This is a genomic window from Bacillus sp. JHAA (assembly GCF_036961585.1).
In the GTDB taxonomy this organism is placed as follows: Bacteria; Bacillota; Bacilli; order Bacillales; family Bacillaceae; genus Bacillus; species Bacillus velezensis.
In genome coordinates this window covers 1-57,671 of record NZ_JBAMDE010000006.1, presented here as the reverse complement: position 1 = coordinate 57,671, position 57,671 = coordinate 1, and the positions used below count along the sequence as shown (strand labels likewise).

The 57,671-nt window shown below is 44.5% G+C and carries 58 protein-coding genes; 21 read left to right on the top strand and 37 right to left on the bottom strand.

Annotation, left to right across the window (positions count from 1 at the left end):
- Nucleotides 1-27 precede the first annotated feature (27 nt).
- Nucleotides 28-399: a winged helix-turn-helix transcriptional regulator gene (locus V7728_RS14670; protein WP_007615010.1), complete on the bottom strand. Its 372-nt coding sequence runs from the start codon at nt 397-399 to the stop codon at nt 28-30.
- Between the two features lie 206 nt (nt 400-605).
- Between V7728_RS14670 and V7728_RS14665 the strand changes: the two genes are divergently transcribed.
- The 5 genes from V7728_RS14665 (at nt 606) to V7728_RS14645 (ending at nt 6,770) form a co-directional block, all read left to right on the top strand.
- Complete coding sequence (locus V7728_RS14665; protein ID WP_004393053.1) at nt 606-1,535, top strand: manganese-dependent inorganic pyrophosphatase; 930 nt, start codon at nt 606-608, stop codon at nt 1,533-1,535.
- Between the two features lie 189 nt (nt 1,536-1,724).
- Nucleotides 1,725-2,642 (top strand): DMT family transporter, encoded by a 918-nt coding sequence (locus tag V7728_RS14660; RefSeq protein WP_282996349.1) that lies wholly within the window; start codon nt 1,725-1,727, stop codon nt 2,640-2,642.
- Nucleotides 2,643-2,988: 346 nt separating this feature from the next.
- Nucleotides 2,989-4,410: a glycoside hydrolase family 68 protein gene (locus tag V7728_RS14655; RefSeq protein ID WP_012118909.1), complete on the top strand. Its 1,422-nt coding sequence runs from the start codon at nt 2,989-2,991 to the stop codon at nt 4,408-4,410.
- A gap of 61 nt (nt 4,411-4,471) precedes the next feature.
- Nucleotides 4,472-6,028 (top strand): glycoside hydrolase family 32 protein, encoded by a 1,557-nt coding sequence (locus tag V7728_RS14650; RefSeq protein WP_099567297.1) that lies wholly within the window; start codon nt 4,472-4,474, stop codon nt 6,026-6,028.
- Between the two features lie 79 nt (nt 6,029-6,107).
- Complete coding sequence (locus V7728_RS14645; RefSeq protein ID WP_007409865.1) at nt 6,108-6,770, top strand: GntR family transcriptional regulator; 663 nt, start codon at nt 6,108-6,110, stop codon at nt 6,768-6,770.
- 77 nt (nt 6,771-6,847) lie between these two features.
- Here V7728_RS14645 and V7728_RS14640 read toward each other — a convergent pair whose 3' ends face one another.
- The 3 genes from V7728_RS14640 to V7728_RS14630 form a co-directional block, all read right to left on the bottom strand.
- The gene (locus V7728_RS14640; RefSeq protein ID WP_012118912.1) at nt 6,848-7,357 is read right to left on the bottom strand and encodes a DinB family protein; all 510 of its coding nucleotides are present in this window, start codon (nt 7,355-7,357) and stop codon (nt 6,848-6,850) included.
- A gap of 50 nt (nt 7,358-7,407) precedes the next feature.
- Nucleotides 7,408-8,625, bottom strand: a complete 1,218-nt coding sequence (locus V7728_RS14635; protein ID WP_099567245.1) for an MFS transporter — start codon at nt 8,623-8,625, stop codon at nt 7,408-7,410.
- Between the two features lie 170 nt (nt 8,626-8,795).
- Nucleotides 8,796-9,674, bottom strand: coding sequence for a LysR family transcriptional regulator (locus V7728_RS14630; protein ID WP_043020847.1), 879 nt, complete (start codon nt 9,672-9,674; stop codon nt 8,796-8,798).
- 126 nt (nt 9,675-9,800) lie between these two features.
- On the opposite strand from V7728_RS14630, the gene V7728_RS14625 reads away from it, so the two are divergent.
- Complete coding sequence (locus V7728_RS14625; RefSeq protein ID WP_099567298.1) at nt 9,801-10,379, top strand: LysE family translocator; 579 nt, start codon at nt 9,801-9,803, stop codon at nt 10,377-10,379.
- A gap of 18 nt (nt 10,380-10,397) precedes the next feature.
- On the opposite strand, the gene V7728_RS14620 is transcribed toward V7728_RS14625, so the two are convergent.
- From V7728_RS14620 to V7728_RS14590, 7 genes are all read right to left on the bottom strand, one after another.
- Entirely contained in the window at nt 10,398-11,600 is a 1,203-nt protein-coding gene (locus V7728_RS14620; RefSeq protein WP_076424872.1) for an MFS transporter, read from the bottom strand.
- Entirely contained in the window at nt 11,601-12,491 is an 891-nt protein-coding gene (locus V7728_RS14615) for a LysR family transcriptional regulator (RefSeq protein ID WP_099567246.1), read from the bottom strand.
- Nucleotides 12,492-12,647: 156 nt separating this feature from the next.
- Nucleotides 12,648-13,016, bottom strand: a complete 369-nt coding sequence (locus V7728_RS14610; RefSeq protein ID WP_038464539.1) for a DUF1304 domain-containing protein — start codon at nt 13,014-13,016, stop codon at nt 12,648-12,650.
- A 30-nt stretch (nt 13,017-13,046) separates the two neighbouring features.
- Nucleotides 13,047-13,685, bottom strand: a complete 639-nt coding sequence (locus V7728_RS14605) for a nitroreductase family protein (RefSeq protein ID WP_004393039.1) — start codon at nt 13,683-13,685, stop codon at nt 13,047-13,049.
- A 13-nt stretch (nt 13,686-13,698) separates the two neighbouring features.
- Nucleotides 13,699-14,160 (bottom strand): MarR family winged helix-turn-helix transcriptional regulator, encoded by a 462-nt coding sequence (locus V7728_RS14600; RefSeq protein ID WP_169510223.1) that lies wholly within the window; start codon nt 14,158-14,160, stop codon nt 13,699-13,701.
- Nucleotides 14,161-14,271: 111 nt separating this feature from the next.
- A complete protein-coding gene (locus tag V7728_RS14595) occupies nt 14,272-15,150 on the bottom strand; it encodes a YitT family protein (protein WP_012118921.1) in 879 nt (292 codons plus the stop codon).
- 213 nt (nt 15,151-15,363) lie between these two features.
- A complete protein-coding gene (locus V7728_RS14590) occupies nt 15,364-15,816 on the bottom strand; it encodes a MarR family winged helix-turn-helix transcriptional regulator (RefSeq protein WP_007615031.1) in 453 nt (150 codons plus the stop codon).
- A 119-nt stretch (nt 15,817-15,935) separates the two neighbouring features.
- Here V7728_RS14590 and V7728_RS14585 point away from each other — a divergent pair, with 119 nt between their 5' ends.
- Both V7728_RS14585 and V7728_RS14580 read left to right on the top strand, forming a co-directional pair.
- Nucleotides 15,936-16,367 (top strand): GNAT family N-acetyltransferase, encoded by a 432-nt coding sequence (locus tag V7728_RS14585; RefSeq protein WP_015418634.1) that lies wholly within the window; start codon nt 15,936-15,938, stop codon nt 16,365-16,367.
- A 350-nt stretch (nt 16,368-16,717) separates the two neighbouring features.
- Entirely contained in the window at nt 16,718-17,584 is an 867-nt protein-coding gene (locus V7728_RS14580) for a DUF1259 domain-containing protein (RefSeq protein WP_099567247.1), read from the top strand.
- 181 nt (nt 17,585-17,765) lie between these two features.
- Here the strand turns inward: V7728_RS14580 and V7728_RS14575 are convergent, their stop codons facing one another.
- A complete protein-coding gene (locus V7728_RS14575; RefSeq protein WP_007409882.1) occupies nt 17,766-18,167 on the bottom strand; it encodes a carboxymuconolactone decarboxylase family protein in 402 nt (133 codons plus the stop codon).
- Between the two features lie 104 nt (nt 18,168-18,271).
- On the bottom strand, nt 18,272-19,180 hold the full coding sequence (locus V7728_RS14570; RefSeq protein WP_099567248.1) for a LysR family transcriptional regulator: 909 nt from the start codon (nt 19,178-19,180) through the stop codon (nt 18,272-18,274).
- A gap of 118 nt (nt 19,181-19,298) precedes the next feature.
- Here V7728_RS14570 and V7728_RS14565 point away from each other — a divergent pair, with 118 nt between their 5' ends.
- Complete coding sequence (locus V7728_RS14565; RefSeq protein ID WP_015240976.1) at nt 19,299-20,084, top strand: 3-hydroxybutyrate dehydrogenase; 786 nt, start codon at nt 19,299-19,301, stop codon at nt 20,082-20,084.
- A gap of 308 nt (nt 20,085-20,392) precedes the next feature.
- Here the strand turns inward: V7728_RS14565 and V7728_RS14560 are convergent, their stop codons facing one another.
- Nucleotides 20,393-21,841 (bottom strand): aminotransferase-like domain-containing protein, encoded by a 1,449-nt coding sequence (locus V7728_RS14560; RefSeq protein WP_335371369.1) that lies wholly within the window; start codon nt 21,839-21,841, stop codon nt 20,393-20,395.
- Nucleotides 21,842-21,976: 135 nt separating this feature from the next.
- Here V7728_RS14560 and V7728_RS14555 point away from each other — a divergent pair, with 135 nt between their 5' ends.
- Together V7728_RS14555 and V7728_RS14550 are read left to right on the top strand one after the other, a co-directional pair.
- Nucleotides 21,977-22,888: a DMT family transporter gene (locus V7728_RS14555; RefSeq protein WP_025285584.1), complete on the top strand. Its 912-nt coding sequence runs from the start codon at nt 21,977-21,979 to the stop codon at nt 22,886-22,888.
- Nucleotides 22,889-23,037: 149 nt separating this feature from the next.
- On the top strand, nt 23,038-25,107 hold the full coding sequence (locus V7728_RS14550; protein WP_099567249.1) for a thioredoxin domain-containing protein: 2,070 nt from the start codon (nt 23,038-23,040) through the stop codon (nt 25,105-25,107).
- Here the strand turns inward: V7728_RS14550 and V7728_RS14545 are convergent.
- Nucleotides 25,104-26,000 carry a CPBP family intramembrane glutamic endopeptidase gene (locus V7728_RS14545; RefSeq protein ID WP_099567250.1) on the bottom strand — a complete coding sequence of 299 codons (897 nt, stop codon included), beginning with the start codon at nt 25,998-26,000 and terminating at the stop codon, nt 25,104-25,106. The genes V7728_RS14550 and V7728_RS14545 overlap by 4 nt on opposite strands.
- 214 nt (nt 26,001-26,214) lie before the next feature.
- On the opposite strand from V7728_RS14545, the gene V7728_RS14540 reads away from it, so the two are divergent.
- On the top strand, nt 26,215-27,546 hold the full coding sequence (locus V7728_RS14540; RefSeq protein ID WP_007615061.1) for an MFS transporter: 1,332 nt from the start codon (nt 26,215-26,217) through the stop codon (nt 27,544-27,546).
- Nucleotides 27,547-27,578: 32 nt separating this feature from the next.
- Here the strand turns inward: V7728_RS14540 and V7728_RS14535 are convergent, their stop codons facing one another.
- The 12 genes from V7728_RS14535 to V7728_RS14480 all read right to left on the bottom strand — a co-directional run bounded on the left by V7728_RS14535 (nt 27,579) and on the right by V7728_RS14480 (nt 36,934).
- Nucleotides 27,579-27,959 carry a VOC family protein gene (locus tag V7728_RS14535; RefSeq protein WP_025285587.1) on the bottom strand — a complete coding sequence of 127 codons (381 nt, stop codon included), beginning with the start codon at nt 27,957-27,959 and terminating at the stop codon, nt 27,579-27,581.
- A 56-nt stretch (nt 27,960-28,015) separates the two neighbouring features.
- The gene (locus tag V7728_RS14530; RefSeq protein ID WP_012118935.1) at nt 28,016-28,954 is read right to left on the bottom strand and encodes a LacI family DNA-binding transcriptional regulator; all 939 of its coding nucleotides are present in this window, start codon (nt 28,952-28,954) and stop codon (nt 28,016-28,018) included.
- A gap of 62 nt (nt 28,955-29,016) precedes the next feature.
- Nucleotides 29,017-29,775 carry an exodeoxyribonuclease III gene (xth, locus tag V7728_RS14525; RefSeq protein WP_015240985.1) on the bottom strand — a complete coding sequence of 253 codons (759 nt, stop codon included), beginning with the start codon at nt 29,773-29,775 and terminating at the stop codon, nt 29,017-29,019.
- Nucleotides 29,772-30,329: a methylated-DNA--[protein]-cysteine S-methyltransferase gene (locus V7728_RS14520; protein ID WP_099567251.1), complete on the bottom strand. Its 558-nt coding sequence runs from the start codon at nt 30,327-30,329 to the stop codon at nt 29,772-29,774. Before V7728_RS14520 ends, xth begins: the two co-directional genes overlap by 4 nt.
- Nucleotides 30,326-30,907 (bottom strand): bifunctional transcriptional activator/DNA repair enzyme AdaA, encoded by a 582-nt coding sequence (locus V7728_RS14515; protein WP_099567252.1) that lies wholly within the window; start codon nt 30,905-30,907, stop codon nt 30,326-30,328. The genes V7728_RS14520 and V7728_RS14515 overlap by 4 nt, the downstream gene beginning before the upstream one ends.
- A gap of 192 nt (nt 30,908-31,099) precedes the next feature.
- Nucleotides 31,100-31,339 carry a 30S ribosomal protein S18 gene (gene rpsR, locus V7728_RS14510; protein ID WP_004392983.1) on the bottom strand — a complete coding sequence of 80 codons (240 nt, stop codon included), beginning with the start codon at nt 31,337-31,339 and terminating at the stop codon, nt 31,100-31,102.
- A gap of 43 nt (nt 31,340-31,382) precedes the next feature.
- A complete protein-coding gene (gene ssbA / locus V7728_RS14505) occupies nt 31,383-31,901 on the bottom strand; it encodes a single-stranded DNA-binding protein SsbA (protein WP_004392979.1) in 519 nt (172 codons plus the stop codon).
- Between the two features lie 39 nt (nt 31,902-31,940).
- A complete protein-coding gene (rpsF, locus tag V7728_RS14500; RefSeq protein WP_004392977.1) occupies nt 31,941-32,228 on the bottom strand; it encodes a 30S ribosomal protein S6 in 288 nt (95 codons plus the stop codon).
- Nucleotides 32,229-32,339: 111 nt separating this feature from the next.
- A complete protein-coding gene (gene ychF, locus V7728_RS14495) occupies nt 32,340-33,440 on the bottom strand; it encodes a redox-regulated ATPase YchF (protein WP_004392975.1) in 1,101 nt (366 codons plus the stop codon).
- A 126-nt stretch (nt 33,441-33,566) separates the two neighbouring features.
- Nucleotides 33,567-35,570 (bottom strand): molybdopterin-dependent oxidoreductase, encoded by a 2,004-nt coding sequence (locus V7728_RS14490; protein ID WP_099567253.1) that lies wholly within the window; start codon nt 35,568-35,570, stop codon nt 33,567-33,569.
- A 46-nt stretch (nt 35,571-35,616) separates the two neighbouring features.
- Nucleotides 35,617-35,823, bottom strand: a complete 207-nt coding sequence (locus V7728_RS14485) for a DUF951 domain-containing protein (RefSeq protein WP_012118942.1) — start codon at nt 35,821-35,823, stop codon at nt 35,617-35,619.
- Nucleotides 35,824-35,908: 85 nt separating this feature from the next.
- Nucleotides 35,909-36,934, bottom strand: a complete 1,026-nt coding sequence (locus V7728_RS14480; protein WP_088005468.1) for a YkvI family membrane protein — start codon at nt 36,932-36,934, stop codon at nt 35,909-35,911.
- A 101-nt stretch (nt 36,935-37,035) separates the two neighbouring features.
- Here V7728_RS14480 and V7728_RS14475 point away from each other — a divergent pair, with 101 nt between their 5' ends.
- Entirely contained in the window at nt 37,036-37,581 is a 546-nt protein-coding gene (locus V7728_RS14475; RefSeq protein ID WP_223252767.1) for a GNAT family N-acetyltransferase, read from the top strand.
- Nucleotides 37,582-37,755: 174 nt separating this feature from the next.
- On the top strand, nt 37,756-38,370 hold the full coding sequence (yyaC, locus tag V7728_RS14470; RefSeq protein ID WP_004392969.1) for a spore protease YyaC: 615 nt from the start codon (nt 37,756-37,758) through the stop codon (nt 38,368-38,370).
- Nucleotides 38,371-38,399: 29 nt separating this feature from the next.
- On the opposite strand, the gene V7728_RS14465 is transcribed toward yyaC, so the two are convergent.
- The 10 genes from V7728_RS14465 to rpmH form a co-directional block, all read right to left on the bottom strand.
- The gene (locus V7728_RS14465) at nt 38,400-39,251 is read right to left on the bottom strand and encodes a ParB/RepB/Spo0J family partition protein (RefSeq protein WP_012118944.1); all 852 of its coding nucleotides are present in this window, start codon (nt 39,249-39,251) and stop codon (nt 38,400-38,402) included.
- Nucleotides 39,244-40,005 (bottom strand): sporulation initiation inhibitor protein Soj, encoded by a 762-nt coding sequence (gene soj / locus V7728_RS14460; protein ID WP_007409899.1) that lies wholly within the window; start codon nt 40,003-40,005, stop codon nt 39,244-39,246. The genes V7728_RS14465 and soj overlap by 8 nt, the downstream gene beginning before the upstream one ends.
- Before the next feature lie 298 nt (nt 40,006-40,303).
- Complete coding sequence (noc, locus tag V7728_RS14455) at nt 40,304-41,155, bottom strand: nucleoid occlusion protein (protein ID WP_007409900.1); 852 nt, start codon at nt 41,153-41,155, stop codon at nt 40,304-40,306.
- A 121-nt stretch (nt 41,156-41,276) separates the two neighbouring features.
- Entirely contained in the window at nt 41,277-41,996 is a 720-nt protein-coding gene (gene rsmG, locus V7728_RS14450; RefSeq protein ID WP_007409901.1) for a 16S rRNA (guanine(527)-N(7))-methyltransferase RsmG, read from the bottom strand.
- A 13-nt stretch (nt 41,997-42,009) separates the two neighbouring features.
- Nucleotides 42,010-43,896, bottom strand: a complete 1,887-nt coding sequence (gene mnmG, locus V7728_RS14445; RefSeq protein ID WP_007615086.1) for a tRNA uridine-5-carboxymethylaminomethyl(34) synthesis enzyme MnmG — start codon at nt 43,894-43,896, stop codon at nt 42,010-42,012.
- Nucleotides 43,897-43,912: 16 nt separating this feature from the next.
- Nucleotides 43,913-45,292: a tRNA uridine-5-carboxymethylaminomethyl(34) synthesis GTPase MnmE gene (mnmE, locus tag V7728_RS14440; protein ID WP_007615094.1), complete on the bottom strand. Its 1,380-nt coding sequence runs from the start codon at nt 45,290-45,292 to the stop codon at nt 43,913-43,915.
- 289 nt (nt 45,293-45,581) lie between these two features.
- A complete protein-coding gene (gene jag / locus V7728_RS14435) occupies nt 45,582-46,223 on the bottom strand; it encodes an RNA-binding cell elongation regulator Jag/EloR (protein ID WP_015240992.1) in 642 nt (213 codons plus the stop codon).
- The gene (gene spoIIIJ, locus V7728_RS14430) at nt 46,220-46,969 is read right to left on the bottom strand and encodes a YidC family membrane integrase SpoIIIJ (protein ID WP_007409906.1); all 750 of its coding nucleotides are present in this window, start codon (nt 46,967-46,969) and stop codon (nt 46,220-46,222) included. Before spoIIIJ ends, jag begins: the two co-directional genes overlap by 4 nt.
- A 160-nt stretch (nt 46,970-47,129) precedes the next feature.
- On the bottom strand, nt 47,130-47,480 hold the full coding sequence (rnpA, locus tag V7728_RS14425) for a ribonuclease P protein component (protein ID WP_004392944.1): 351 nt from the start codon (nt 47,478-47,480) through the stop codon (nt 47,130-47,132).
- Nucleotides 47,481-47,633: 153 nt separating this feature from the next.
- The gene (rpmH, locus tag V7728_RS14420; protein WP_003178075.1) at nt 47,634-47,768 is read right to left on the bottom strand and encodes a 50S ribosomal protein L34; all 135 of its coding nucleotides are present in this window, start codon (nt 47,766-47,768) and stop codon (nt 47,634-47,636) included.
- 622 nt (nt 47,769-48,390) lie between these two features.
- Between rpmH and dnaA the strand changes: the two genes are divergently transcribed.
- The 7 genes from dnaA (at nt 48,391) to gyrA (ending at nt 57,441) form a co-directional block, all read left to right on the top strand.
- Complete coding sequence (dnaA, locus tag V7728_RS14415) at nt 48,391-49,731, top strand: chromosomal replication initiator protein DnaA (protein ID WP_099566346.1); 1,341 nt, start codon at nt 48,391-48,393, stop codon at nt 49,729-49,731.
- A gap of 184 nt (nt 49,732-49,915) precedes the next feature.
- Complete coding sequence (dnaN, locus tag V7728_RS14410; RefSeq protein WP_007409909.1) at nt 49,916-51,052, top strand: DNA polymerase III subunit beta; 1,137 nt, start codon at nt 49,916-49,918, stop codon at nt 51,050-51,052.
- Nucleotides 51,053-51,186: 134 nt separating this feature from the next.
- Complete coding sequence (rlbA, locus tag V7728_RS14405) at nt 51,187-51,402, top strand: ribosome maturation protein RlbA (RefSeq protein WP_004392910.1); 216 nt, start codon at nt 51,187-51,189, stop codon at nt 51,400-51,402.
- A gap of 15 nt (nt 51,403-51,417) precedes the next feature.
- The gene (gene recF, locus V7728_RS14400) at nt 51,418-52,530 is read left to right on the top strand and encodes a DNA replication/repair protein RecF (protein ID WP_099566347.1); all 1,113 of its coding nucleotides are present in this window, start codon (nt 51,418-51,420) and stop codon (nt 52,528-52,530) included.
- Nucleotides 52,531-52,547: 17 nt separating this feature from the next.
- A complete protein-coding gene (gene remB, locus V7728_RS14395) occupies nt 52,548-52,793 on the top strand; it encodes an extracellular matrix regulator RemB (RefSeq protein WP_004392908.1) in 246 nt (81 codons plus the stop codon).
- A 56-nt stretch (nt 52,794-52,849) separates the two neighbouring features.
- Nucleotides 52,850-54,766 (top strand): DNA topoisomerase (ATP-hydrolyzing) subunit B, encoded by a 1,917-nt coding sequence (gene gyrB, locus V7728_RS14390; RefSeq protein ID WP_011996153.1) that lies wholly within the window; start codon nt 52,850-52,852, stop codon nt 54,764-54,766.
- A 215-nt stretch (nt 54,767-54,981) separates the two neighbouring features.
- Nucleotides 54,982-57,441, top strand: a complete 2,460-nt coding sequence (gene gyrA / locus V7728_RS14385; RefSeq protein ID WP_015239009.1) for a DNA gyrase subunit A — start codon at nt 54,982-54,984, stop codon at nt 57,439-57,441.
- The last annotated feature ends 230 nt before the right edge of the window (nt 57,442-57,671 follow it).

The window sequence follows — 57,671 nt, the reverse complement described above, 5'->3', positions numbered from 1 at the left end:
GCAAGGAATTTAATCCTTTGCTGCTTCTTATTTTTGAGCGGACTGATCTTGAGGAGACGTTTTTTCCCGGTATGCCTCGAGAAACTCCCGGTTGGCATCTCCCCATTTCTTCATTTGCAAAACGATCGGTTCCAGCGACCTGCCGAATTCGGTAAGAGAATACTCCACCTTTGGAGGCACCTGCTGATATACCTCGCGATGCACGATGCCGTCCGCCTCAAGCTCGCGAAGCTGAAGCGTCAGCATACGCTGCGTAATGCTGGGGCAAATGCGCCGAAACTCATTAAACCGCTTTTTTCCGCCGATCATATGATAAAACAAAATACCCTTCCACTTTCCTCCGATAACGGAAAGCGTCAGTTCAACCGGACAACCTTCTTTATTCGGATATATGTTCATTTTTCATCCTCCATAGTACCTTTTTTGATACTATATGCTGATTAGCATCTGACTTACCCAGTATTTTACTCGCAATCCTCTCCACCTCTCAACAAAAATGCTTCTTTTTCACATCAATTTTTAAGGTTTTGAAGATTACACCCTCCTCAAGACGTGTTAAACTATAAAAAGATTGTTTACACTACAAAAAAGGACAAGGAGTTATTATGGAAAAAATTCTTATTTTCGGACATCAAAACCCAGACACAGATACCATTTGCTCTGCCATTGCCTACGCTGATCTAAAAAATAAACTCGGCTTCAATGCTGAGCCCGTCCGCCTCGGACAAGTCAACGGCGAAACACAATACGCGCTTGATTATTTCAAGCAGGAAAGCCCGCGTTTGGTGGAAACAGCCGCAAACGAAGTAAACGGCGTCATCCTTGTTGACCACAATGAACGCCAGCAAAGCATCAAGGATATCGAAGACGTTCAGGTTCTTGAAGTTATCGACCACCACCGTATCGCCAACTTCGAAACAGCGGAACCTCTTTACTACCGTGCTGAGCCGGTCGGCTGTACGGCTACGATCTTAAACAAAATGTACAAAGAAAATAACGTGAAAATCGAGAAAGAAATTGCGGGCCTCATGCTGTCAGCAATCATTTCCGACTCTCTGTTATTTAAATCTCCGACTTGCACGGAGCAAGATATCGCAGCGGCAAAAGAGCTCGCTGAAATTGCCGGCGTAGATGCGGAAGAGTACGGCTTAAACATGCTGAAAGCGGGCGCCGACTTAAGCAAAAAAACTGTGGAAGAACTGATTTCTCTTGATGCGAAAGAGTTCACGCTCGGCAGCAAAAAAGTCGAAATCGCCCAAGTCAACACAGTTGATATTGAAGATGTTAAAAAGCGGCAGCCGGAATTAGAAGCGGCTCTTTCAAAAGTAATTGCTGAGAAGAACCTTGACCTGTTCCTTCTCGTGATTACGGATATTCTGGAAAACGATTCCCTTGCGCTTGCCATCGGTGATCAAGCGTCAAAAGTGGAAAAAGCATTCAACGTGACTTTAGAAAACAACACGGCTCTTTTAAAAGGCGTCGTATCCAGAAAGAAACAAGTCGTTCCTGTTTTAACAGACGCGATTGCAGAATAATCAACACACCCCGGAAACCAGCCGGGGTGTTTTTTTATTGCTCAATCATCAGACGGCGTTTCGTAAGCGCTTTCTCCGAAAATTATTTTGACGGAATTTAATATAAAATATACAATATATAATATATCACATGGAAGACGTTCGATTTCCTAATTATTGTAAGTTAGCATCACAACATCAGAATCGGGGGTGTCTATCCTGGAAAAACACGCTGCTCTTTCTTATTCACGAACAACAGGCATTTGGCTTGTGCTGACAGGAGCTATCTTATGGGGGGTCTCGGGAACGGTTGCCCAGTATCTGTTCCAGCACCGCCATTTTAATACAGAATGGCTGACTTCGGTGCGCCTTCTGGTGTCAGGGGCGCTTCTGCTCGGCATCGCGTACCGCAAAGAAAAAGGACGGATATGGGCTGTTTGGAAAGACAGACGGGACAGAATTCCCCTTCTTTTATTCGGGATTTTCGGAATGTTAGGCGTTCAATACACCTACTTCGCGGCAATTGAGTACGGCAACGCGGCAACTGCTACCGTTCTTCAGTATTTAGGGCCAGCGATCATTACATGCTTTTTAGCGATTCGCGCAAAGAGAATTCCTTCAGCAAAAGAGCTGCTCGCCGTCTTATTGGCGGTTGCCGGCACATTCATTTTGGTCACGCACGGGAATGTCGGAAGCCTGTCCATATCCGGTCTGGCCGTCTTTTGGGGCATCAGTTCGGCGTTTGCACTGGCGTTTTACACCCTTCAGCCGCATCGTCTGCTGAAGAAATGGGGATCGGCCATTATTGTCGGATGGGGCATGCTGATCGGCGGAGCCGCCCTCAGCTTGATCCGCCCGCCCTGGAAATTTGAAGGCGAGTGGTCCTTTCCTGCATATGCCGCGATCGTGTTTATCATCATTTTCGGAACGCTCATCGCTTTTTATTGCTACTTGGAAAGCCTGAAATATCTGAGTGCCTCTGAAACCAGCCTGCTCGCCTGTGCAGAGCCGCTGTCGGCAGCTTTTTTAGCTGTGATCTGGCTGCATGTTCCCTTCGGAATATCAGAATGGCTGGGTACTTTGCTGATTTTAGCTACCATCGCTTTATTATCTATCAAGAAAAAATAACCTCTCTTTTTTAGAGAGGTTTTTTCCTAGGCCCAGAGCACCCCTTAGTCTCAATTACCCATATATTAAAAGGCCTTTTTTCATTTTACTATCATCCAAAAGAGGAAAATAGACCAGTTGTCAATAGAATCAGAGTCTAATAGAATGATGTCGACAAGTAAATCATGCAGGATTGTTACTGATAAAGCAGGCAAGACCTAAAATGTGTTAAGGGCAAAGTGTATTCTTTGGCGTCACCCCATACATATTTTAGGTCTTTTTTTCTGTAACAAACCTGCCATCCATGAATGCAGGAGGATCGAATCGGCAGATCGCAAAAAAGGTACATACAAAAGGAGACATGAACATGAACATCAAAAAATTTGCAAAACGAGCCACAGTTCTAACTTTTACGACTGCACTTCTGGCAGGGGGAGCGACTCAAGCCTTCGCGAAAGAAAATACCCAAAAACCTTACAAAGAAACGTACGGCGTCTCTCACATCACACGCCATGATATGCTGCAGATCCCTAAACAGCAGCAAAGTGAAAAATACCAAGTGCCTCAATTCGACCAATCAACAATTAAAAATATCGAGTCCGCAAAAGGACTGGATGTGTGGGACAGCTGGCCGCTCCAAAACGCTGACGGAACAGTAGCTGAATACAACGGCTATCACGTCGTGTTTGCTCTTGCCGGAAGCCCGAAAGACGCTGATGACACATCCATCTACATGTTTTATCAAAAAGTCGGCGACAACTCGATCGACAGCTGGAAAAACGCGGGCCGTGTCTTTAAAGACAGCGATAAGTTCGACGCCAACGATGAAATCCTGAAAGAACAGACACAAGAATGGTCCGGTTCTGCAACCTTTACATCTGACGGGAAAATCCGTTTATTCTACACTGACTTTTCCGGTACACATTACGGCAAACAAAGCCTGACAACGGCGCAGGTAAATGTGTCAAAATCTGATGACACGCTCAAGATCAACGGAGTGGAAGATCATAAAACGATTTTTGACGGTGACGGAAAAACATATCAAAACGTTCAGCAGTTTATCGATGAAGGGAACTATACATCCGGCGACAACCATACGCTGAGAGACCCTCACTACGTTGAAGACAAAGGCCATAAATACCTTGTATTCGAAGCCAACACTGGAACAGATAACGGATACCAAGGCGAAGAATCTTTATTTAACAAAGCGTACTACGGCGGCAGCACAAACTTCTTCCGTAAAGAAAGTCAGAAGCTTCAGCAAAGTGCTAAAAAACGCGATGCTGAATTAGCGAACGGCGCCCTCGGTATGGTAGAGTTAAACGATGACTACACATTGAAAAAAGTCATGAAGCCGCTGATCACTTCAAACACGGTAACTGATGAAATCGAGCGCGCGAATGTTTTCAAAATGAACGGCAAATGGTACCTGTTCACTGATTCACGCGGTTCAAAAATGACGATCGACGGTATTAACTCCAACGATATCTACATGCTTGGTTATGTATCAAACTCTTTAACAGGTCCTTACAAGCCGCTGAACAAAACTGGTCTTGTACTGCAAATGGGTCTTGATCCTAACGATGTAACGTTCACTTACTCTCACTTCGCAGTGCCGCAAGCCAAAGGCAACAATGTCGTGATCACAAGCTACATGACAAACAGAGGCTTCTTTGAGGATAAAAAGGCAACATTTGCGCCAAGCTTCTTAATGAACATCAAAGGCAAGAAAACATCCGTTGTTAAAAACAGCATCCTTGAACAAGGACAGCTTACGGTTAACAACTAATAACAACAAAAAGAAAATGCCGATACTTCATTGGCATTTTCTTTTATTTCTCAACAAGATGGTGAACTCAATCATGGCACGAAAATGGCCCGTTGTAATATTGATCTTTTTGGGTGCGTTCCTGTTTGTCGGCTTACTGCCGAACAAAAGCCACAATTCCTCTGACACAAACACGGAGCATAAGAAGGATTACCGGGCGGCGTATCATTTTACGACCCCGGACAAATGGAAAAACGACCCTCAAAAGCCCATTTTTTTCGAGGGGAAATATCATTACTACTATCTTTATAATCGGGATTACCCGAACGGCAACGGCACAGAATGGCGGCACGCCGTATCAGAGGACTTGGTGCACTGGACGGACGAAGGCACGGCTATTCCGAAATACACCAACGAAAACGGCGATATATGGTCCGGCTCTGTCGTCATTGATAAACACAACACCGCGGGCTTCGGCAAAAACGCGCTGGTCGCCGTCACAACGCAGCCGACAGCCAAAACAAAAGCCCAGGAACAATATTTATGGTACAGCACGGACAAAGGAAAAACGTTTACTTCCTATAGTGATCAGCCCGTGATGAAAAATCCGGGAACTAAGGATTTCCGGGACCCGAAAGTGATCTGGGATGAACAGGATGACAAATGGGTGATGGCCATGGCCGAAGGCGAAAAAATCGGTTTTTATGAATCACCCGATTTAAAAAATTGGAAATACACGGGCGGTTTTATCACTCAGCAGATCGGCCTCGTCGAATGCCCCGACCTTTATATGATGCGTGCAGATGACGGAACAGCCAAGTGGGTTCTGGGCGCAAGCGCAAACGGCAAACCCGCAGGCAAACCGAATACGTACGCGTATTGGACCGGAAACTTTGACGGGAAGGAATTTACCGCCGATCAAGAAGAACCGCAATGGCTCGATTACGGCTTTGACTGGTACGGCGGCGTCACATTTGAGGACGGTAATAGCGAAGATCCTCTGACAAAACGCTATGCGCTGGCATGGATGAACAACTGGGATTATCCGAATGAAACACCGACACTAAAAAACGGCTTTAACGGCACGGATTCTATCGTCCGTGAAATCCGCCTTCAGCAGCAGGAAGGCGGCACATACAGCCTAGTGTCAGAGCCGGTTGAAGCATTGAACCAATTAACCTCTTCAACTGACAGCATAGAACACAAACAGGTGAACGGTTCAGAGACACTGCCGATCACAGGTGATACATATCAGCTTGATATGGATATCGCTTGGTCAGATATCAAAAATGCAGGCGTCAGACTCAGAGAATCAGCAGACCAAAGTCGGCATATTGATGTCGGTATTTCGGCAGAAGACGGCTATGCCTATGTGAACAGATCGTTTACAGACCAGCCTGATAAAACCGGTGCATACGCCGAAAGCAAAGCCCCATTTGACGGAAACAAAGGGCGCGTCCATCTGAAAATTCTCGTAGACAAAACAAGTATTGAAGTATTTGCAGACGACGGAAAAACCGTTTTGACAAATGAAGTGTTCCCAAAACACGAAGATCAGGGAATCACGCTCTTTTCTGAAGGCGGCTCCGCTGACTTTCAGCATATTGAGATGAAGCATCTCGGTTCGATTCATTCTTAGACGTCCCTCTTCATTTCTAACCAGCGCCCGGACTGTGGTAAAATGCAAATATGTATACTACGATTCATGAGGTGTTCCATTGGATAATCAAAACAAAGAACCTGTGCTGAAAAGAACCATCATGCGGGACGAAGTGTATCGCACACTCAGAAACTGGATCATAACGGGCAAGCTCAAACCGGAAACAAAGTTAAAGGACAAGGATTTGTCGGAAACATTGGGAATCAGCCGCACCCCGATACGGGAAGCCTTATTGCGGCTGGAAGATGACGGCTTGGTGATAACAAAAGCGAACAGATGGACGCTTGTCGCTCCGATTGAGTTAAAAGAAGCGGAAAACTTGTATTCCATCGTCTGGACGCTTGAAAAACTCGCATTGCAGCAAGCTCTCCCGCATGTGGACGATGCCGTGATTCAGGAATTGAAACAGCTGAATGAAAATCTTCTTCAAACAATGAAAGACGGCGATAAACTGGCCATCCTGGAAGCGGACAATGCATTTCACCATCGCATCATTCTGCTTGCGGACAACGCCGAACTTCACAAATTGCTTGTAAGCCTGAAAGTCAAAATTCAGAGAATGGAAATCCGCTATTTCAGTGAAAACGGCGCTTTAAACAGATCATATAATGAACACTCTGATATCATTCACGCATTAGAACAGCAAGATGCCGCCGCTGCTTTTACAGCGCTTGAAGCGAATTGGAAAAACAGTTTAGAACGGCTGCAGAACATGGCATAGCAAACGAAACAGCCAAATCACTCATATGATTTGGCTGTTTTACGGATATCACAAGACAGCCGCGTTGGCTGTCTTGTTTACTTTTTGTTTATATATAAATACATACCGTAATCCGTCGGCACAGAAGCATACCCCATCTGTCTGAGCATGGCTGTTATATTCCCGCGATGATACGTTCCGTGGTTCACAACATGGAGGATCATATCGGCCGCTGCGGTTTTCATGATGTCTCCTGACGGATGCTCTATTTCAAGGGGGAGACTGATATTTTCTTCCTTTTGCAAAAATAATTGATATCGATCTGATAATTCCAAAAACATATCTTCCAGCTCTTCTATCTCTTTAGACAAGATGTCCTCTTTTTGCTGTTCAGCTGATTTCAGCGTATCCTCCAGACGCTCTCCGGAGAACACATCAAACCACCCCTTATCCGACAGATACACATGAGTCAATACACCGGCTATCGACGGAAAGACACTTTGAATCTCCTTACGGTACACATCCTCCGGAAGCTCTTTAAGCCGGGTGAATATTTGCTGATTTGCCCAAAGATGATAATCATACAATTGCAGTGCCAGATGTCCCACATTACCCTCTCCTCTCTCGATATAGAACGTACGTTCCTCATTATACTACACTACATGCGGCTTTGTACCATCTTCTTCATTCGCAGCTGAGAAAATCCGATAAAAGCCGAAATTAATAAGAGGAGGCCTGCGCCAATATAAATAAACCGCACGCCGAATACATCCGAGATGACCCCCGTTCCGATAATGGAAAACATAAAAATAAACTGAACTAAAGCTGATCTCGCCGCTAATATATTGACCCGTGTCTTCTCGGTCGTGATGTTTTGAAGCAATGTTTCCTGCGCGAGATCTCGTAATACACAAGCCGGCCCCATACACAGCACCAGAAAAAGGGCCGTAACGGCACTTGTGATCAACCCATAAATAAACGTGAACATTCCATATGCCAAGGCTCCCGTCAGCATAAGCGGAATGAGATGATGCTGAAACTGACCGGATAACTTATAGATGATCAGTCCGCCGATCATCGTCCCTGCATAATAGACTCCGTTGACATACCCCCACCAAGCCTCTCCTTTATGAAGGACGTCATGCACATAAGTCAAGGACACAGACCCGATCCATATCATGCCTGCCCACGATTCGATCACATCCATCACAATGAGAACCCTCAGCTGCTTTTGCCGAAATAAATACACCCAGCCGCTTGCCGCATCTGCAAAAAGGGAACGTTCCCTGACTGCTGCCGGCGCACACATGCGTACTTGAAGAAACAGAATGATGCCCAAAACCGAAGAAACCAATAACATGACAGTGACGATCATTGTATCGCTCTCTCCCAAGAACGCTATGATGACGCCGCCGAGAGACCACCCCGCAAACTGAACGGTCTGATCCGCCGCAGATAATAAACCGTTCGCTTTCGCCCTTCGATCAGGAGGAATGATTTCCCCAATCAGCGCGCTTTTTATCGGAGCAAACCATCCGTTGCAAAAAGAAATGCCTCCGATCAGACAAAACATCAGAAAAAAGAATGCGGATGAACCGGTTTGGATGACAAAAAACAAACAGACTAACAGTGTGATCTGAATCAATTGAGAACCGATTAACAAAGACCGAAGCGTGAACCGGCCGGTGACCAGCGGCAAAACGGCGCTGCCCAATACGCGACATACAATGCTGACGAACGTCATAAGAGAGGCCATCGCCGTCGAACCGGTTTTTGTAAACAAAAACAAGATGACAGCCATCGTATAAAGTGAGAACCCCAAGTTGATAGCGGTCTGGCTGTATAAAATAGCGTAATATGCCCTCTTCATATTCATCTTCTCACTCCCTGATTATGTAAATCATACCATATTTGCTGATCAGCTCTCTTTTTTTAAAAAAGGTAGGTATGGAGTCAAAGCTGGCTGACATCGAAAATGTCATTAAGATTCCGGACAAAAACAAAAGCCGATGCGCGCAGGCATCGGCTTTCAAATTAACCTAAACATTATTTATCACCAAACGACTCAAGAACAAGCGACACAAAAGCTTCAGCGGCCGGAAGCTGCCATTTTTTCTTTTTGACCAGCATATGAGAATAAAGCCGCTCGAACGGCTCAGACTGCTGAAGAATTTTCAGCTTCCCCGCTTTTACCTCTTCTTTTACCGTAATATAAGGTAAAACGGAGAAACCGAGTCCGCTCATCACCGTCTGCTTAATGGCCTCTATACTCCAAAGTTCCATTGTTTGTAAATGACTGATATCATGTTTGACGAGAAATCGTTCAAACATAGTCCGATAGCTGCATCCTTCTTCATTTGTAATAAAAAAGTGCTTGCCGCTTTGTTGATAGTCGTCAAAATGTTCCGGGGCGTCATTGCCCGCCACGAGGACGATGCGTTCCTCCAATAAAGAATGATGTATGCATTTTTCCATTTGTATCTCCGGATACACCATAAATGCAATATCCACGCGGCCGCTTACTAATTCCACCTGATTCTGCCCGCATGTTCCGTTGCTCAATATGATATTGACGTTCGGATACTTCATGGAATATTCTCTGATAATCGGCCCCAGTCTGGAAATGGTCAAAGACTCCGGCGCCGCAATTTTTAAAACGCCCTTCACCTCGTGAATGCTTTGCATATTTTTGATCTTGTCATGGGCGGAAAGTAAATCCTCGGCTAACGGTATCAGCTCTCTCCCTAAAGGCGTCAGTTTCAGACGCCTTTTTTCGTACGTAAATAATGCGCCGCCGATCTCCTGTTCAAGCGCCTGAATATGAGTCGTAATCGTCGACTGCGTGTATCCCAGCTTCGCCGCGGCCCCTGTATAGCTTCCCTTATCTACAATGGCCTGAAATGTAATAAGATGTCTGATCTCCATATGAATTCACCTCTAAGATGTATCGAAAAAATCAATAATGCGATTTTATTTTTCAATTTTATTTATAACTATTCTTATCATACAATAAAAAACGGTTCCATCACATTAGCAAATGAAGGTGATTTAATGAGTATCATAGCTTTTCTTTCTTATGTCCTGATGACATCTATTACGCCCGGGCCGAGCAATATTTTAATGATGAATGAAGCGCGCAGAGCCGGCTTTATCGGTTCATGGCGTTTTAACGGCGGAATCCTGACGGGATTTGCAGTGCTCGGCATTCTCAGCGGTCTGTTCACAATGAGTGTTTATCATTGGATTCCCGTCGTGGAACCTTACTTTAAAATTGCCGGAGCCGTCTATTTGCTCTATTTGGCTTGGCAGATTTCGCTGCCCAAAACATCAAAAGGCGATTCTGAAAAAACCCGATCGTCTTTTCTATCGGGATTTCTGTTTCAAATGATCAATATAAAGAGTATTTTATTCTTTTTAACCTTAATGAGCGCTTTTATATTGCCATTTCAGCACACGTATCCATTGATTGCGTTCTGGCTCGCGTCGGCTATTCTCCTGGGCTGGGCGGCTTTACTGCTGTGGTCGGCATTCGGCTCTGTTTTTAAACATCTCTTTGAGAAACACGATAAAGCGTTTCGCATCTTGATGTGTCTGCTGCTCATCTATTCTGCTGTAAGCATTTATCTGTAATTCAAAAAAGATAAACGCCTATTGGTGTTTATCTTTTTTTCGTTTCGTCAATAATCCCAGCCAGACTGAAACGGCTGCTGAAACGGCAGAAAGCGCCGTAATCATGACGGCAATGCCGCCCCAGCCGAATTGGTGATAGAAAGCGCCGCTTGCAGTCCCCCCAATGCTCCCTCCCACATAATAGGAAAACAAATATAAGGCCGCGGCCTGTGCCTTATCGCGGACGGCCAGTTCGCCAACCCAGCTGCTGGAGATCGAATGGCCCGCAAAAAAGCCGAATGTGAAAATCGCAACTCCTAAAATCATGATCCCTATATCAGCAGATAAAGTAATGCAGACACCAATCATGACAATCACCAATGAGAATGGCAGGATTTTTCTTTTGCCGTATTTGTCTGCTAACATGCCCATCCACGTTGAACTGAACGTTCCGACAAGGTATACGAGAAAAATAAATCCGACTGCCGTTTGGCTTAGTGAATAAGGCGGCTTCATCAATTGAAAACCGATATAGTTATATAAAGATACAAAGCCGGCTTCCAATAAAAAACCGATGATCAAAAGGCAGCCGAAACCGGGCGTCCTGTATTGACGGTAAAATGAGGTGAAAATGTCGTTTCTTTTATATGTCCGGGGCGTAAAATGAGAAGAGGCAGGAAGGATCGTCCAGAAGATAATACTTGCCAGCAAACTGATGAGGCCGATCGTCAGCAAAGCCGTATGCCAGCTGAAGGAATCCGTCAGAAAGCCGCTGATGATGCGTCCCGTCATGCCGCCAATCGAATTTCCGCTGATATAAAGCCCCATTGCCATTCCCAAGCTGTCCGGCTCAATTTCTTCAGCTAAATAAGCCATTGCCGCCGCGGGAAGCCCCGCTAATGCGGCTCCCTGCAGCGCCCTGCAAACGACGAGCAGCTGAAAGTCCGAAACAAACCCTGTGAGAACGGCTAGGACGGATGCAGCAAATAATGACACGCCCATTATCTGCTTCCGCCCGTACATTTCTGATAAAAAACCGGCGAATACCAGACTGATGGCTAAAGCAATCGTTGCCGCTGATTGGCTTAAGCTTGAAACCGCCGGTGACAGGTGAAAATCGTTTGCGATATCAGGCAGCAGCGGCTGCGTTCCCCAAAGGATGGCAAACGTGCAAAATCCGCCAGCAAACAAAGCGAAGTTTACCTTTTTGAATTGAAGTGTGCCGCGGCGAATGTAAGTCATTTATCTTCCCCCTTTTCTGTTAAGCCGGGTTTGAATAAACGCTATAAAATTCTCCGCTGCCGGCGATAAATAGCCGTCTTTCCTCCAAGCCAAACCAATCTCTCTTTCACAGATCGGATTGGTGACACTGAGAAGTTTGACCTTTGTTTTATCAAAAACGTGCAAGTCAGGGATAAGAGACACCCCCAGTTTAGCGCCGACTAACCCGGAAGCTGTCACAATATCTTCTCCCTCAAATACGACATCCGGTGAAAATCCCGCTTTTTCACACAACTCTTTAATCATGCCGTGAAGAACATTTGTATCTTTAAAAGAGATAAACGGTTCATGCTCCGCCATTTTCAAATCAATTTCATCATATGAGGCGAGCGGGTGTTCAGCAGAAACGGCTAAATATAACTCTTCTGTTAAAAGCGGCTGGCAGATCACCTCATCGTTTTCATCACGAAGCGAAGTCAATGCGATGTCCACTTCTCTTGACGTTAATTGCTCGATAATCTGCTGATTTGATGCTTGGGTCAACTGAAAATTGACATGAGGATACATGTGTTGAAACGAGCTGATCACATCCGGAACCATACTCATGCCAAGCGACGGCAAAAAAGACAACAATATTGTGCCGTTGTTGGGATGGATTTCATTCCACACTTCCTGCTTACCGATTTCAATTTGTCTGATAGATTGTTCCACACGATGCAAAAACATTTTCCCGTACCGATTCAAATAAATATTCCTGCCTTTGCGATCAAAAAGCTGAACGCCCAGCTCGTCTTCAAGCTTTGAAATCGAACGGCTGAGAGCGGGCTGAGATATGGACAGCTGTTTTGCTGCCTGTGTAATATGCTGCACTTGCGCCACTGTCTGAAAATAATTAATCTGATGCCAATCCATTGATTGCCTCCGCGATTTGTTATTTTCACTTATCATACGTTACCCGATCTATAACTTCTAATTGTTAGTTTGCATGAAACTGATGCATATAAGGAATGATTTTCAAAACAGAATAAAAAAAGAGGGCTTCCTTTCCGGAAGCCCTCATTCCGTCTGCTACGCCAATAAAAGAAAAATAAGCGCTAAAACAGCCGGAAGTCCTTGTTTTACGATAATTGATTTGTTTGAAGTAAAGCCTCCGAAAATGGCCGCGATGACCACGCAGATGACGAAAAACATTTGAATCATATGGCCAATCGGATCAGCTCCGAGGATCAGCCCCCAAATGAGGCCGGCAGCCAGAAATCCATTATACAGACCCTGATTTGCAAACATGACCGCTACATTCCGATCACCTTCTAAATGCTTCGGCAATTTGAAGGACCGCTTAGCTGCCTTCGAATTGATAAAAAACATTTCAAGTATCATGATAAATATATGTTCTAAAGCTACAATTCCGACGAAAACAGCCGCAATCATGTCCACTGTCCCTCTCCTCTCAGCTTCACTTCAACCTTATTTCCATTGTGCGATTGTTTCGATAGGAAGACGGTAGGAAGCATATCCTTCGTCTGCCGCTTTTCCGATTGATAACAGCATGACCGGTACATAACGCTCTTTATCCATTCCGAAAACCTCGGCAATCTTTTCTTTATCGTAGCCGCCGATCGGGTTTGTGTCATAGCCGTGCGCGCGTGCCGTAAGCATCAGCTGCATGGAAACGAGTCCTCCGTCAATCAGAATCGTTTCACGGTTCACTTGCTCCGGCAGTTTTTCAAAATGCGCCGTCAACGCAGCGATTTGTCTGTCTTTTACTTCCTGCGGCATGTAGCCCAGTTCGACCGCTTTTGAATAAATTTCTTCTAAATAGTCATCACTGTTCATATCTGCGAAAACCGCGATCACCGCAGATGATGTGCTGACTTGTGTTTGGTTAAAGCTGGCAAGCGGCGCGAGTTTTTCTTTTCCTTCAGGGCTGTCAATGACGAGAAAACGCCACGGCTGCGCGTTGACTGAAGACGGCGCTGTCGTTGCTTCTTCCAGGATTTGAGTCATTTCTTCTTTGCTGATTTTAACAGCCGGATCATAATTCCGAATGGAACGGCGCCCTTTCATAATGTCCATAAAGTCGTTTGTTTTCAGTTCTGTTTTCATGTGTAAAACACTCCTATGCTTTCATATTTTCTATATTATTCTGCATCTGTGACAATACGTTTTTTAACATACTGCGTTCTTCCTCGCTGACACCGGCAAGCATTTCCTTTATGAAACGCTCCTTCTCCTTTTTGGAAGCCTCGATTCTCTCCCGCCCCTGTTCAGTAAGCCGGACAAGTATAATTCGGTTGTCCTCGGGCTTCCGCCTTCTTGTGACCATTTCTTTGGCTTCAAGCTGTTTCAAGTGTCTTGTCACGGCTGCGCCATCAATATTCACCTTTTTCTGAAGATCGCTTTGGCTGATCTCATCGACGTAAAAAAGCACGGCGAGAAGCTCAAGGCGGGATTGGCTGATTCCGGTGCACGCTTCAAACTTCGTGCCGATCACTTTATGCAGTGATTGGAGCTGATATAAAATCTCGCCTTCCTCTGAACAACATGCTGTCAAAACCCATCCCCACTTTCTTTTGCGCAATTAATTGACTAGTCAATGTTTGATATATCAATAATATACAGCCGTCATTCTATTTTTGCAAGTTTTTTCTCCTTTATTAAAAAAAGCTGCCGATTAACGGCAGCTCGCTTCTTAATGATTATGGACTTTTCTGAAATTACTGCCTTTTACTTCTGCGACATCATATACCGTCACAAAGGCTTGTTTATCAATGTCATTAATAATTTCTTTCAGTTTGGTTTCTTCCAAACGGTTGATGACACATGTGATTTCTTGGAATTTTTCATGAGAAAAACCGCCGTATGCTTCTTTATAAGTAGCGCTCCGGCCCAATTCTTCACGAATGGTCTCTACCATTAATGCAGGCTCATTGGTGATAATCTGAAATGTTTTAGAACCGCTTAAGCCTTCCTCAACCACATGAATCACCTTAGAAGCAATGTAGTAAGCAATGACGGAAAGCAATGCGCCTTGCAGCCCAAATACAAAAGAAACAAAAATAAACACAAACATGTTTAAAAATAAAATGAGGTCGCTCGTGCCAAACGGCAATTTCCGTGACAGAAGCACAGCCAGCATATCAATTCCATCTAATGCGCCGCCGTTACGCAATGCCAATCCCATTCCAAAGCCGAGAATAATCCCGCCGACAACGGTGATTAACAGGGTGTCTCCCTCGATGATAGCCGGTGTGTGGTGGAAAAAACTCGTGCCCGCGGCAAGTGAGACAATACCGATAATTGATAGAAACGCAAAACCTTTCCCGATTTGCTTATATCCTAACCAGACAAACGGTATATTGATCACCGCAATTAAGATCCCAAGAGGCAAATGAAACAGCTGTGAACCGACAATGCTGAGTCCGGTTACACCGCCGTCAGATACACTATTCGGAATCAATACGGTTTCCAGTCCATACGCGGCAATAATTCCGCCGATGATGACCATGATGGCCCGTACGATTGATTTCACTCTGAATTTCTTACGTCTTTGTTTTTCGATTGTACTCATATCATTCCCCGCTTCAATTATTTTTTCTTATTTAAATATACCATAATTGATACTTTTCGTTAAAAATAAGCCTATCGGCTATGTTGAAGCAGGAACCGAGGAAGGAGATGTCACAGATAACGTATCCATTTATGACTTTAATCATTCACAATGTAATCATTCACAATGTAATCATTCACAATGTAATCATTCACTAAAAGGAATTAATGACCATTAATAATCTCTTTTATTCCCCTTCTTCACATATTCCCAATCATGTTCTATATTTTTTCTCACCCGCTGAAGAAGGCTGAAAATGGTTTCTTTTTCCTCAGATGTAAAGCCGGACAGAGCTACCTCCGCAGAATGCTCTCCTTCTCTTTGCAATAACGGATAAACCTTTCTCCCTTTTTCAGTCGGAAACAGTTTTTTTATTTTTTTATTTTGATCATCAGGACGCTTTTCAATAAACCCCTGTATTTCCAGTTTTTTGATTGCCCTCGCCGCTGTTGTTCGGTCGACTTTAATCATTTCCGCCACTTTTTCCTGTATCACTCCCGGGTTTTCACATATACGCACAAGATAGAGATACTGCCCTTTTGTTAAGTCTAATTCCTTAAATTCAATATTGCTGATGGAATCCAGTGCCCGTGCGATCATGCCGATTTCCCGCAAAATATCAGTCATATCTTTTCAAACCCTTCATTTTTTGTTGCATTTACAATATAATTATTTTATCGTTACTTCTATAAGACCACAAGCAAGCCGTGCAGTCCAGACTAACATGTGAAAAGGATTGGTTGATTATGAGGATAAAAAGAATAACAACGGAAATTGATTTACAAGCAGCGCTTGAGATTAGAAAAGCAGTATTCATTGAGGAACAGCAAGTACCTGAAACCGATGAATTTGATCAGTTCGATACGCTTGAGGATCAGTGCGGGCATGTCTTGGTTTATCATGAAAATCAGCCTGCCGGCACAGGACGCGTCCGCATCGTAAACCATACAGGCAAGCTCGAACGAATCTGCATCCTGAAGCCTTACCGTAAATACGGGTTGGGCAAAGTCATCATAAGCGAATTAGAAAACATGGTAAAAGAAAAAGGCATCACCCAATGTAAACTGCATGGACAAACACATGCGGAAGGCTTTTATCACAAACTGGGCTATCAGACAGATTCACCGGAATTTATGGAAGACGGCATCCCGCATGTCTTGATGACAAAAGAGCTGTGAGCTGTCACTGAATGAGCAGCCAAACGGCTGTATGAATTATTTACCGAAAGCCTTGTATAAAGGCTTTTTTTCTTAGCCTGAAACTCAAATTAAAAGGTATGTGTGCGCAGCCGGTGCTTGTCACAAATGGCCGCCACAAAAAAATCAAAGCTGGAATAAAACTACCAATTTTAGCTTTTAATCTATTAAAAATTAACAGTTAAAGAGATTATAAAAAGGAAGAAAACCCCAAATTATACAAGAAAGACTGATTCTCTCTAATATGGACTGCTGACGCGTTACATTTTTTCTATCTTCACATATCTTTAATACTAAGTACGTTATAAATAGATTCCAGGAGGAGATATGAAGTGGAAGAAACGAGTATGGAGCCATCACGGCTCTGCAAAGAATTTGCTAGAATTCTCAATTCAACGCCCAGTGTCGTAAATGGCGTATGTACGGCGACAAGATTTCGAAGCAACATCCATCCGGTGGTACTCGGAAGAAGAGCCGAGGCATTTCCTTTTATTCCTCAGGCCTTTTCATTTGAAAGCATGGATCGGGAAGGCAGAGCTTTATGTTTAGGTGAGACTGTTTTACTGCAAGAAGAAGTGAACCCGTTAATGAGTGAGCTGCGCAAATTCGGTATCATCGTAACTGCCGTTCATAACCATTGGCTGTTTGATAAACCGCGTCTGATGTTTATGCATTTCGAATCAATTGATAAACCTCTCAATTTTGCAAGAAAAGTGAGAGAGGCCCTGAGGGTTCTAACTACTAAAACTGTGCGTGCGGTACCAAAAACTGACGGGGAAATGATTGAACGGCATGGTCTTTGTGACGAATTCAACGATATTCTAGGCGGAACCATGCATACGTTTGAAAATGGAATTTGTACAGTAATGAGATCACGAACGAATATAAAACCAGTAGTACTGGGACGGCCTGGAAGATCATTTTTGCTCATTCCGCAAATGTTTTCATTTGAATCAATGACAAAAGACGGCCGTGCTCTCTGCAGCGGAGAAACTGTCATTCTGCAAAAAGAAATCAATCCATTTATCAGCGTTCTTCGGAAACATGATCTGATTGTAACGTCACTTCACAATCACTGGCTGTTTGATAAACCGAGACTGATGTATATTCATTTCGAAGCGATTGATAAACCTGTCAACTTCGCCTTAAAAGTGAGAGATGCTTTAAATGTGCTTACTGATAAAGAGGTCAAAGCTTAGCATGTTTCGAAGTATCAAAAAGCGATTAATATAATCGCTTTTACATATGATCAACCGAAAAACAAAAAGGAGGTCAGACATTTTAATGTTAAAAAACAGCCTTATAGGCTGTCGTTTTGTGTATATTCTATTGATGAGTTTATACTAATTCAACCCGCATTCCATACAAGCTCTTTATTTCTCAATGGTTTTCTACATGTCGTTGTGCAAACACCTTCTTAGCCACTGAAAGAGCATTAAGTACACGCGGGAAGCCTGTATAAGGAACCAATTGGGTGATACTCTCTACAATCTCAGTCGGTGTTAATCCGGATGTAAGCCCTGTATTGATATGAAGTTCAAGCTGCGGCTCGGTTCCTTGCGTTACAAGGGATGAAATGGTAACAAGCGCACGTTGTTGATTGGTTAATCCCGGTCGTGAATATATATCTCCATAAGCAAATTCTATCATGTACTTACTTACATCTGGGGCGATATCTTTCAAGTCTTCAGAAATTTTTAAATGCGTAGAGATTTTATCATCGCTTGTTAAAGTGTACTCCATTAATTTGTCTAAACCTTGTTGGTAACGGCTTTGATCCATTTGAATTTCCTCCTGAAAAGTACTTATTTTCTGACATAAGATAATATATCGCAGCCCTCTCTAACCGTAAAATACATAAAAACTATAAAAACCATTCATTTTTTTCATGAGTTATCTTGATTTACGTAATTACTCTTACAAAAAAATGAAATATACCGGATAAATTCGCGTACTGCGTGCGAAACGTATTTTCCTTTTTTTGAAATAATCGCCACTTTCCAAGGAATTGATGGATTAACAATGGAGATTGCCTTAACTAAACTTTGATCAGTCTTTTTCACTATAGACTGAGGGAAAATGGAGATACCTAGTTCTTCTCCAATCATTTCGCTGATAAAATCCCATTGAGAACTTTCATAAACGATATTTGGACGAAAACCGGCTCTAATACACTCTTGAATAATCCGATCGTGAAGAGAAAAGTCTTCACTAAACAGGATGAAAGGTTCATTTTTCAAGTCTTGCATTTCCACAATCTCTTTATGAACAAGCGGGTGAGCGGAATGAACGAAGAGCATCAGTTCTTCATTAAGCAATGGAATGATATCAAACTGCTCTTCGTCCACTGGCTCAATAACCACGCCAAGATCCAGTACCCCATCTTCAACCTCCTGTTTCACCTTGTTTCCCCCATGTTCTATCAGCTTGATGTTCACATCAGGATACAATTGTTTAAATCCTCTAATGATTTTAGGAAAAAACAAAACACCGATAAGCGGCGGTATTCCAATTTTCACTTTTCCTTTTTTTAAATGTAAAAGATCGTATAAGTTCGTCGACAAGTCATCTATTGACTTCATAATCATTTGGCCTTGCTCAAATACAATTTCGCCTGCATCTGTCAAAGCGATCTGTCTAGCTGATCGATCAATGAGCTCAACCTTTAATTCCTCTTCCAAACTTTTCACCATCTTACTTAAGGCAGGCTGTGACAAATGCAGATTTTCTGATGCCTTAGTAAAACTGTTGGATTTAGCAACTTCAAGAAAGTAAGTGATTTGGCGTATATCCATCGTATGACCTCCATTCCATAAGTTTAACGAATACATTATATTCTTTTTATTCATTTTACTTATACAACTGCTGGGTGTAAACTTTTAGGAGACCAAAATGAATCCTGGAGGGGTTACTATGAGTAAATTATTGGAAAGTAAAGTTGCTCTTGTTACAGGCGCGGCGAGTGGAATTGGTTTAGAAATTGCACGTGAATTCGCTAAAGAAGGCGCAAAAGTTGTGATTTCCGATTTGAACGAAAAAGCCGTGCAACATGCAGCTGAGGAACTTACGGAACAAGGATACGAAGTCCTCTCTGCGGTTTGTGATGTAACAAACGAAGAACAAGTAGAAAAAAGTGTCTCTAAGACACTTGAAACCTTTGGACGATTGGATATTCTGGTAAACAATGCGGGGATTCAGCATGTGTCGGATATAGAAAACTTCCCGACTGATAAGTTTGAATTTATGCTGAAATTAATGCTTACTGCTCCTTTTAGTGCGACAAAAAGAGTATTCCCTTTGATGAAAAAACAAAAATTTGGCCGCATCATCAATATGGCTTCCATAAATGGTTTAATCGGTTTTGCAGGGAAAGCGGCTTATTGCAGCGCCAAACACGGTTTGATCGGTTTAACTAAAGTATCAGCATTGGAAGGAGCGGAATACGGAATTACCGTCAACGCCTTGTGTCCGGGATATATCGACACTCCATTGGTGCAAAACCAGTTAAAAGATATTGCAGAGACTAGAGGCATTTCTAAAGAAAAGGTGTTTGAAGAAGTCATTTACCCCTTGGTTCCTCAAAAACGTTTATTAGCCGTGCAAGAAATCGCTGATTACGCAGTATTCCTCGCCAGTGACAAAGCGAAAGGAGTTACAGGACAGGCAGTCGTAATGGACGGCGGTTATACGGCCCAATAATCTGAAAAAGCGCTATTCTTCATCTGTAGATATAAGAATTTCTGTGAATGATTTACTCTTCATAAACCAAGCCGATGTTCTTCTAGGAAAGACATAGCCATACAGATTGAAGTTTGAATAAAACAAGGAGGGCAAAGATTAACCTTTTTTTAACATTTTGCATCTTAACTTAAGAAAAGCCGCTTTGTTAGCGGCTTTTTACTGGTTTCCATGAGGGGGAAGAAGCATTTGAAAAAGCGAAACGCGAAAACAAGCCGATTCTTGTCATTGATAGCTTGTCTCTTTCTATTAAAGTAATCATTATATATTTATCTGCTTGCCAATTCCTTAATCATCAAACTCAATTCATAAATTCCCTTTTGAAGGTCTTCAAGAGATGCATAAGCATATGATAAGCGAATATAATTCCCTTTTTCTTGAGCATAGATACTGCCGAGATTGAGAAGTATCCCTTTTGTCAAAGCTTTTGTATAAAGTAATTTCATAGATAGTGAAGGCAATATTTTTACCCAGACAAAGAATCCTCCCTTCGGCATATTCCATATAGCGACATTCTTCAAATTGGTTTCTAAGAGACTCATGACCAATTGCCTTCTCACCTTTAATTGACTTCTCACCTGTTCTAGATGTTGCTGGTATTCACCGGATGTAAACCACTCTGCCGCTACTCTCTGAGATAACGAACTGGAGCCGTAATCTGTTTGCATTTTTATGTCGGATAAACGTTCAATCACTGGTTCTGGACCGACGATCCATCCAATCCTCAAACCCGGACTTAACGTTTTCGATAAACTGCCTATGTAAAGCACATGCCCATTTTTATCTATTGTTTTAATAGGATCTGGAGGAATCTCATCTATCCATAACTCACGATAAATGTCATCTTCAATAATGGGAAGCTGTGCATTCTCACTTGCGGCAAGGATTTCTTCTCGTCTCTTTTTTGACATTAAAATACCTGTCGGATTATGAAAACAAGGATTTGTATATAAGATAGCCCTCCCCCGCTCCCCCCTTGCCACGTGGATATGTTCCGGCAAAAGCCCATCGTTATCCATAGGAACTCCAGTCAGCTTCATACCGGCTGATTGAAATACGTGTAATGAATAAAGATAGGACGGCTGGTCAAGATAAACGGTCGATCCCCTTTGTAAAAGCCCCATTGATATAAGCTGCAAGGCTTGCAGTGCGCCCGAAACAATAAGAATGGAAGAAGGAGACGCTTGAATGCCGATTGTTCTTAAATAGCCGCTTAATGCCTCTCTCAAAGGCAAATATCCTTTTGGTTCCTCATACCCGAATGCCTCTATGTTTTGAGATACCTTTCCCATGATCTCTTTCATAACAGCTAAAGGAAAAATCTCATGTGAAAGTTCTCCTTTACTGAGCTGTATAAGATCAGAATTTGATTCTGATTTATTGATCTCTTGAACGATTTTTTGGCTGGGCTGCTGGATTCCGGAGGTTACATACTGATCCCAATCGGGAGCGGAATTCTTAGCCAAAAGTGTCCATGTATTGTTCGTAACAACTGTCCCTTTGCCCATTCTGCCTTCGATTAATCCATCCGCCGTCAATTCCTCTAAAGCTGTAATGACTGTGCTCCTGTTCACCTCAAAGTGTTTAGCAAGCGTGCGCTGGCTTGGAATCTTACTTCCAATCGGCCATTCTCCATTTCCTATTTTCTCTTTTATAAATTGAATGATTTGTATGTACTTAGGAAGCTTTTTCATCTTTTTTTCTTCTGGAGCTCTCATAAAAAGGATCCTCCTTAAAAACTAAAGTGGTTGGGTCAAAATCTATTTAACTGGTTGAAGCCATATCATCAAATCTTTATTAATATAGAACCACATTAAATAACTGGTTGGTTTTTGTAAAGAGGAGTGAGAAAGATGAGAAAGAAAACAGTTCGAATCGGTATATCTTACAGTCTGATGATTGGGTTGTGGGCATCAGCTTTCCCGGGAATTCGAGCGGGTTTGGAGAGTTACACGCCGGAACACCTCGCTTTGTTTCGCTTGTTGATTGGGTCAATGGCACTGTTGGTTTTTGCTGTTTTGACTCATATGCGTTTACCTGACATGAAGGATATCCCTGCTATTTTATCGTTAGGATTTTTAGGTTTTGCACTATATCACATTTTGCTGAATATCGGAGAAAAAACAGTCAGCGCAGGGGTAGCAAGCTTACTCGTGACCATGACACCTATTTTTTCTGCAATGTTATCCCGTCTGTTTTTTGGTGAACATTTTGGGCTTTATAAATGGATTGGCTCTATCATAAGTTTATTGGGTGTGTCGATCATTTCATTTGGGGCAGGAAACTATACAAATTCAGTGAACGGCATTTTGTTAATCCTGCTGGCAGCTTTTTCGGAGAGTATTTATTTCGTTTTTCAAGCTCGCTATATAAAAAAATATGGATTTATTCCATTCGTTACATTCACTATTTGGGGCGGGACAGTACCTATGCTTGTGTTTCTGCCTGGCTTAGGGGAAGAGTTTTTGAACGCTTCAATGAACTCAACATTGTCTATCGTTTACTTAGGTTTATTACCAACGGTTGTGCCTTACTTTGCACTTGCGTATGTAACTTCACTCGTCGGTGCTTCAGAAGCAACCATTTCACTTTATTTAACACCAGCCGTAGCCTTGGCCATTTCTTGGGTGTGGTTAGGGGAGGTGCCTGCGTTTATTGCACTGACAGGCGGGATGGTTACAGTCGCCGGAGTGTGTTTCACCTATCTAACAGTAAATAAAACGATAAAGATTTTAAATCCTTATTTCTTATCTAAAAAGCAATAAGGTGGATGAAGTTTAATCCTGAAAATAGAGTCATAAGCAGTTCTCCTTTTTAATGACTTGGGTGTGGTTCACAAAGTTGAGTGTATGAATTTTTTTAGAGGATTGTGGTATGTTAAACATACAAATATTAATAGAAAGAAGGTGAGCCCATGCCAAACAATAGTAAACCCAACAGTTTAATCATGGAGAAGTCCCCCTATCTGCTCCAACACGCCCACAACCCCGTAAACTGGCATCCTTGGGGAAAAGAAGCCTTCGAAAAAGCAAAACGCGAAAACAAGCCGGTTCTTGTCAGCATCGGCTATTCGACGTGTCACTGGTGCCATGTAATGGCCCACGAGTCCTTTGAGGACGAAGAGATCGCCGGTATGTTAAACGATAAATTCATAGCCATCAAGGTTGATCGTGAGGAGCGGCCTGATGTGGATTCCGTGTATATGAGAATCTGCCAGCTGATGACGGGGCAGGGCGGGTGGCCGCTGAACGTGTTCGTCACACCAGATCAGAAGCCGTTTTATGCGGGGACATATTTTCCGAAGACGAGCAAATTTAACCGTCCGGGCTTTATCGATGTGCTTGAACATCTGTCCGAAACGTTTGCGAATGACCGGCAGCATGTCGAGGATATCGCCGAAAACGCCGCCGCTCATCTTGAAGTCAAGGTTCACCCGGCCGAGGGCATGCTTGGCGAACAGGCGGTTCATGACACGTATCGCCAGCTGGCCGGCGGGTTTGATACGGTGTACGGCGGGTTCGGCCAGGCTCCGAAATTTCCGATGCCGCATATGCTCATGTTTCTGCTTCGCTACTACAGCTATACGGGCAAGGAACAGGCTTTGGCCGGCGTAACCAAGACACTTGACGGCATGGCGAACGGCGGAATTTTTGACCACATCGGGTTCGGATTCGCCCGCTACTCGACTGATAATGAATGGCTCGTGCCGCATTTTGAGAAAATGCTGTATGACAACGCCCTTCTCCTGACCGCCTATACGGAAGCCTACCAAGTCACGGGTAATGAGCGCTACAAACAGATTGCGATGCAGATCGTAACGTTTATTCAGCGGGAAATGATACACGAAGACGGCAGCTTTTTCTCAGCTTTAGACGCTGATACCGAAGGCCGTGAGGGGAAATATTACATATGGTCCAAAAAAGAAATCATGAATCTTCTCGGTGATGAACTCGGCCCGCTTTACTGCAAGGTGTATAACATCACAGATCAAGGCAATTTTGAAGGCGAAAACATCCCGCACCTCATTTTCACGCGGCGTGAGGCCATCCTCGAAGAGACCGGCCTCACCGGACATGAACTGGCCGGACGCCTTGAAGAGGCAAGAATAAAATTGCTGGAGGCCCGTGAAAACAGAAGCTATCCGCATACAGATGACAAAGTGCTGACCTCATGGAACGCGCTCATGATTGCCGGGCTGGCAAAAGCCGCAAAGGTATTTCACGAACCTGACTTTCTCAGCATGGCGGAAACAGCGATCCGCTTTCTCGAACGGCACCTCATGCCGGACGGGCGCGTCATGGTCCGCTATCGCGAGGGCGAAGTGAAAAACAAAGGGTTTGTCGATGATTACGCTTTTCTCATCTGGGCTTATCTTGAACTGTATGAAGCGGGTTTTAATCCGTCTTATCTGCAGAAAGCGAAAACGTTATGTACAAGCATGCTGGAGCTGTTCTGGGATGAACGGCACGGAGGTTTCTTCTTTACAGGGAATGATGCCGAGACCCTTCTTGTCAGGGAAAAAGAGGTTTATGACGGGGCCGTGCCTTCCGGAAACAGCGCGGCTGCCGTACAGCTGCTTCGTCTCGGCCGCCTGACGGGTGATATATCACTGATTGAAAAAGCCGAAGCGATGTTTTCCGTGTTCAAACGGGAAATAGAGGCCTATCCGAGCAGCAACGCTTTCTTCATGCAAAGCGTACTGGCACATACAATGCCCCAAAACGAAATCGTTGTTTTCGGAAGGAAAGATGACCCAGACAGAAAACGTTTCATTGAGGCGCTTCAGGAGCATTTCACTCCCGCCTATACGATTCTCGCCGCAGAACATCCGGAAGAGCTTGCCGGCATTTCTGACTTTGCCGCGGGTTATCAAATGATCGATGGGAGGACAACGGTCTACATTTGTGAGAATTTCGCCTGCCGGAGGCCGACGACGGATATTGATGAAGCGATGAACACCTTACAAATCAGCAGCAGAGCCTAGGCGGCCTGCTGCTTTTCTTTTTTCACAAAACGGAACGCGAGCCATACGAAGATGATATTGATCACCAGAGTCGATATGCAATCATATATTTCATAGCCGCCGGCTGCTGTTGTAAATATCGACGGAATGCCGCCGTACACCGAATGATCCTCTGTGAGAAAGATAAATAAAAACATATTATTGGCAGCGTGACCGCCAAGGGACATCTCCAGACTGCCCGTTTTAATCGTGATAAAGGTCCAGATCATGCCAATGGTGACATATCCGATTCCCGCCCAGAGAGCCCCATTATCCATCTCCGGATTCCCGAAATGAAGTGCGCCGAATAATCCGCCGATAATGACTGTCAGAACCACCGCATTTGCCGTCAATTTTCCGGCGAACTGAAGCAGAAAACCGCGAAAGAGAAATTCCTCCGCAGAGGTTTGAATCGGCACCAACAAGACGGCCGCCGCTAACAGCAGCAGAAAACGTGAAGCATGGAATCCCTGAAGCATGAAACGATCCGGATGAATTGTAAAATCAATCAGCCCCGCGACAAACATCAGCACAACATATGTGCCGAATCCAAAGAAAATCCTCTTCCAGTTCAGCGACTGATTTGGTGTGATGATGGATAAAAACCGCCGTTTCATAATGAAACGAACCGCTATCCAAATGCCCGGAATCGCTATGAAATAGACGATATGCTGTAAATAAATATCCGCCAGCGGGTCACTTAATGCCCCCTCATCCCAATTTATCGTCAGTGAAGGATTGAAAGCGGACGTGAGAAACATATAAAACACGGTCAGTATGCTTCCGAAAAAGAACAAACCCACAATGACCAACAGAGAAAGGATATATCTCGATACACTATTTTTTCCCTCTGCGGGCCGTACAAACGTATTCATATTTATGCATCAACTTCCTTTCCTTCAACATTTTACAATATAAACAGAAACAGATATAGGAAATGTTATATATTTTAAGAAGAAAGCGCTATGCCGTTTCCTTTGGCTCTGGTTATTTACACTCTGTTTTTGCCAAAAAAAGACCTTTATAATGTATTCGTCAGATAAATTAACAGTATTTTCTGATTACAATTGCAAAGTCAGGGGGTTTTTTATGAAACATCAGACATTCTCAAATGTAGCGAACCGATTAGACCGTCTCCCCATTTCGCGTGTGCACTATCAAGTATTAACCGCTCTCGGAATCATCTATTTTTTTGATCTCGCTGATCTGTTTACGCTCAGCAACGTGGCTCCGGCGCTGATTGAGCATTGGGGCGTGAAGCTGTCCACCATTGCCGACATCACGGCCGCATCCTTCCTGGGCATGTTTTTAGGCGCGTCCATCGGCGGAAGGCTGTCCGATCGGATCGGCAGGAAAAAAGCGCTGAATTGTTTTGTCCTTGTCTTTTCGATCTCATCTTTTCTGAATGCGCTGGCATGGGATATTCCGTCCTTAATGATTTTCCGCTTCTTGACCGGGCTCGGCGTCGCGGCCGCCATGATTGTGACGAACAGCTATTTGGCGGAATTTTTTCCATCCTCCGTACGGGGAAAATACATCTCCCTTTGCGCCATGATCGGGCTAATCGGCGTTCCCGTTACAAACGTTGTTTCCGCTTTTGTCATTCCTTTAGGCTCATGGGGGTGGCGGCTCGTATTCGTATGGGGGGCGGCCGGACTCATTTATTTCTTTTTTATCCGCCGGCTTGAGGAATCGCCGCGCTGGCACGAAAATCGGGGCGCATATGATCAGGCAAACGCCATTATGAACCGTCTTGAAGCACGTGCAGAGAAAGAAAAAGGCCCGCTTCCCGCGCCAAAAGAGGCGGCAGAAGTACATACAGTGAAGCACGCAGGCTACTTAGGGCTGTTTCAGGGCAGGAATTTAAAGATCACCATCATCCTGTCAGCGGTATGGATTCTTGAAACCTTTGGCTTTTACGGCTTTGCTTCATGGGTGCCCAGCCTGCTGAAAAGCAACGGCATCACCATGGAAAAAACGCTGTGGTACAATGTGCTTCACTCTGTCGGCGCACCGCTTGGCGCATTGCTCGGTTCCATGATATCCGAGACGTTCCAAAGGAAATGGATTCTGGCCGCAAGCGCCTTTCTTACTGCCATTGCCGGACTGTTATACGGCATGACGTTTATTCCCGTCATGATTATTGTGTTTGGATTTGTCGTTAACGTCACGGAACGGATCTTCACCTCAAACTTATACGCCTACACATCGGAACCGTATCCTACGGAATATCGCTCGGCCGGGAGCGGGCTGGCGTATGGGCTCGGCCGTTTTTCCAACATATTCGGCTCCCTGCTCGTCGGATTTATTGCCGTTAAGCTCGGCTACATCAGCGTCTTTTTGTTCATCGGCGGCTGCTGGCTTCTATGTTCCGTTTTGTTAATCCTCTTCGGCCCGAAAACAAATGCACAGCAAATTTAATCAAAAAAACAGTGCGGAATCACTCCGCACTGTTACACTGTGATTTCTATCAAATTGCCTTCCCCATCCTCTATCACGCTCTCATAATATCCGTCACCCGTCACGCGCGGGCCGCTTACAACCTGAAATCCATCGTTTTTAAACGTTTCCGTCAATTCATTCACCCGCTCCTTGCTGCCTGTAGAAAATGCGAGATGCGCCCATCCGGTCATATTCTGTGCCGGAGCTTCATCAATGCCGCCTTTTTTCATAAGTTCCAGCCTGCATCCGGAGTCAAATGAAAGAAAATACGATTTGAAATCTTTTTTCTCATTATGATAAAGGTCATTGGCCTTGGCGCCGAAGTATGTCTCATAAAACTCTTTCATCCGTTCCAAATCTTTCACCCATATCGCTGCATGTTCAATTCGCATATGTCCGCCTCCCTTTTTTTCTCAATCTATTTATAAAGCATGAAACCCATTTCAGCTCAAGACTTTTTCCGCTGAAATTGATGCATAATTTGTTTTTTAGCTGTTTCTTCGTGAAAAAACAATAAAAATGCTTCCTTTCCGACCCGTTCCAAATGAAGTTCCAGGGATGGAATATTCAATGCCCGGCTGACGCTCAGATTTCCCTCGCCGATGATCTCCGCGTCCCATTTCTGTTCTTTCGCAAACTGGTACAAGCCGGCAGCCACGTCATCACTGTGCGCATAGATGGCCGTCGGCGCCTTGTCGAAACCCCAGAAGTGCTCACCCGCACGCTTTCCGTCGTCCATATCATGGCATCCGACCAGAATGCGGGTTTCATCAAGAGAGCCGAAAACCGCCTTATATGCGGTTACCTTGTCGGCCGTACTCGGGCTTTTTTCCGCTTCCCGCACACATGTAAAAGCAACGTCTTGATGCCCGCGGTTTTTCAAATACAAAAAGCTTTCTCTGTATGCTGCCTGCCTGTCATTATAAGCGCAGGGAATCTCTTGATGCTGTGTATATTCACAAGCGACAATGGGACCGTATTCCAGGTAAGGCACGGCGGTTTCCCATTCATTCGCCCGGGACGTGACAATCAGTCCGTCAATCTTTTTCATTTTCAGCAGTTCGAAATATGTCATCTCTATAGCGGGGTCATAGTTGGTGGGGAGAAGGGTTGTCACGTAATCATGGGCAAACGCTTCCTTCGTGATACCGTTTACAATTTTGTCAAAGCAGGGATGGTCGCTGTACGGCAAAATCACGCCGATTGTATTGGTCTTTCCGCGAATCAGATCAATGGCGGTTCGATTAGGGGTATAATCCAGCTCCTTCATCACTTGATTCACAAGACGCCTTTTCTCCTCAGATACGTACGGATGTCGGTTTAATACGCGTGATACGGTGGCCACCGACACATTCGCCAGTTTCGCTATCTCTTTTATATTTGCCATGTGCTCCTCCATTTTCGGTGATAAAAAAGCAGCAAGAGTGGATTTCTCTTACTGCTATCTCATCATAAATCCAATGTCATTTCAACAGGGCAATGGTCAGAACCCATGATATCGGCACAAATGGCCGCTTGGCTGATCCGCTGCTTCAGTCTGTCTGAAACAATGACGTAATCAAGCCGCCAGCCGATGTTTTTCTCACGTGCGTTCGTCCTGTAAGACCACCAGGAATACGCGCCTTCCTGGTCAGGATATAAATAGCGGAATGAGTCGGTAAATCCCGCGTTCAGCAGGGCGCTGAACGCTTCCCGCTCCTGCTCCGAGAAACCGGCGTTCTTCCGGTTGGCTTTCGGATTTTTTAAGTCTATCTCCCTGTGTGCGACATTCAGATCGCCGCATAAGATCACGGGCTTCTTCCGGTCAAGCTTCTGCAGATAATCCTTAAAATCGGCTTCCCATTGAAGACGGTAATCAATTCGCTCTAATCCGCGTTTGGCATTCGGCGTATAACAGTTGACGACAAACACATGCTCAAATTCAAGCGTGATCACCCGTCCTTCTTGATCATGGTCGTCAATCCCCAGTCCATAGAACACGTGCAGCGGCTTTTCTTTCGAAAAAACAGCCGTGCCTGAGTAGCCTTTTTTCACCGCATAGTTCCAATAGGCGTGATATCCTTCAAGCTGTAATGATACTTGTCCGTCCTGTACTTTTGTTTCTTGCAGACATAGAATATCGGCTTCCGTTTCCTGAACGTAAGTATTGATATCTATCTTTTTCATCACGGCACGCAAGCCGTTTACATTCCAAGAAATCAGTTTCATGTGATCCCTCCTGTCCGGCTCAGCCGGTATTTCAGTGTTTCAATGTTTCCGCCCTCTAATGCCAGCAGCTGCTTTTTCATTTCTAAACCGCCTCTGAACCCGGTCAGTTTCCCGTTTTTTCCGATGACGCGATGGCACGGAACCGTAATCAATACCGGATTTTTCCCGATTGCGGCGCCCACGGCTCTTACGGCTGCCGGTTTCTGAATCATTTCTGCTATATCCGAATAGGAGTATGTCTCGCCGTACGGTATGTCCATAAGCGCTTTCCATACAGCAAGCTGAAATTCTGTCCCGTAAAGATCCACCGGCACTGAAAAAGCTGATCTGCCATTGTCAATGTACTCGGACAGCTCTGCCGTATAAGGCGCCAGCTTTTCATCATCACGTGCCAATCGGTATTGCGGCAGTGATTTTTTTGCCCACTGCTCAAACTCTTCAAAGCTTCCATAATTTGAGCCTATAAAGCAAAGCCCCTTAGATGTGGCGGCTGTATAAAGGCTCCAATCATTCCGTGTGAAGAGTGTCCAATAGATCATAGGCTCTTTACTCATATTGAACCTCCCTGTCCCATTTTGACGGTTTTTCGGTATTCTGTGGGCGAACTCCCGGTTCTCTTTTTAAAAAGAGTCGCGAAATGCGCTGTGTTTGGAATTCCGACAGTCAGAGCGATCTCCATGACTGTCATATCAGTATGCTTTAAAAGGTGTTCCGCCTTCGACAATCTTATTTTCTGTATATACGCAATCGGGGATATTCCCCTGATTTTTTTAAATGTCCGCTGTAAATGATAGGGGCTGCCGTGACACATTTCGGCCAGTACGCTCAGAGTCAGGGATTCGTGATAATGGCGGTCAATGTACTCAATGATTTGAGCAATCCATTCTTCATCAGGAAGACGAAGACCGTTCGGCCGGCACCTTTTACAGGGACGAAAATGTCTCTCGAGCGCTGCATCAGCCGTATCAAACACCAGCACGTTTTCTTTATTCGGAACTCTCGATTTACAAGAAGGCCGGCAGAAAATCCCCGTCGTTTTTACTGCATAATAAAATGCCCCGTCATAAGAAGCATCATTGTGTATGATTGCGCTCCACCTTTCATCAGTCAGGATATTTCTGTCTGTTTCCATCTCAGCCACCCCCTGTTCTTCAGTATAAACAAATTCATTGCTTAAGTACGCGTTTTTGAATAGAGGAGCAAGATAACAAAGATAGGTGTCAGGAGCACTTCCATGTTTCATGTGAAACATTTCGGCAGGATGGAGGGGGATTGATATAAAAAAAGAGCAGGAGCCCGCAGGCTCTTGCTCTTTTCTTTCGGCTTACTCGCCAGTTACGTATGGAAGTAAAGCCATTTGACGTGCGCGTTTGATCGCGATAGTCAATTTACGTTGGTATTTCGCGTTTGTTCCAGTTACACGGCGAGGTAAAATTTTACCACGCTCAGAAACAAACTTTCTAAGAAGATCTACATCTTTGTAATCGATGTGCGTAATGCCGTTAGAAGTGAAGTAACAAACCTTACGGCGTTTCGCACGACCGCCTCTGCGTCCTCCTGCCATTGTCATTTCCCACCTTTCTCGTTATGAATATAGCGATAATCTATTAGAACGGAAGATCATCATCCGAGATGTCAATCGGCTTGCCGTCGTTGGCAAATGGATCATCATTAAAGCTGTTCCCTTGATTTCGTCTCTGGTTGTTCTGATTTCCGCCGAACGGATTATCATTTTGGCCTCCGCCAAAGTATTGGCCTCCGCCGCTGTTTCCTTCGTTGTATCCGCCTGATCCAGAACCGCCGCTGTTTTTAGGCTCAAGAAATTGAACACTTTCAGCTTGGACTTCTGTCACGAAGACACGCTGTCCCTGCTGGTTTTCATAATTTCTTGTCTGGAGTCGGCCGTCTACGCCGGCAAGGCTTCCTTTTTTAAGAAAGTTTGCAACGTTTTCGGCTTGTCTTCTCCAAGTGACACAATTAATGAAATCGGCTTCACGTTCTCCGGACTGGTTCGTGAATGTACGATTCACAGCTAGAGTAAACGTGGCGACAGCCGCACCGCTTGGCGTATAACGAAGCTCTGGGTCTTTTGTCAGTCTTCCGACTAATACAACTCGGTTAAGCATATGAAAGACCACCTTTTAACATTATATATTTCAAATTGCTTATTCTTCTTCTTTAACAACGATGTGGCGAATGATATCGTCACTGATCTTAGCTAAACGGTCGAATTCAGCAACCGCTGCAGCTTCAGACTGAACGTTTAAGATTTGGTAGAAACCGTCACGGAAATCGTTGATTTCGTAAGCAAGACGACGTTTACCCCAATCTTTTGTTCCAGTGATCTCCGCTCCGTTAGAAGTCAATACGTTGTTGAAACGCTCGATAACTGCCTTCTTTGACTCTTCGTCAATGTTCGGACGGATAATGTACATAACTTCGTACTTTTTCATCTGTTTGCACCTCCTTTTGGTCTAAGCGGCCCTATAATGGGCAAGGAGCAATAATTCTATTACTCACAAGTTTATATTATACCAAAGCTCTTGTCCCTTTACAACTGTGTCCTATACATTAAATCGGAAATGAATGACATCTCCGTCTTGGACTACATATTCCTTACCTTCCAGACGCACTTTTCCGGCTTCTTTCGCTCCGGACATTCCGCCGCCTGCCAAAAGGTCTTCATAAGCAACCGTTTCAGCGCGGATAAAGCCGCGTTCAAAGTCAGTGTGGATGATACCCGCACACTCAGGAGCTTTCATGCCTTTTCTGAATGTCCATGCGCGCACTTCCTGTTCGCCCGCCGTAAAGTATGTCGCAAGGCCGAGAAGAGAGTATGACGCTTTAATCAGCTGATCAAGACCTGATTCTTCGATGCCGAGCTCCTCAAGGAACATTTGCTTTTCTTCGCCTTCCAATTCAGCAATTTCAGACTCAATTTTCGCACAGACGACGATAACTTCGGCGTTTTCACCCGCGGCGTACTCCCGGATTTTCGCAACATATTCATTATCTGAAGGATCAGCCACTTCATCCTCGCTTACATTTGCTACATAAAGCACAGGTTTTGACGTAAGCAAATGAAGCTGCTTCACAAGCTTTTGCTGTTCTTCCGTAAATTCAACGGAACGGGCAGGCTTTTCTTGTTCGAAAGCTTCTTTTAATTTAGACAGAATGTCAAATTCAAAAACCGCTTCTTTGTCTTTTTGCTTAGCAAGCTTGCTCACACGCGTGATGCGTTTTTCGACTGTCTCCATGTCGGCAAGAATCAATTCAAGATTGATCGTTTCAATATCGTCAATCGGATCGACTTTCCCTGACACGTGCGTAATATTGTCATCAGCGAATGCGCGTACAACGTGGCAGATCGCATCAACCTGACGGATATGAGAAAGAAACTTATTTCCGAGTCCTTCACCTTTTGATGCGCCTTTTACGATCCCCGCGATATCAGTGAATTCAAACGCAGTCGGCACCGTTTTTTTCGGGTTCACCAATTCAGTCAGCTTTTGCAGACGTTCATCCGGCACTTCCACGATTCCCACGTTCGGATCAATTGTACAGAACGGGTAGTTGGCTGATTCGGCACCAGCCTGGGTAATTGCATTAAATAACGTCGATTTTCCGACATTCGGCAAACCGACAATTCCAGCAGTTAAAGCCATTCTTTCATCTCCTCTATATCAAACCATCATCGTATAAACGTATTGTAAACCTAGAGCAATTATAAGGAGGTTCATAGGAAAAGACAAGCTGAGAAAAAAGCATTTCCCGCCCTCTCTCTCCTTAGATTATCCTTTTTTAACCGCTACCAGACAGTCAAAAAGCGTACTTCCCATTCCATTATCGGAATTTGAATCCTTTGTGAGCATGTTGACGGAGCCTCCGAATGCCGCCCACATGCCTTCATCTATATTCACCGTCTTCGGATGAGCCTGCTTCATGATTTTCACCCTGCCGCGCAGACGGCCGCGGTCATTGTACACCTCTGCCGTATCTCCGTCTTGAAGTGAAAGCTCCTCGGCGATATCCGGCGACAGATCCACCTGAATCTGCTGAAGCTTTTCAATAAACGGCACGTGCTGTGAATGATTGGAGCGCTGCGGGTGAATGGACAGCAGCGTATACGGATATTTCCCGGCCAGTCCGGCGTCATGATAAACAGACTCCTCCGGCACCTCCAATTGAGGGAGGCCGCTGTATCCTTTCTCTTCTGCCAGTGACGAGACGAATTCAAATTTTCCGCTCGGGGTTAAAAATTGAAAATCACTCCACGGAACCTGTTTGACCGGAAGCGGCATATGTCCTTTTTCTTTTAATTGCTCAAGGGTGATTCCTTCTTTCTCCAAAGAAGAGAGCCCCATTTTTAAGAAATCTTCCGTACTGTAATCAAACAGCTCCCCGAATCCGAGACGCTTTGCGAGTTCCGTCCAGATCCAGCGGTCTGATTTTGCCTCTCCCTGCGGTTCCGCAAGCTTCTTGCCATATTGAACATAGTGATGATACATGCTGGAATAATAAATATCTTCCTCTTCGAAAACAACGGCCGTCGGCAGCACATAGTCACAGAGCTTCGCCGTATCGGTCATGACCGAATCAATGGCCACTGTGACCGGTGTTTTTTCAAATGCTTCCTTCACTTTTTTTGTATTCGGCACCTGTGTCAGCGGATTGCCGCACGTCACGATGATCATTTCAATCGGCGGATCGGCTGCATTCAGCGCCTCTTCGGCTTGAGTCATCATCGAAAACGTTCTCGAACTTTTCTTCAGATCAGGACGGGTGAGCTCGGCCTTTGCAAAGCTTTCACCGACTTGCACATTTCCGAAGTTTGCGCCGCCGCCTTTGATACCGACATTTCCGCTCGCCGCAGCTAAAGCGTCAATCCACCGTATCGTCCCGCCCCCGTTTTTATATCTCTGCATCCCAAGACCCATAAAAGTGGAGGCGGGACCGTCAGCATATAAATCAGCAAGATATTCAATCACTTCTAAAGACGTTTCTGTTTTCTCAATGATCTCCTCAATAGAAATCGTCTGCAGAAGCTTTTCTATTTCTTCAAAACCGACCGAATGCCTTTGAATGAAATCGAAATCGGTTCTGCCGGTTTGGCATAATATTTTTAAAACACCCGCCGCAAGCCAGCCATCCATGCCGGGTTTAACGGATATATACCGATCGGCAAGCTTGGCAGTCGGGTTAAAAATAGGATCAATGACCGTCAGTGTCGCTCCTTTTTTCTTCACCTGCTGCAGATGATGATAGAGGTGCATATTCGTCCGGGACACGTTTCTGCCCCATACGATCACATGCTTGCTGTGATAAATATCAAGCGGTCCATGCCCGTAAGAACGCCCGAAATCCCAGCGCTGCGCTTCAATGCCGGAACCCCAGCAAATGCTGCCCGCAATCTCCGTCACACCGCCGTATCCATTGAAAAAACGCTGGTCGAGCGCCTTCAAAAGACCGTTATTGGCGTAATCATGACTGTGCAGCACTGCGGCAGTGCCCAACGTCTCCTTAATCACCGCCATTTTTTCAGCAATTTCATCTAACGCCTGCTCCCAGGAAATGCGGACAAATTCGCCGTCTATCTTTTTTAAAGGAAAACGAAGCCGTTCCGGCGCATTCGTTTTCGCCTCCAGCATTCTGCCACGGCCGCAAATTTTCCCTTCCGTAATGGGATGATTCGGGTCTCCGTCTACTTTCGTCACCTTTCCATCCTCAACTGTCACCAAAAAGCCGCAGCTGTCCCAGCAATTCAGCGGGCACGCTGACTGATGCACTTTGCTCATCGGGCCTCTTCCTCTCCTCTATATGAAAAAGCATGAGCGCCAGCCCTTATGATGCAGGCTCCTCATGCTTGACGAGTACTTTTTTCAGCTTTCTCTCAAAATCTCTTCTCGGAATCATGACACTGTGGGAACAACCCGTGCATTTAATCCGAATATCCATTCCCATCCGAATGATTTTCCACCTGTTTTCACCGCAAGGATGCGGTTTCTTCATTTCAACAATATCATTCAGGCCAAAGTCTTTATCCGCCAAGACCCTTCACCTCTCTCCATAGACTGCTTTATTTATTGTACAAAAAAAGACAGGATAAGAGCAACGGCCGCACTCAAAATGAGCATTATACTTTTTTCCATCTCCCTAAAATAGGGTAAAGAAGAAGACATACCAGCAAATAAAGACTTAAAAGCCCGTAAATGGGATATAAAATCGCGATCAAATCTGAAAAACCGATTGTCGTAAAAGGCACCATCACAGCTAAAAGAAGAGATACGAGCGTCCATCTCGGCAATTTCACAAATGCAAGCATGCGGCTGGACAGCCCGAACAGACCGGTCACGGTTGTCGTATAGATGGCTAAAAAAAGCACGGCGGCCATACAAAGAAATAACGGATAAGGAGCGCCTTCAAGGACGGCGAAAAGAGGAATCTCATATTGTGTAAGACTGCCTGAAAGCTGTACAAGCGTTTCATTGTAAACAAATGAAATCATACCGAAAATCAGCCCGCTTGCAACGCTTGCGATTTTCGCTTCTCCCAGTCCCTTCATATCTTTTCCGATTGAAGAAAGAACAGCGACAACAGAAAGGATGTTTAAGGACGTGAAGGTAATGCTTGCCGGCCAATTATACTGGCGGGTCAAATCTATCGTCCACGTGTAATGATGGGTTGTCTGAAAAAAGACCAATGCATATAACAGCCCCGCTACAAGAATCGGTATCAAAATACTATTCAGAGATAGTATTCCTTTTATATCCCAAAAGAATAAACCGACAGTCACAATGCAAAGAAGAAAAATACCGATCCAAAATGGCAGCTTGTACATTTGCAGCGTCACACCGCCGCCGGCAATCATAACCATCGTCATTGAAAACAAATAAAACATAATAAGCACATCATAGACTTTAGCAAGAGCCGGCCCCATCAGATGCTCAAGCACAGGTAAAAAGTGCGTTGATTGAACCCGATAGCTGATCTTCAACACAATATAAGCCGAAATCGTAAACATGACTGTAAACAATACAATAGCCAGTCCGCTTTCGACACCGAAAAACTGCCATATTTCCTGCCCGCTTGCATATCCAGCCCCAATCTGGCTGCTTAATATGAGCAGCATCCACTTCATCCCGGCTCTCCACACCCTCATCACCTCATAAAATTTCAGATAATCTCCGCATATTGCTACTATATTGAGTGACAACGGCAATCATTCATACAAAAGGGACAAATATGGTATGATAACGACGATTGACTATTCAGAAAAATTTACTTATGCAAGGAGCTCAAACCATGTACATCAGGCGTTTAACCGCAAATGATACCCAGCCTTATTCCGATATCAGGCTCAAAGCTTTAAAAGATCACCCAGACGCATTTGCCGTCAGCTACGATGAGGAGAAAGAATGGCCGTCCGAAAAATTTAAAGCCAGGCTTGAAGCCGACAATGCCATCGTGCTTGGCGCCTTTGAAAAAGACAGACTGATAGGAATCCTCAAGATCTCCAAGCATCCGCTGTTTAAACTAAGACACATTGCGGTTATCGGTTCTATGTATATTTCCCCCAAACACCGAGGGTCAGGCGCGGGAAAAGCTTTAATGACGGAAGCCATCAGCCGAGCAAAAAAGATGAAGGACACAGAACAGCTCCATCTCTCTGTTACCTCAACAAATGAACCCGCAATAAAACTCTACGCTCAGTTAGGATTTATCCTCTTCTCTACAGAAAAAAGAGCGCTGAAATTAGATCATCAGCGATATGTTGATGTAGATCAAATGGTCTTATTTCTTTCATGAACTTAGAGAATAACTGCTCTGGGTTCTTTTTTCTATCCCGCTCTTTTCAAACAACCGGCATGCTGATCATGGCATAAGCATAAAAAAAGACAGCGCTGGATATACTGTAAACAACCATACATCACCAAAAACAACAATGTAATACTCGTATGACATGACAAGGAAGTGAACCTTATGAATCGAAAAGGCGGGCTTTTTTCTCAAGAACGGGCAAAACAATATGTATCTCATACGGATTCTTCTGCTGCGAATCAAATACAAGCGATCCTTACTTCATCTTTACGTAAAGCAGCCGGCAGACCGTTAGTCACCGTGTGTATCGGCACAGATCGGTCGACCGGAGATTCATTAGGTCCGCTCGTAGGAACAAAGTTAGAAAAAATGAATTTAGGCAGATTGCACGTTTACGGCACGCTGTCAGATCCTGTTCACGCCGTCAATATGAAAGACAAGCTGAAAGATATTCAACATCTACATAAAAATCCGTTTATTATAGCGGTTGATGCTTGTTTAGGCCGCGTCAAAAGCGTAGGGTCATTTCAAATCGGCGATGGGCCGCTGAAGCCCGGAGCAGGTGTTCAAAAAGATCTTCCTGAAATCGGTGACGTCCATATCAATGGAATCGTCAATGTCAGCGGGTTTATGGAGTATTTTGTCCTGCAGAATACGAGGCTTCATCTTGTTATGAGCATGGCAAATGTTTTAGCAGAGGGGTTACAGCTGACAGATAAATCAGAAGGCCGGCAGGAACGGCTCAGTCCGTTTCATAAGTTGACAAGACGTATATAAAAAACCATCTTTTTTTAAAAAGATGGTTTTTACGCTTCTCTTTCAGACAATAGTTCTAGGATACGTTCAAGATCTTCATTTGAGAAAAACTCAATCTCAATCTTCCCTTTTTTCTTTTGTCTCTTTATATTTACTGTTGTTCCGAAATAATTTTGCAAATACGATTCCCGCTCTTTTAACACAACATCTTGAACAGGTTCTTTTTTCTTTGTTTCACGTGGAACATTGTTGTTTAACTGCTGAATCAGCTGCTCAAGCTGACGGACGTTCAGCTGTTCTTCAACCACTTTCTTCACAAGCGGCTCAAGCTTGTCTTTATTTTTCAAACCAAGCAAGGTTCTGCCGTGTCCCATGGATAACGTACCTTCTGCAATGAGGTTCTGGATGCTTTCCGGCAGCGTCAGCAGTCTTAAATGGTTGGCAATATGAGGCCTGCTTTTCCCGAGCCGTTTAGCGAGCTGTTCCTGGGTTAAATCCAAATGCTTCAGCAGTGAGTCATATGCCAGAGCTTCTTCAAGCGGTGATAAGTCTTCACGCTGAAGGTTTTCCAAAAGAGCGATTTCCCGCATCAGCGATTCAGATAAATCCCGCACGATAGCCGGCACTGTCTCTTTACCGGCAAGTTTTGCGGCGCGGTAACGGCGTTCGCCGGCTACAATATCATAGCCCTTCAATGATTTTCTCACGATAATGGGCTGAAGAATGCCATGCTGAATGATAGATTCCTTCAGTTCAGCTAATGACTCATCGTCAAATTGTTTTCTTGGCTGATAAGGATTGGGGCGTAAATCACTGATTTTAATCTCTTCCACTGTCTCTTCAGACAAATCAACCTGATTAAACAACGCGTTAATCCCTTTTCCGAGCCCGCCTTTAGCCATTCGCTGCCACTTCCTTTGCTAAATCTAAATATACTTCCGCACCTCTCGAACGCGGATCGTATAATATGATCGGCTTGCCGTGACTCGGCGCCTCACTTAAACGGACATTTCGAGGAATAATGGTTTGATACACTTTATCTCTAAAGTATTTCTTTACCTCTTCTATCACTTGAATGCCGAGATTCGTTCTGGCATCAAGCATCGTCAGAAGCACTCCTTCTATCATTAAATCGGTATTTAAATGTTTTTGCACAAGCCGAACTGTATTTAATAATTGACTCAATCCTTCAAGAGCGTAGTATTCGCACTGAACCGGGATAACGACTGAATCTGAAGCGGTAAGCGCATTAATCGTTAATAACCCGAGAGACGGAGGACAATCAATAATCATGTAATCGTAATTTTGTTTCACTGATTCTAATGCTCTTTTCAGCCTGACCTCCCGTGAGATCGTCGGAACCAATTCGATTTCCGCTCCCGCAAGCTGGATCGTGGCCGGAATGACATCTAAGTTCTCTACTGAAGTCGGTTTAATAATATCTGTAACATCTGCATCATCTACTAAAATGTCGTACACACAATGATCCACATCGGCTTTTTCAATCCCTAATCCGCTCGTTGCATTGCCCTGCGGATCAATATCAACAAGAAGAACCCTTTTACCTATGTAAGCCAAGCAAGCCCCCAGATTAACAGAAGTCGTCGTCTTCCCGACTCCGCCTTTTTGGTTCGTAATTGCTATGATTTTTCCCACGATGTCACCTACCTTCACATGAACATGTACTGTCTTGTTTCTATCTTATCAAAAAAAGAGTAAAGCGTTTTATTTTTTTCATAATTTGTTTATCAGCAAGTGAAAAAAATGTAAACGGAAAAGACACTTTCTAATATAAGTTCTCCGATAAAGTGACTTTTTTGACTGTAAAAAGACAATTCACGACACAAAAAGATAAAATTTTGCATATATAATGTATAGTGCACAATAAATCTATCATTATCTCAAAATAGTTTTTTGATTAAAATAAAAACTCCCCTGCTGATCAGGAGAGTTTTTATTTAGGTATCCGAATGGTAAGCTGGATGTACTCTTCGAATTCTTCTTCTTCAGTATTCAGTCTGACGCCGCTGTCTTCTACCATAGACAGTGACTGACGAATCGTATTCATCGCAATTCTTGTATCCCTGCTGAACGCTTTGCGTCTCGGCTTTGGTTTCTGCTTATTCTGTTCAAGCATTTTCACCACTCTGTCTTCCGTCTGCTTGACGTTTAAGCTTTTCTCAATGATTTCCGCAAGCAATGTAACCTGAAACTCCGGCTGTTTGAGCGGAATCAGTGCTCTTGCATGACGTTCCGTAATTTTTTTCTCCATAATCGCATCCTGGACGGGTTCCGGGAGCTTTAACAATCGGAGCTTGTTCGCAATCGTTGACTGGCCTTTTCCTAAGCGCTGCGCCAAGGCTTCCTGTGTTAAATCATGAAGTTCTAACAGCCTTGCGTACGCATGAGCTTCCTCAATGGAGGACAATTCTTCCCTTTGCAGGTTTTCAATCAAAGCGACAGATGCTGTTTCCGTATCAGAAAAATCTTTAATAATTGCGGGAATCTTCTCCCATTCAAGCGTCTGTACCGCTCTCCAGCGCCTTTCACCCGCAATGAGCTCATATTGTCCTTCATCTTCTGTATGTCTGACAACAATCGGCTGAATGATGCCGTGTGTATGGATAGTCATTGCTAACTCTTTGATTTTTTCATCTGAGAAAATGGTGCGTGGCTGAAAACGGTTGGGAACGATAGCATGTACCGGTATTTCGAGTATCTCTTCTTTGTTTGTATCATGCTCAGCTATCTCCGGTTCCTCTTCCTTCTCACCAAACCCGAAGAAACGAGAGAATGAATGCTTCATGTACCTACACCACCTTTAAAAACTGCCATTTTTATAATTCTATTTTCTCATGGTTTTTCCTGCTGTATCTTCATCAATTTTGCAGAAAATATGATGGAATTGTCACATCAGGCTGTCTAAATTACCCTTCAATTGGCGATTTATTTGGAGTACCCGGTTTTCTCGGATATTTTTTCGGAGTGCTTTTCGTCTTGCGAATGATCATGATGTTCCGTTCACTTTCTTCAACTGGAAGTGTAAAGGAATGAACTTGTTCAAGCTCTCCTCCCAATACTTTAATCGCCTTTTGCCCCGCTTTCAGCTCTTCATCAGCTGCTGCTGCTTTTAGTGCGGCAAATACGCCGTTTTTCTTGGCCAGCGGCAGACAAAGCTCACTCAGGACCGACAGACGCGCCACCGCACGGGCCGTCACGAGATCGAAGCTTTCCCGTACGTCTTTCCGCTGTCCGAATGTCTCCGCTCTGTCATGGACAAATGTCGTATGCTCTAATTGTAGAGCATCAGAGAGAGTTTCCAAAAACGTAATCCGCTTATTCAGTGAATCGACGATGGTGACATGCAGATGCGGGAAGCAGATTTTGATGGGCAGGCTTGGAAAACCGGCGCCGGCGCCGACATCACAAAGAGTGGTGACCTTTTCAAAATCAATATAAAATGCCGCCGTTATCGAATCATAAAAATGCTTGAGATAAACTTCCTTTTTCTCAGTGATGGATGTCAGATTCATTTTTTCGTTCCATTCCACGAGCATCCGGTAATACAACTCGAATTGCTCCAGCTGGCGGTCAGAAAGGGAAATCCCTTTCTCCGCTAAACTGGATGTAAATTCCTCTATATTCATGCCGTCATCCTTTCTATTCAGCTACCTTGGCAATACGGCCCTGCTCCAGGTATACCAGCAGGATTGAAATGTCTGCCGGATTGACGCCGGAAATACGGGACGCTTGAGCAACTGATAAAGGACGCACTTCTTTCAGCTTTTGACGGGCTTCAGTAGCAATTCCTTTAATGGCGTCATAATCAATCCGATCAGGGATTTTTTTGTTTTCCATTTTCTTCAGCTTTTCCACTTGCTGCAAGGATTTTTCGATATATCCTTCATATTTCACCTGAATTTCCACTTGTTCCGCCACATCTTGCGGAACCGGAGAATCTGCAGGCGCAAGTTTTGTCACTGTTTCATAGTTCATTTCCGGACGTTTCATTAAATCTGTGCCGCGCACTCCGTCTTTCAGCTCGCTTCCGCCGAGTGAACGGATATATTCCTGATTCTCAGGAGACGGCTTGATAATAACAGACCAGAGACGTTTTTTCTCTGCCTCGATCGCCGCTTTTTTCTTCTCAAACGCTTCATAGCGCTCATCAGAAATTAAGCCGATATCGTGGCCGATTTCCGTCAGACGAAGATCCGCGTTGTCGTGACGGAGCAGCAGTCTGTATTCCGCCCGTGAAGTCAGCAGACGGTACGGTTCATTGGTTCCTTTCGTTACCAAATCATCAATCAATACACCGATATAAGCATCGGAACGGCTGAGGATCACTTCTTCTTTTCCAAGCGCTTTGCGGCCTGCGTTGATCCCTGCCATAATTCCTTGCCCGGCTGCTTCCTCATAACCTGATGTACCGTTAATTTGACCGGCTGTGTACAGGTTAGGGATTTTTTTCGTCTCCAGTGTAGGCCAGAGCTGCGTCGGTACAATCGCGTCATACTCAATCGCGTATCCGGCTCTCATCATCTGCACCTTTTCCAGTCCCGGAATGGTCGCCAGCATCCGCTGCTGCACGTCCTCAGGAAGACTCGTGGATAAACCTTGAACGTATACTTCCTGCGTATTTCTGCCTTCCGGCTCAAGGAAAATCTGATGACGCGGTTTATCATTAAACCGAACGACTTTATCTTCAATCGAAGGGCAGTATCTCGGTCCCGTTCCTTTAATCATACCGGAATACATTGGCGAACGATGCAGGTTGCTGTCGATGATCTCATGAGTCTCAGGACTCGTGTAAGTCAGCCAGCAAGGCAGCTGATCGGTAATGTATTCAACCGTTTCATATGAGAAAGCGCGCGGAACCGGGTCCCCCGGCTGGATTTCTGTTTTGCTGTAATCAATGGAATCGCTTGAGACACGAGGAGGCGTACCCGTTTTAAAACGGACGAGATCAAAACCGAGCTCCTCTAAGTGCTCAGAAAGTTTAATAGACGGCTGCTGGTTATTCGGACCGCTTGAGTAAGACAAATCACCGAGAATGATCCGCCCTCTTAAATACGTTCCGGTTGTCAGCACGACCGTTTTTGCCTTATATTCAGCACCGGTTTGCGTAATGACACCGCGGCACTCCCCGTCTTCAATGATTAAACGCTCGGCAATCCCTTGAAGAAGTGTCAAATTCGGTGTTTTTTCCAGCGTATGCTTCATTTCGTGCTGATATTGGAATTTATCCGCCTGCGCACGCAGCGCCCGTACGGCCGGACCTTTTCCTGTATTCAGCATTCTCATTTGAATATGAGTTTTATCTATATTTCTAGCCATTTCTCCGCCGAGCGCGTCAATTTCGCGGACGACAATCCCTTTCGCGGGGCCGCCGACAGACGGATTACATGGCATAAACGCAACCATATCAAGATTAATCGTCAAAACAAGCGTTTTGGCTCCCTGGCGCGCGGATGCGAGGGCAGCCTCAACACCGGCATGCCCGGCGCCGATGACAATCACGTCGTATTGGCCTGCTTCATACCCCATGGTTTTTTCCTCCCTTTTATTTACCTAAACAAAATTGTGAAAAGAGCTGATCAATTAAGCTTTCGTGGACGGCATCACCGATGATTTCGCCCAGCAGTTCCCAGCACCTTGTCAAATCAATTTGGACCATATCAATCGGAACATCCTGTTCAATTCCGTTCAGCGCATCATCAATCGCTTGCTTTGCCTGATGCAGTATCGAGATATGACGGGTGTTGCTGACATAGGTGAGATCTCCGCTTTCGATCGCTCCTGTATAAAATAGCGACTGAATCGCTTCCTCTAAATCTTGAATGCCTTCTTCTTTCAGCAATGAGGTCGTGACGACAGGCCGGCCTTTCGCCAGTTCCTTGACGCGCTCAGCGTCAATCTTAGCCTCAAGGTCCGTCTTATTCATAATGACAATGACATCCATTCCCTCAACCGCTTCAAACAATTTCACATCTTCTTCAGAAAGCTCTTCGCTGTGGTTAAGCACAAGCAAAATGAGATCCGCTTCCTTCAGAACCTGCCGTGACCGTTCCACACCGATTCTTTCGACGATGTCTTCTGTCTCACGGATTCCGGCGGTATCGACAAGCCGAAGCGGCACGCCTCGGACATTGACATATTCCTCAATCACATCACGCGTCGTTCCCGGAATATCGGTTACGATCGCCTTCGTTTCATGGACAAGGCTGTTAAGCAGAGAGGATTTTCCGACGTTCGGACGGCCGATGATCACGGTAGACAGTCCCTCACGCAAAATTTTCCCCTGCTCAGACGTACGGAGCAGCGCCTCGATTTCTTTCTTCACGCCGCTTGCCTTCTCCACTAAAAGCTGATGCGTCATTTCTTCGACGTCATCATATTCCGGATAATCTATATTAACCTCAACATGGGCAAGTGTTTCTAACAACTCATCACGCAGACGGCGGACAAGCGCGGAAAGCCGTCCTTCCATCTGGTTCATGGCGACATTCATGGCACGGTCCGTTTTGGCCCTGATCAGATCCATCACCGCTTCCGCCTGTGATAGGTCAATCCGTCCGTTTAAAAATGCGCGCTTCGTAAACTCACCGGGTTCTGCCAGTCTCGCACCTTCTCTTAAAGCAAGCTGGAGCACCTGATTAACTGTCACAATACCTCCGTGACAATTGATTTCAATGACATCTTCCCTTGTGAATGTTCTGGGCGCTCTTAAAACAGACACCATGACTTCCTCAATAATCCGTCCCGTCGTGCTGTCCGCGATATGCCCGTAATGAATGGTATGCGATTCTGCCGAACTGAGCGTTTTGCCTTTCGGACCCTTGTACATTTTGTCGGCGATCTCTACGGCTTCCGGGCCGCTCAGCCGAACGATCGCGATCGCGCCTTCACCCATCGGAGTTGAAATCGCTGCAATTGTATCCATGCTGTTCACCTCTCTTTATCTCTGTTTCCATCTATATAAAAAATTTTATTTACGCCAAAATTAAAAGATAACATAGTTTGGTTTGAAGTGGAAGATACGTTATCCACAAAGGCAGAAATTCATCCCTTATTACTTTAACTTATCCACATGTGAATAACAATTAATTTTATTTCCTAAAACCTTTTTTATCAACAGCATAGACCGAAAAAGAAAAAACTTAAACGCAAAAAATGCGATTCTGCTTAGGAATAGAGCCATTTTTACCAATAAAAAAACCGAAGTTCCGATTTTACCCGGACTTCGGTTTTCTGCTATCTTTATGGGAAATAACGAGATGGCGGTACCGGCCTTCACCGGTAGAAAACGTTTTGATATTTGGATGCTTTGACAGAGCATCATGGATGATTTTTCTTTCACCTGACGGCATCGGTTCTAAATGCACATCTTTTTTCGTTTTCGACACTTGCTTGGCCAGCCTGTTTGCCAGCTGATCCAGAATTTCTCTTCTTTTCCGCCGATAATTCTCAGCGTCGACAACGGCTTGGCGATACTGGCCTGAGCCGCGGTTCAAAACAAGCTGCGTCAATGTTTCCAGGGCATTGAGTGTTTGTCCTCTTTTGCCAATAAGCAGCGCCGCTTTTTCACCTTTAATGTGAAAACAGACTGTTTTCTTGTTTTCTTCCGTAACAATCTCAGAAGGCCCGGCAATGGAATGGATGATTTCTTCCAAATACACTTTCGCTTCATGAACAGGATTTTTTTTCTCTTCCAGTTCTACGATCGCATTCTTTTTTCCGAAAATACCCAAAAACCCTTTGTATTCTTCTTGCACCACCGTTATTTCTACTTGATCTTTCGTCAGTTGAAGTTCCTGAAGGCCTGATTGAACTGCTTCTTCGACATTCCGTCCCGCAGCAGTCACCTTCTTCACTTTTTCTTTCCTCCCGCTTTCTGCGTTTCCGGATCGTGTTTAATGTCAGGTCCTTTAATAAGGAATGTCTGAGCAATCATAAACAGGTTTCCGACTACCCAATACAGAGAAAGCGCGCTCGGGAAGTTGATCGCAAATACGATAATCATGATCGGCATAATCCATACCATCATTGCCATTTGAGGATTCTGAGTCGGATTTCCGGCCATCATCAGCTTCTGCTGGACAAAAGTGGCCACACCGGCAACGATAGGAAGAATATAGTAAGGATCCTTCTCTCCTAGGTCAAACCATAAAAAGCTGTGCTGTGAAATGGCTTGCGTACGCATAATGGCGTGGTAGAATCCGATCAAAATCGGCATTTGAATCAGGATCGGGAAACATCCCGCCAGCGGGTTTACCCCGTGCTTTGAAAACAGGGCCATCGTTTCCTGCTGAAGCTTCTGCTGCGTTTTTTGATCTTTAGAGCTGTATTTTTCTCTGAGCTTCTGCATTTCAGGCTGCAGCGCCTGCATTGCTTTTGAGCTTCGAAGCTGCTTGATCATCAGCGGCAGAATCAGCAGACGAATTAAAATCGTAACGATGATGATCGATAAACCATAGTTATCGCCCGTCAGTTTCGCTACGTACGTAATAACTTCTGACAATGGATACACAACATATTTGTCCCAGAAATGCGGACTATTCGCCGTAATCGGCTCTTTCACACTCGAGCACCCGGCCAGCAGCACGAGCATACCGACCATACTCAGTAGTAACCATATTCTCCTTTTCAAGAACGTTTCCTCCTATACCAATCTTTATGAACCTTGTATGTATTTTAGCATCTTTCAGTTTCAAATGGCGTTCATTTTTCGCCAAATAAAAGGAAGCGCTTTTAAAAACGTGAAGAAAACAAAATATGAGCTATTTTGACGAAGATTTCTTATATAATGAGGTTTTTCTGAATAAGTGCTGCAGACTCTTTTTCGTTTCTTCAAAACTGAGGTCGCCGGCGGGTTTTCTTGCGATAATAATAAAATCTTTCGGCTTGAGCAGCTCTTTTTCCTCCTGAACAGCCTGTCTGATTAACCGCTTCACCCGATTGCGCACGACGGCATTGCCGATTTTTTTACTGACAGAAAGCCCTACCCGGAGCTCTTCCTGTTTCGGCTGATCAAGCGTATACAGCACGAACTGGCGGTTTGCCATAGACGTTCCGCGTTTAAACACTTTTTGAAAATCTTCATTTTTCTTTAACCGATTTCGCTTCTTCACTTTAATTCACTCCGATATTCACTCGCAGAAACTTTTATTTCTATCTAAAAAAAACGGGCCGCCGGAATACTGAAGAAATTTCTCCAGTACCGGGCGACGCATGACATCTCACTCTCTTAATGTGAAAAAAGACCACTGACATTATTCAGTGGCCTAAGCTGATAATACTTTTCTGCCTTTGCGGCGACGGCGTGCTAATACTAGACGACCGTTTTTTGAACTCATACGGCTTCTGAAGCCATGAACTTTACTGCGTTTACGGTTATTCGGTTGGAATGTTCTTTTCATTTATGACACCTCCCTCGAGGAATAGCTGTTAAAGACAGTCTTACTTATTATATTTGTGCTGCCTATTCATTGTCAACTTCAGCAGTGCTTTTATTTCTTACAACCATAATAGGATAACATACCTTAACCAGTTTAGAAACCTTATTTTTCATATTCCTTTTTTTAACGCAAAAAAAAAAGCCGTGCTCCCCCGAAAAAACGACATGTGGATAATTTTTTTGCCTTTTTTTAATATCCACAGTCGTTATCGACAACATTTTCACATTGCTAACTCCTGTGGACAAAGATTTTTCAACAAGTTGTCAGGTTTGTGGATAAGATTACGAGAACCATTGCAAGTCCTCGCTTAATTTGATATTATATTTGTGTTTTAACTCTTAATTACTTATCCAGCCCATTCTCTTTATCCACAAACTGTGGATAAGTTGTGGATTGTTTTCACACAGCTTGTGTAGATTGTTGTCCACAACTTGTGGAATTTGTCGAAAAGCTGTTTTTCTACTATACTATATGTTTTCAACATTTCGTGTGTACGAATGGTCAGAGCCATATGCTCTTTTTTTGTGTTCTATAACAGGGAAAGGGCGCTGATTTTTAAAGAAAAGGAGGGCTGTGCCGGATAATGGAGAATATATTAGATCTTTGGAATCAAGCTCTAGCTCAAATTGAGAAAAAGCTAAGCAAACCGAGTTTCGAAACTTGGATGAAGTCGACGAAAGCCCATTCGCTGCAAGGGGATACCTTAACCATCACCGCTCCCAATGAATTTGCCAGAGACTGGCTGGAGTCCAGGTACTTACATCTCATTGCAGATACCATATACGAATTAACCGGGGAAGAGTTGAGCGTCAAATTTGTCATTCCTCAAAATCAGGAGGAAGAAAACTTTTTACCGAAACCGCAAGTGAAAAAAGCGGCAAAAGAGGAACCGTCTGATTTTCCCCAAAGCATGCTCAACCCGAAATATACATTCGACACATTCGTCATCGGATCGGGAAACCGATTCGCCCATGCAGCATCACTGGCTGTGGCGGAAGCACCCGCTAAAGCGTACAACCCTTTATTTATATACGGGGGAGTCGGCTTAGGAAAAACCCACTTAATGCACGCGATCGGCCATTATGTCATTGATCATAATCCTTCAGCCAAAGTGGTGTACCTGTCTTCTGAAAAATTCACAAATGAATTCATCAACTCAATCCGCGATAATAAAGCCGTTGATTTCCGCAACCGCTACCGGAACGTTGATGTACTTTTGATAGATGATATTCAATTTTTAGCCGGAAAAGAACAAACACAGGAAGAGTTTTTCCATACATTCAACACGCTTCATGAAGAAAGCAAACAAATCGTGATTTCCAGCGACAGACCGCCGAAAGAGATCCCGACCCTTGAAGACCGCCTGCGTTCGCGGTTCGAATGGGGATTGATTACGGATATCACACCGCCGGATCTGGAAACGCGGATTGCCATCCTGAGAAAAAAAGCGAAGGCGGAAGGCCTTGATATTCCGAACGAGGTCATGCTTTACATCGCGAATCAGATTGACAGCAACATCCGCGAACTGGAAGGGGCATTAATCCGGGTTGTCGCCTATTCATCTTTAATCAATAAAGACATTAACGCAGACCTGGCTGCAGAAGCATTGAAAGATATTATTCCGTCTTCTAAGCCGAAGGTCATTACGATAAAAGAGATTCAGCGGATTGTCGGACAGCAGTTCAACATTAAGCTTGAAGATTTCAAAGCGAAAAAGCGCACGAAATCCGTGGCGTTCCCAAGACAAATTGCGATGTATCTTTCAAGAGAAATGACGGATTCTTCTTTGCCTAAAATCGGGGAAGAATTTGGCGGCAGAGACCATACAACCGTCATTCACGCCCATGAAAAGATTTCAAAACTGCTGATTGATGACGAGCAGCTTCAGCAGCAGGTGAAAGAAATAAAAGAACTGCTTAAATAATAGTGCCCTCGGATGAATCGGGGAAAGTGTGAATAACTTTTTCATAGCCATACACAGTCTGTCCACATGTGGATAGGCTGTGTTTCCTGTCTTTTTCACAACTTATCCACAAATCCACAGGCCCTACTATTACTACTGCTATTTTTAAAATATATTAATTATATTATCCGTTAGGAGGATAAACATGAAATTTACGATTCAAAAAGATCGGTTAGTCGAAAGTGTACAAGACGTTCTAAAAGCCGTTTCATCCAGAACCACAATTCCCATTCTCACCGGTATTAAGATCGTCGCCTCAGATGAAGGAGTATCTTTCACAGGAAGTGACTCTGATATTTCAATCGAGTCATTCATTCCGAAAGAAGATGATGATAAAGAAATCGTGACGATCGATCAGCCGGGAAGTATCGTGCTGCAAGCGCGTTTCTTCAGCGAAATCGTTAAAAAACTTCCGATGGCGACTGTTGAAATCGAAGTTCAAAATCAATATTTAACGATTATCCGTTCCGGAAAAGCCGAATTTAATTTAAACGGCCTTGATGCAGATGAATATCCGCATCTGCCGCAAATCGAAGAGCATCACGCCATTCAGATTCCGACGGATCTTTTGAAAAACCTGATTCGCCAAACCGTGTTCGCGGTGTCCGCCTCAGAAACACGCCCTATCTTGACAGGTGTAAACTGGAAAGTCGAAAACGGTGAATTATTATGCACTGCCACGGATAGCCACCGACTCGCTTTAAGAAAGGCGAAGCTTGATATTCCGGAAGACAGCTCTTATAACGTGGTCATTCCCGGGAAAAGCTTAACCGAGCTGAGCAAAATTCTTGATGACAACCAAGAACTGGTTGATATCGTCATTACAGAAACCCAAGTTCTGTTCAAAGCGAAAAACGTATTGTTCTTCTCAAGATTGCTTGACGGAAACTATCCGGACACGACCAGCTTAATTCCGCAGGAAAGCAAAACGGAAATCGTCGTGAACACGAAGGAATTTTTACAGGCGATAGACCGTGCTTCTTTATTGGCGAGAGAAGGCCGCAACAACGTTGTAAAGCTTTCTGCCAAACCGGCGGATTCGCTGGAGATTTCATCAAATTCTCCGGAAATCGGGAAAGTGGTCGAAGCTGTTCTGGCTGACCAGATTGACGGCGAGGAATTAAATATTTCATTCAGTCCAAAATATATGATGGACGCACTGAAAGTACTTGAAGGAGCGGACATCCGTATCAGTTTTACGGGAGCGATGAGACCGTTTCTTATCCGTACGCCGAATGATGAAACCATCGTTCAGCTCATCCTTCCGGTCAGAACGTATTAATCAAACAGAATGTGCTGCCGGCTTAGTTCGGCAGCTTTTCTATTCATCAGCCGCTCCCTCAAGTTTTCCCTTTCCTTATTTCAGGATTTTTTAGTACAATTAGATATTAGTGATATTTGAAAGAGGTCGATAATATGGCAAATCCGATTTCGATTGATACAGAAATGATTACGCTTGGCCAGTTTTTAAAATTAGCCGATGTGATTCAGTCCGGCGGCATGGCGAAGTGGTTTCTGAGCGAGCATGAGGTGACTGTCAACAATGAACCTGACAATCGCCGCGGCAGAAAGCTTTACGTTGGAGACGTGGTCGCGATTGAAGGATTTGGTTCATTTCAAGTCGTCAATTAAAGCGGGTGACAGCGGTTGTATATCCAAAATTTAGAATTAACATCCTACCGTAATTATGAGCGCACTGAGCTTCAATTCGAAAACAAGGTGAATGTGATCATCGGGGAAAATGCCCAAGGCAAAACCAATCTGATGGAAGCCATCTATGTCCTTTCGATGGCAAAATCACACCGCACCTCAAATGACAAAGAACTTATACGGTGGGACGAAGACTATGCTAAAATAGAAGGAAGAGTGATGAAGCGAAACGGGGATATCCCGATGCAGCTTGTCATCTCCAAAAAAGGTAAAAAGGGCAAGGTCAATCATATAGAGCAGCAAAAACTCAGTCAGTATGTCGGGGCGCTGAACACCATTATGTTTGCCCCTGAGGATTTAAATCTCGTCAAAGGAAGCCCCCAGGTGAGGAGGAGATTTCTCGATATGGAGATCGGGCAGGTTTCTGCCGTTTATCTGTATGATTTATCTCTTTATCAAAAAATCCTTTCACAGCGGAATCATTTTCTGAAACAGCTGCAAAGCCGGAAACAGACTGACCGGACCATGCTTGACGTTCTCACTGATCAGCTGATTGAAGCAGCCGCAAAAGTTGTCGCCAAACGTCTGCAGTTTACGGCGCAGCTTGAAAAATGGGCGCAGCCGATCCATTCCGGCATTTCCCGGGGACTTGAAGAACTGACGCTTAAGTATCACACGGCGCTTGATGTATCAGATCCCAAAGATTTGTCGAAAATAGGTAACAGCTACCAGGAGTCTTTTTCGAAATTAAAAGAAAAAGAAATAGAACGAGGCGTCACATTATTCGGACCGCATCGGGATGATGTCCTTTTTTATGTGAACGGACGCGATGTGCAGACGTACGGTTCACAGGGACAGCAGCGTACGACGGCTTTGTCTTTGAAGCTGGCCGAAATAGATTTGATTCATGAAGAAATCGGAGAATACCCCATTTTACTTTTGGATGATGTACTAAGCGAGCTGGATGATTACCGACAGTCCCATTTGCTTCATACGATCCAAGGCCGTGTGCAGACATTTGTCACCACGACAAGCGTGGATGGCATTGACCACGATACCTTACATCAAGCAGGAATGTTCCGTGTGGAAAACGGTACGTTAGTGAAGTGAAGAAATGAGGTGAGCGATTGTATATTCATTTAGGTGACGACTTTGTCGTTTCAACACGCGATATCGTCGGCATTTTTGACTGCAAGGTCAATGTATCGCCGATCGTTGAAGAATTTCTGGACAGACAGAAAGAAAAAGTAGTGCCGTCCGTAAACGGCACGCCAAAGTCTATCGTAGTCACGACTGAGAATATATATTACTCTCCCTTATCTTCCGGCACACTGAAGAAACGTGCGCAATTTATGTTAGAAATAGATTCTTAGCGGATCTTTACAATGAATATATCGTTTAAGAAAAGTGTAGGTGAATGTGCATGGCTATGGAACAGCAGCAAAATAGTTATGATGAGAATCAGATACAGGTATTAGAAGGTTTGGAAGCTGTTCGAAAGAGACCGGGGATGTACATCGGATCAACTAACAGCAAAGGCCTTCACCACTTGGTGTGGGAAATCGTCGACAACAGTATTGACGAAGCCCTGGCCGGTTATTGTACAGATATTAACATCGAGATTGAAAAAGATAACAGCATTACCGTTAAGGACAACGGGCGCGGAATTCCGGTCGGTATCCAGGAGAAGATGGGCCGCCCTGCGGTTGAAGTCATCATGACCGTTCTCCACGCCGGCGGTAAATTTGACGGAAGCGGATATAAAGTATCCGGCGGTCTTCACGGTGTAGGGGCGTCTGTCGTAAACGCCTTGTCGACCACTCTTGACGTTACGGTTCATCGTGACGGAAAAATCCACTATCAGGCGTACGAGCGCGGTGTACCTGTGGCCGATCTTGAAGTGATCGGTGATACTGATAAGACCGGAACGATTACGCACTTCGTTCCGGATCCGGAAATCTTCAAAGAAACAATCGTATACGACTATGATCTGCTTTCAAACCGTGTCCGGGAATTGGCCTTCCTGACAAAAGGCGTAAACATCACGATTGAAGACAAACGTGAAGGACAAGAACGGAAAAACGAGTACCACTACGAAGGCGGAATCAAAAGCTATGTTGAGTACTTAAACCGTTCCAAAGAAGTCGTTCATGAAGAGCCGATTTATATCGAAGGCGAGAAAGACGGCATAACGGTTGAAGTTGCATTGCAATACAACGACAGCTATACAAGCAATATTTATTCTTTCACGAATAATATCAACACATACGAAGGCGGGACGCACGAAGCCGGATTTAAAACCGGTCTGACCCGTGTCATAAACGACTATGCAAGAAGAAAAGGGATTTTCAAAGAAAATGATCCGAATTTAAGCGGGGATGATGTGAGAGAAGGGCTGACTGCCATTATTTCAATTAAGCACCCTGATCCGCAATTCGAAGGGCAGACGAAAACCAAGCTCGGCAACTCCGAAGCGAGAACGATCACTGATACGCTGTTTTCTTCTGCGCTGGAAACATTCCTTCTTGAAAATCCGGACTCAGCCCGCAAAATCGTTGAAAAAGGTTTAATGGCCGCAAGAGCGCGGATGGCAGCGAAAAAAGCGCGGGAATTGACCCGGCGCAAAAGTGCGCTTGAGATTTCCAATCTGCCGGGCAAACTGGCGGACTGTTCTTCTAAAGATCCGAGCATTTCCGAGCTGTATATCGTAGAGGGTGACTCTGCGGGCGGATCAGCGAAACAGGGACGGGACCGTCATTTCCAAGCTATTCTGCCGCTGCGCGGTAAGATTCTGAACGTTGAGAAAGCCAGACTTGATAAGATTCTCTCAAACAATGAGGTCAGATCAATGATCACGGCCCTCGGAACAGGAATCGGAGAAGATTTTAATCTTGAAAAAGCGCGTTATCATAAAGTGGTCATCATGACGGATGCCGATGTTGACGGCGCCCACATCAGAACGCTTTTATTAACGTTCTTCTACAGATACATGCGGGAAATCATCGAAAACGGCTATGTCTACATTGCCCAGCCGCCGCTTTATAAAGTGCAGCAGGGAAAACGGGTGGAATACGCTTATAACGATAAGCAGCTTGATGAGCTGTTAAAAGAGCTTCCGCAATCACCTAAGCCCGGCCTCCAGCGTTATAAAGGTCTTGGAGAAATGAACGCGACTCAGCTTTGGGAAACGACAATGGACCCTGCGACCAGAACGCTTCTGCAAGTCAATCTTGAAGATGCAATGGACGCTGACGAGACTTTTGAAATGCTGATGGGTGACAAAGTAGAACCGCGGAGAAACTTCATAGAAGCAAACGCCAGATACGTAAAAAATCTTGATATTTAACCAAGAAAGCCTTATTTTCGTTAAGAAATAAGGCTTTTTTCTCAAAGCGGCTTCTAAAGCCTCTGAAAACCCGCAAAACCCGTATATTCTACTAAATTAATGTGTATAAACACAAGTTTATTGATATAATGGAGAATAGTGAAATCGTATTGAAGATCATAATGGACAATCTACTCCCACATTATTTCATGTGATACTTCAGGGAGGTTTTTTTAATGAGTGAACAAAACACACCACAAGTACGTGAAGTCAATATCAGTCAGGAAATGCGGACATCCTTCCTGGACTATGCAATGAGCGTTATCGTATCCCGGGCGCTTCCGGATGTGCGTGACGGTCTGAAGCCGGTTCACAGGCGGATTTTGTACGCGATGAATGATTTAGGCATGACCAGTGACAAACCATATAAAAAATCTGCCCGTATCGTCGGTGAAGTTATCGGTAAGTACCACCCGCACGGTGACTCAGCGGTTTACGAATCAATGGTCAGAATGGCGCAGGATTTTAACTACCGCTACATGCTTGTTGACGGACACGGCAACTTCGGTTCGGTTGACGGCGACTCAGCGGCCGCGATGCGTTACACAGAAGCGAGAATGTCAAAAATCGCAATGGAAATCCTTCGGGACATTACGAAAGATACGATTGATTATCAAGATAACTATGACGGCGCAGAAAGAGAACCTGTCGTCATGCCTTCGAGATTTCCGAATCTGCTCGTCAACGGAGCTGCCGGTATTGCGGTCGGAATGGCGACAAATATTCCTCCGCATCAGCTTGGGGAAGTCATTGAAGGCGTACTTGCCGTAAGTGAGAATCCTGAGATTACAAACCAGGAGCTGATGGAATACATCCCGGGCCCGGATTTTCCGACTGCAGGTCAGATTTTAGGCCGGAGCGGCATCCGCAAGGCATATGAATCCGGACGGGGATCCATTACGATCCGGGCTAAGGCTGAAATCGAAGAGACATCATCGGGAAAAGAAAGAATTATTGTCACGGAACTTCCTTATCAGGTGAACAAAGCGAGATTAATTGAAAAAATCGCAGATCTTGTCCGGGACAAAAAAATCGAAGGAATTACCGATCTGCGTGACGAATCCGACCGTAACGGAATGAGAATCGTCATTGAGATCCGCCGTGACGCCAATGCTCACGTCATTTTGAATAACCTGTACAAACAAACGGCCCTGCAGACGTCTTTCGGAATCAACCTGCTGGCGCTCGTTGACGGACAGCCGAAGGTACTAAGCCTGAAACAATGTCTGGAGCATTATCTTGATCACCAAAAGGTTGTGATCCGGCGCAGAACGGCTTACGAACTCCGCAAAGCGGAAGCGAGAGCTCACATTCTGGAAGGTTTAAGAATTGCTCTCGATCATTTAGATGCCGTTATTTCTCTTATCCGCAATTCCCAGACGGCTGAAATTGCGAGAACAGGTTTGATCGAACAATTCTCACTGACTGAAAAACAAGCGCAAGCCATTCTGGATATGCGCCTTCAGCGATTAACCGGTCTGGAGCGCGAAAAGATTGAAGAGGAATATCAATCACTTGTTGCGCTTATCGCCGAGCTGAAAGATATTTTAGCCAATGAAGCAAGAGTTCTTGAGATCATCCGTGAAGAACTTAATGAAATCAAAGAGCGTTTCAATGATGAGAGACGCACTGAAATCGTGACGTCCGGTCTTGAAACAATTGAAGATGAAGATCTTATCGAGAGAGAAAATATCGTCATCACACTGACCCATAACGGCTATGTTAAACGTCTCCCGGCGTCCACATACCGCAGCCAAAAACGGGGCGGAAAAGGCGTACAGGGAATGGGAACGAATGAAGATGACTTTGTGGAACACTTAATTTCCACATCAACGCACGATACGATCCTGTTCTTCTCTAATAAAGGGAAGGTATACCGTTCTAAAGGATATGAAATCCCTGAATACGGCCGTACGGCAAAAGGCATTCCGATTATTAACCTTCTGGAGGTTGAAAAAGGCGAATGGATTAATGCTATTATTCCGGTCAGCACGTTTGATGAGGAGCAATACCTCTTCTTTACGACCAAACAAGGGGTGTCGAAACGTACGGCACTGTCCCAGTTTGCGAATATACGGAATAACGGGCTGATCGCCCTAGGTCTCCGGGAAGACGATGAACTGATGGCCGTCCGCCTGACTGACGGCAAGAAACAAATCATCATCGGAACGAAGAACGGTTTGCTGATCCGTTTCCCTGAAGCAGATGTAAGACAAATGGGACGCACAGCTGCGGGTGTTAAAGGCATCACGCTGACAGACGATGATGTCGTTGTAGGCATGGAGATTCTTGAAGAAGACTCCCACGTCCTCATAGTGACAGAAAACGGCTACGGCAAACGCACGCCGGCTTCAGAATACAGAGTTCAAAGCCGGGGCGGAAAAGGCCTTAAAACATGTAAAATCACTGACAGCAACGGTCCGTTAGTAACCGTGAAAGCAACAAAAGGCGAAGAGGACTTAATGATTATTACGGCAAGCGGCGTGTTAATCAGAATGGATATTAATGATATCTCCACTACGGGACGCGTAACACAAGGCGTCCGTCTGATCCGCATGTCTGATCAAGAGCATGTAGCCACTGTGGCGCTTGTGGAAAAGAATGAAGAAGAGCCGGAAGAAACGGAAGAAGTATAAACGTAGAAGCGCAGCTGTAGCAGGCTGCGCTTTTACTATATAAAGAAATGAAAAAAAGCTTTGACACATAGTGATGATGCTGATATAATCATTTTTGTTGTCTTTTTAATAGAAAGGCAAGCCTAGCGAAAATATTTTTTAAAAAAGTATTGACCTAGCAAACTGAAAATGTTATGATTAAGAGGTCGCTTCGAGAGAAGCAACAAAGTTCTTTGAAAACTAAACAAGAC

Bases quoted from the DNA above. Each gene is read 5' to 3' on its own strand.
- gyrB (WP_011996153.1), top strand. From the start codon at position 52,850: ATGGAACAGCAGCAAAATAGTTATGATGAGAATCAGATACAGGTATTA.
- V7728_RS14605 (WP_004393039.1), bottom strand. From the start codon at position 13,685: ATGAAAACAGAACTGAAAACAAACGACTTTATGGACATTATGAAAGGG.
- rpsR (WP_004392983.1), bottom strand. From the start codon at position 31,339: ATGGCAGGAGGACGCAGAGGCGGTCGTGCGAAACGCCGTAAGGTTTGT.
- V7728_RS14560 (WP_335371369.1), bottom strand. From the start codon at position 21,841: ATGAGAGCTCCAGAAGAAAAAAAGATGAAAAAGCTTCCTAAGTACATA.
- V7728_RS14520 (WP_099567251.1), bottom strand. From the start codon at position 30,329: ATGAGTAAAGAGCCTATGATCTATTGGACACTCTTCACACGGAATGAT.
- V7728_RS14670 (WP_007615010.1), bottom strand. From the start codon at position 399: ATGAACATATATCCGAATAAAGAAGGTTGTCCGGTTGAACTGACGCTT.
- V7728_RS14480 (WP_088005468.1), bottom strand. From the start codon at position 36,934: ATGAGGGTGTGGAGAGCCGGGATGAAGTGGATGCTGCTCATATTAAGC.
- V7728_RS14535 (WP_025285587.1), bottom strand. From the start codon at position 27,959: ATGCGAATTGAACATGCAGCGATATGGGTGAAAGATTTGGAACGGATG.
- ssbA (WP_004392979.1), bottom strand. From the start codon at position 31,901: ATGCTTAACCGAGTTGTATTAGTCGGAAGACTGACAAAAGACCCAGAG.
- V7728_RS14465 (WP_012118944.1), bottom strand. From the start codon at position 39,251: ATGGCTAAAGGCGGGCTCGGAAAAGGGATTAACGCGTTGTTTAATCAG.
- spoIIIJ (WP_007409906.1), bottom strand. From the start codon at position 46,969: ATGGTCGGTATGCTCGTGCTGCTGGCCGGGTGCTCGAGTGTGAAAGAG.
- V7728_RS14655 (WP_012118909.1), top strand. From the start codon at position 2,989: ATGAACATCAAAAAATTTGCAAAACGAGCCACAGTTCTAACTTTTACG.
- V7728_RS14615 (WP_099567246.1), bottom strand. From the start codon at position 12,491: ATGGATTGGCATCAGATTAATTATTTTCAGACAGTGGCGCAAGTGCAG.
- rpmH (WP_003178075.1), bottom strand. From the start codon at position 47,768: ATGAAAAGAACATTCCAACCGAATAACCGTAAACGCAGTAAAGTTCAT.
- V7728_RS14635 (WP_099567245.1), bottom strand. From the start codon at position 8,625: ATGAATATGAAGAGGGCATATTACGCTATTTTATACAGCCAGACCGCT.
- rpsF (WP_004392977.1), bottom strand. From the start codon at position 32,228: ATGAAAAAGTACGAAGTTATGTACATTATCCGTCCGAACATTGACGAA.
- V7728_RS14595 (WP_012118921.1), bottom strand. From the start codon at position 15,150: ATGAGTACAATCGAAAAACAAAGACGTAAGAAATTCAGAGTGAAATCA.
- ychF (WP_004392975.1), bottom strand. From the start codon at position 33,440: ATGGCTTTAACTGCTGGAATTGTCGGTTTGCCGAATGTCGGAAAATCG.
- V7728_RS14490 (WP_099567253.1), bottom strand. From the start codon at position 35,570: ATGAGCAAAGTGCATCAGTCAGCGTGCCCGCTGAATTGCTGGGACAGC.
- V7728_RS14665 (WP_004393053.1), top strand. From the start codon at position 606: ATGGAAAAAATTCTTATTTTCGGACATCAAAACCCAGACACAGATACC.
- V7728_RS14590 (WP_007615031.1), bottom strand. From the start codon at position 15,816: ATGACTGATATTTTGCGGGAAATCGGCATGATCGCACGGGCACTGGAT.
- V7728_RS14515 (WP_099567252.1), bottom strand. From the start codon at position 30,907: ATGGAAACAGACAGAAATATCCTGACTGATGAAAGGTGGAGCGCAATC.
- V7728_RS14545 (WP_099567250.1), bottom strand. From the start codon at position 26,000: ATGAATACGTTTGTACGGCCCGCAGAGGGAAAAAATAGTGTATCGAGA.
- mnmG (WP_007615086.1), bottom strand. From the start codon at position 43,896: ATGGGGTATGAAGCAGGCCAATACGACGTGATTGTCATCGGCGCCGGG.
- xth (WP_015240985.1), bottom strand. From the start codon at position 29,775: ATGAAACTGATTTCTTGGAATGTAAACGGCTTGCGTGCCGTGATGAAA.
- V7728_RS14630 (WP_043020847.1), bottom strand. From the start codon at position 9,674: ATGGAGATCAGACATCTTATTACATTTCAGGCCATTGTAGATAAGGGA.
- gyrA (WP_015239009.1), top strand. From the start codon at position 54,982: ATGAGTGAACAAAACACACCACAAGTACGTGAAGTCAATATCAGTCAG.
- rlbA (WP_004392910.1), top strand. From the start codon at position 51,187: ATGGCAAATCCGATTTCGATTGATACAGAAATGATTACGCTTGGCCAG.
- V7728_RS14530 (WP_012118935.1), bottom strand. From the start codon at position 28,954: ATGGCAAATATAAAAGAGATAGCGAAACTGGCGAATGTGTCGGTGGCC.
- V7728_RS14585 (WP_015418634.1), top strand. From the start codon at position 15,936: ATGAGGATAAAAAGAATAACAACGGAAATTGATTTACAAGCAGCGCTT.
- V7728_RS14625 (WP_099567298.1), top strand. From the start codon at position 9,801: ATGAGTATCATAGCTTTTCTTTCTTATGTCCTGATGACATCTATTACG.
- mnmE (WP_007615094.1), bottom strand. From the start codon at position 45,292: ATGGATACAATTGCAGCGATTTCAACTCCGATGGGTGAAGGCGCGATC.
- noc (WP_007409900.1), bottom strand. From the start codon at position 41,155: ATGAAGCATTCATTCTCTCGTTTCTTCGGGTTTGGTGAGAAGGAAGAG.
- rsmG (WP_007409901.1), bottom strand. From the start codon at position 41,996: ATGAATATAGAGGAATTTACATCCAGTTTAGCGGAGAAAGGGATTTCC.
- dnaA (WP_099566346.1), top strand. From the start codon at position 48,391: ATGGAGAATATATTAGATCTTTGGAATCAAGCTCTAGCTCAAATTGAG.
- V7728_RS14565 (WP_015240976.1), top strand. From the start codon at position 19,299: ATGAGTAAATTATTGGAAAGTAAAGTTGCTCTTGTTACAGGCGCGGCG.
- V7728_RS14550 (WP_099567249.1), top strand. From the start codon at position 23,038: ATGCCAAACAATAGTAAACCCAACAGTTTAATCATGGAGAAGTCCCCC.
- dnaN (WP_007409909.1), top strand. From the start codon at position 49,916: ATGAAATTTACGATTCAAAAAGATCGGTTAGTCGAAAGTGTACAAGAC.
- V7728_RS14575 (WP_007409882.1), bottom strand. From the start codon at position 18,167: ATGGATCAAAGCCGTTACCAACAAGGTTTAGACAAATTAATGGAGTAC.
- V7728_RS14620 (WP_076424872.1), bottom strand. From the start codon at position 11,600: ATGACTTACATTCGCCGCGGCACACTTCAATTCAAAAAGGTAAACTTC.
- V7728_RS14555 (WP_025285584.1), top strand. From the start codon at position 21,977: ATGAGAAAGAAAACAGTTCGAATCGGTATATCTTACAGTCTGATGATT.
- V7728_RS14540 (WP_007615061.1), top strand. From the start codon at position 26,215: ATGAAACATCAGACATTCTCAAATGTAGCGAACCGATTAGACCGTCTC.
- V7728_RS14570 (WP_099567248.1), bottom strand. From the start codon at position 19,180: ATGGATATACGCCAAATCACTTACTTTCTTGAAGTTGCTAAATCCAAC.
- yyaC (WP_004392969.1), top strand. From the start codon at position 37,756: ATGAATCGAAAAGGCGGGCTTTTTTCTCAAGAACGGGCAAAACAATAT.